51 protein-coding genes (2 of these 51 cut by a window edge) are annotated in these 57,671 nt (G+C 58.1%); 27 read left to right on the top strand and 24 right to left on the bottom strand.

What is annotated here, in order from left to right; translation table 11 throughout:
- Positions 1 to 93: the 5' end (the start) of a VOC family protein gene (locus AKJ29_RS17385; protein ID WP_055192792.1), read on the bottom strand. The gene continues 453 nt to the left of window position 1, outside the view; 93 of the gene's 546 nt are visible here — the first part of the coding sequence; its start codon is at positions 91 to 93; its stop codon lies off the left edge, out of view.
- Between the two features lie 468 nt (positions 94 to 561).
- Here AKJ29_RS17385 and AKJ29_RS20470 point away from each other — a divergent pair, with 468 nt between their 5' ends.
- From AKJ29_RS20470 to AKJ29_RS17400, 3 genes are read left to right on the top strand one after another with little or no spacing between them, the layout of a single operon-like run.
- Positions 562 to 891, top strand: a complete 330-nt coding sequence (locus AKJ29_RS20470; protein ID WP_055192793.1) for a transporter substrate-binding domain-containing protein — start codon at positions 562 to 564, stop codon at positions 889 to 891.
- Positions 863 to 1,285 (top strand): substrate-binding periplasmic protein, encoded by a 423-nt coding sequence (locus tag AKJ29_RS20475; RefSeq protein ID WP_409360047.1) that lies wholly within the window; start codon positions 863 to 865, stop codon positions 1,283 to 1,285. Before AKJ29_RS20470 ends, AKJ29_RS20475 begins: the two co-directional genes overlap by 29 nt.
- Before the next feature lie 52 nt (positions 1,286 to 1,337).
- On the top strand, positions 1,338 to 2,429 hold the full coding sequence (locus tag AKJ29_RS17400; protein ID WP_139231338.1) for a M24 family metallopeptidase: 1,092 nt from the start codon (positions 1,338 to 1,340) through the stop codon (positions 2,427 to 2,429).
- Between the two features lie 262 nt (positions 2,430 to 2,691).
- Here the strand turns inward: AKJ29_RS17400 and AKJ29_RS17405 are convergent, their stop codons facing one another.
- The 5 genes from AKJ29_RS17405 to AKJ29_RS17425 form a co-directional block, all read right to left on the bottom strand.
- Positions 2,692 to 3,666 carry a dipeptide ABC transporter ATP-binding protein gene (locus AKJ29_RS17405; protein WP_055192796.1) on the bottom strand — a complete coding sequence of 325 codons (975 nt, stop codon included), beginning with the start codon at positions 3,664 to 3,666 and terminating at the stop codon, positions 2,692 to 2,694.
- A complete protein-coding gene (locus AKJ29_RS17410) occupies positions 3,663 to 4,655 on the bottom strand; it encodes an ABC transporter ATP-binding protein (protein ID WP_055192797.1) in 993 nt (330 codons plus the stop codon). The genes AKJ29_RS17405 and AKJ29_RS17410 overlap by 4 nt, the downstream gene beginning before the upstream one ends.
- Positions 4,656 to 4,658: 3 nt before the next feature.
- The gene (locus tag AKJ29_RS17415) at positions 4,659 to 5,555 is read right to left on the bottom strand and encodes an ABC transporter permease subunit (RefSeq protein WP_055192798.1); all 897 of its coding nucleotides are present in this window, start codon (positions 5,553 to 5,555) and stop codon (positions 4,659 to 4,661) included.
- A gap of 5 nt (positions 5,556 to 5,560) precedes the next feature.
- Positions 5,561 to 6,568, bottom strand: a complete 1,008-nt coding sequence (locus AKJ29_RS17420; protein ID WP_055192799.1) for an ABC transporter permease subunit — start codon at positions 6,566 to 6,568, stop codon at positions 5,561 to 5,563.
- A 71-nt stretch (positions 6,569 to 6,639) separates the two neighbouring features.
- Complete coding sequence (locus tag AKJ29_RS17425) at positions 6,640 to 8,235, bottom strand: ABC transporter substrate-binding protein (RefSeq protein ID WP_055192800.1); 1,596 nt, start codon at positions 8,233 to 8,235, stop codon at positions 6,640 to 6,642.
- A 279-nt stretch (positions 8,236 to 8,514) separates the two neighbouring features.
- Here AKJ29_RS17425 and AKJ29_RS17430 point away from each other — a divergent pair, with 279 nt between their 5' ends.
- Both AKJ29_RS17430 and AKJ29_RS17435 read left to right on the top strand, forming a co-directional pair.
- Entirely contained in the window at positions 8,515 to 9,153 is a 639-nt protein-coding gene (locus AKJ29_RS17430; protein ID WP_074963631.1) for a GntR family transcriptional regulator, read from the top strand.
- A gap of 109 nt (positions 9,154 to 9,262) precedes the next feature.
- Positions 9,263 to 9,943, top strand: a complete 681-nt coding sequence (locus AKJ29_RS17435) for a Crp/Fnr family transcriptional regulator (protein WP_055192802.1) — start codon at positions 9,263 to 9,265, stop codon at positions 9,941 to 9,943.
- Positions 9,944 to 10,029: 86 nt separating this feature from the next.
- On the opposite strand, the gene AKJ29_RS17440 is transcribed toward AKJ29_RS17435, so the two are convergent.
- Entirely contained in the window at positions 10,030 to 10,995 is a 966-nt protein-coding gene (locus AKJ29_RS17440; RefSeq protein ID WP_139231339.1) for a hypothetical protein, read from the bottom strand.
- Positions 10,996 to 11,245: 250 nt separating this feature from the next.
- Here AKJ29_RS17440 and AKJ29_RS17445 point away from each other — a divergent pair, with 250 nt between their 5' ends.
- Positions 11,246 to 11,914 carry a GntR family transcriptional regulator gene (locus AKJ29_RS17445; RefSeq protein ID WP_055192804.1) on the top strand — a complete coding sequence of 223 codons (669 nt, stop codon included), beginning with the start codon at positions 11,246 to 11,248 and terminating at the stop codon, positions 11,912 to 11,914.
- A 5-nt stretch (positions 11,915 to 11,919) separates the two neighbouring features.
- Here the strand turns inward: AKJ29_RS17445 and AKJ29_RS17450 are convergent, their stop codons facing one another.
- From AKJ29_RS17450 to AKJ29_RS17495, 10 genes are all read right to left on the bottom strand, one after another.
- Positions 11,920 to 12,429, bottom strand: coding sequence for a hypothetical protein (locus AKJ29_RS17450; RefSeq protein ID WP_139231340.1), 510 nt, complete (start codon positions 12,427 to 12,429; stop codon positions 11,920 to 11,922).
- A gap of 86 nt (positions 12,430 to 12,515) precedes the next feature.
- Positions 12,516 to 13,211, bottom strand: a complete 696-nt coding sequence (locus AKJ29_RS17455) for a fumarylacetoacetate hydrolase family protein (protein WP_055192806.1) — start codon at positions 13,209 to 13,211, stop codon at positions 12,516 to 12,518.
- Positions 13,208 to 14,044: an alkaline phosphatase family protein gene (locus AKJ29_RS17460; RefSeq protein WP_055192807.1), complete on the bottom strand. Its 837-nt coding sequence runs from the start codon at positions 14,042 to 14,044 to the stop codon at positions 13,208 to 13,210. The genes AKJ29_RS17455 and AKJ29_RS17460 overlap by 4 nt, the downstream gene beginning before the upstream one ends.
- Positions 14,045 to 14,215: 171 nt before the next feature.
- Positions 14,216 to 15,853, bottom strand: a complete 1,638-nt coding sequence (locus tag AKJ29_RS17465; RefSeq protein ID WP_055192808.1) for an ABC transporter ATP-binding protein — start codon at positions 15,851 to 15,853, stop codon at positions 14,216 to 14,218.
- Positions 15,850 to 16,665 carry an ABC transporter permease gene (locus tag AKJ29_RS17470; protein WP_055192809.1) on the bottom strand — a complete coding sequence of 272 codons (816 nt, stop codon included), beginning with the start codon at positions 16,663 to 16,665 and terminating at the stop codon, positions 15,850 to 15,852. The genes AKJ29_RS17465 and AKJ29_RS17470 overlap by 4 nt, the downstream gene beginning before the upstream one ends.
- Positions 16,662 to 17,618: an ABC transporter permease gene (locus tag AKJ29_RS17475; RefSeq protein WP_055192810.1), complete on the bottom strand. Its 957-nt coding sequence runs from the start codon at positions 17,616 to 17,618 to the stop codon at positions 16,662 to 16,664. Before AKJ29_RS17475 ends, AKJ29_RS17470 begins: the two co-directional genes overlap by 4 nt.
- Positions 17,619 to 17,627: 9 nt before the next feature.
- A complete protein-coding gene (locus tag AKJ29_RS17480) occupies positions 17,628 to 19,217 on the bottom strand; it encodes an ABC transporter substrate-binding protein (protein WP_055192811.1) in 1,590 nt (529 codons plus the stop codon).
- Positions 19,218 to 19,429: 212 nt separating this feature from the next.
- Positions 19,430 to 22,084 carry a TRAP transporter large permease subunit gene (locus AKJ29_RS17485; RefSeq protein WP_055192812.1) on the bottom strand — a complete coding sequence of 885 codons (2,655 nt, stop codon included), beginning with the start codon at positions 22,082 to 22,084 and terminating at the stop codon, positions 19,430 to 19,432.
- 14 nt (positions 22,085 to 22,098) lie between these two features.
- A complete protein-coding gene (locus AKJ29_RS17490; RefSeq protein WP_235477725.1) occupies positions 22,099 to 23,088 on the bottom strand; it encodes a TRAP transporter small permease subunit in 990 nt (329 codons plus the stop codon).
- A gap of 98 nt (positions 23,089 to 23,186) precedes the next feature.
- Positions 23,187 to 24,272, bottom strand: a complete 1,086-nt coding sequence (locus AKJ29_RS17495; RefSeq protein ID WP_055192814.1) for a TRAP transporter substrate-binding protein — start codon at positions 24,270 to 24,272, stop codon at positions 23,187 to 23,189.
- A gap of 366 nt (positions 24,273 to 24,638) precedes the next feature.
- On the opposite strand from AKJ29_RS17495, the gene AKJ29_RS17500 reads away from it, so the two are divergent.
- The 4 genes from AKJ29_RS17500 to arsB all read left to right on the top strand — a co-directional run bounded on the left by AKJ29_RS17500 (position 24,639) and on the right by arsB (position 30,476).
- On the top strand, positions 24,639 to 25,166 hold the full coding sequence (locus AKJ29_RS17500; RefSeq protein WP_055192815.1) for a MarR family winged helix-turn-helix transcriptional regulator: 528 nt from the start codon (positions 24,639 to 24,641) through the stop codon (positions 25,164 to 25,166).
- Entirely contained in the window at positions 25,163 to 26,212 is a 1,050-nt protein-coding gene (locus AKJ29_RS17505; protein ID WP_055192816.1) for an efflux RND transporter periplasmic adaptor subunit, read from the top strand. The genes AKJ29_RS17500 and AKJ29_RS17505 overlap by 4 nt, the downstream gene beginning before the upstream one ends.
- 9 nt (positions 26,213 to 26,221) lie before the next feature.
- Positions 26,222 to 29,278: an efflux RND transporter permease subunit gene (locus tag AKJ29_RS17510; RefSeq protein ID WP_055192817.1), complete on the top strand. Its 3,057-nt coding sequence runs from the start codon at positions 26,222 to 26,224 to the stop codon at positions 29,276 to 29,278.
- A gap of 190 nt (positions 29,279 to 29,468) precedes the next feature.
- On the top strand, positions 29,469 to 30,476 hold the full coding sequence (gene arsB / locus AKJ29_RS17515) for an ACR3 family arsenite efflux transporter (RefSeq protein ID WP_139231345.1): 1,008 nt from the start codon (positions 29,469 to 29,471) through the stop codon (positions 30,474 to 30,476).
- A 2-nt stretch (positions 30,477 to 30,478) separates the two neighbouring features.
- Here the strand turns inward: arsB and glpK are convergent, their stop codons facing one another.
- Both glpK and glpD read right to left on the bottom strand, forming a co-directional pair.
- Positions 30,479 to 31,966: a glycerol kinase GlpK gene (glpK, locus tag AKJ29_RS17520; RefSeq protein ID WP_055192819.1), complete on the bottom strand. Its 1,488-nt coding sequence runs from the start codon at positions 31,964 to 31,966 to the stop codon at positions 30,479 to 30,481.
- Positions 31,967 to 32,037: 71 nt separating this feature from the next.
- Positions 32,038 to 33,645 carry a glycerol-3-phosphate dehydrogenase gene (gene glpD, locus AKJ29_RS17525; protein ID WP_055192820.1) on the bottom strand — a complete coding sequence of 536 codons (1,608 nt, stop codon included), beginning with the start codon at positions 33,643 to 33,645 and terminating at the stop codon, positions 32,038 to 32,040.
- Between the two features lie 225 nt (positions 33,646 to 33,870).
- On the opposite strand from glpD, the gene AKJ29_RS17530 reads away from it, so the two are divergent.
- Together AKJ29_RS17530 and AKJ29_RS17535 are read left to right on the top strand one after the other, a co-directional pair.
- Positions 33,871 to 34,635, top strand: a complete 765-nt coding sequence (locus AKJ29_RS17530; RefSeq protein ID WP_055192821.1) for a DeoR/GlpR family DNA-binding transcription regulator — start codon at positions 33,871 to 33,873, stop codon at positions 34,633 to 34,635.
- 205 nt (positions 34,636 to 34,840) lie between these two features.
- Positions 34,841 to 35,524 carry a haloacid dehalogenase type II gene (locus AKJ29_RS17535; RefSeq protein ID WP_055192822.1) on the top strand — a complete coding sequence of 228 codons (684 nt, stop codon included), beginning with the start codon at positions 34,841 to 34,843 and terminating at the stop codon, positions 35,522 to 35,524.
- Positions 35,525 to 35,664: 140 nt separating this feature from the next.
- Here the strand turns inward: AKJ29_RS17535 and AKJ29_RS17540 are convergent, their stop codons facing one another.
- Entirely contained in the window at positions 35,665 to 38,790 is a 3,126-nt protein-coding gene (locus AKJ29_RS17540) for a bifunctional diguanylate cyclase/phosphodiesterase (protein WP_055192823.1), read from the bottom strand.
- Positions 38,791 to 39,748: 958 nt separating this feature from the next.
- Between AKJ29_RS17540 and AKJ29_RS17545 the strand changes: the two genes are divergently transcribed.
- The 12 genes from AKJ29_RS17545 to AKJ29_RS17600 all read left to right on the top strand — a co-directional run bounded on the left by AKJ29_RS17545 (position 39,749) and on the right by AKJ29_RS17600 (position 51,882).
- Complete coding sequence (locus AKJ29_RS17545; protein ID WP_055192824.1) at positions 39,749 to 41,422, top strand: cytochrome D1 domain-containing protein; 1,674 nt, start codon at positions 39,749 to 39,751, stop codon at positions 41,420 to 41,422.
- Positions 41,423 to 41,539: 117 nt separating this feature from the next.
- A complete protein-coding gene (locus tag AKJ29_RS20480; RefSeq protein WP_055192825.1) occupies positions 41,540 to 43,339 on the top strand; it encodes a NapC/NirT family cytochrome c in 1,800 nt (599 codons plus the stop codon).
- Positions 43,340 to 43,533: 194 nt separating this feature from the next.
- On the top strand, positions 43,534 to 43,962 hold the full coding sequence (locus AKJ29_RS17555; RefSeq protein WP_235477727.1) for a cupredoxin domain-containing protein: 429 nt from the start codon (positions 43,534 to 43,536) through the stop codon (positions 43,960 to 43,962).
- 233 nt (positions 43,963 to 44,195) lie between these two features.
- A complete protein-coding gene (gene cobA / locus AKJ29_RS17560; protein ID WP_063139444.1) occupies positions 44,196 to 44,957 on the top strand; it encodes a uroporphyrinogen-III C-methyltransferase in 762 nt (253 codons plus the stop codon).
- On the top strand, positions 44,950 to 45,306 hold the full coding sequence (locus AKJ29_RS17565; RefSeq protein ID WP_235477729.1) for a c-type cytochrome: 357 nt from the start codon (positions 44,950 to 44,952) through the stop codon (positions 45,304 to 45,306). Before cobA ends, AKJ29_RS17565 begins: the two co-directional genes overlap by 8 nt.
- Positions 45,303 to 46,469 (top strand): cytochrome D1 domain-containing protein, encoded by a 1,167-nt coding sequence (locus tag AKJ29_RS17570; RefSeq protein ID WP_055192829.1) that lies wholly within the window; start codon positions 45,303 to 45,305, stop codon positions 46,467 to 46,469. The genes AKJ29_RS17565 and AKJ29_RS17570 overlap by 4 nt, the downstream gene beginning before the upstream one ends.
- 3 nt (positions 46,470 to 46,472) lie before the next feature.
- Entirely contained in the window at positions 46,473 to 47,468 is a 996-nt protein-coding gene (gene ahbB / locus AKJ29_RS17575) for a siroheme decarboxylase subunit beta (RefSeq protein ID WP_055192830.1), read from the top strand.
- The gene (locus tag AKJ29_RS17580; protein WP_055192831.1) at positions 47,465 to 47,914 is read left to right on the top strand and encodes an Lrp/AsnC family transcriptional regulator; all 450 of its coding nucleotides are present in this window, start codon (positions 47,465 to 47,467) and stop codon (positions 47,912 to 47,914) included. Before ahbB (AKJ29_RS17575) ends, AKJ29_RS17580 begins: the two co-directional genes overlap by 4 nt.
- The gene (gene ahbB, locus AKJ29_RS17585; RefSeq protein ID WP_055192832.1) at positions 47,911 to 48,396 is read left to right on the top strand and encodes a siroheme decarboxylase subunit beta; all 486 of its coding nucleotides are present in this window, start codon (positions 47,911 to 47,913) and stop codon (positions 48,394 to 48,396) included. The genes AKJ29_RS17580 and ahbB (AKJ29_RS17585) overlap by 4 nt, the downstream gene beginning before the upstream one ends.
- A 4-nt stretch (positions 48,397 to 48,400) precedes the next feature.
- Positions 48,401 to 49,615 carry a heme d1 biosynthesis radical SAM protein NirJ gene (nirJ, locus tag AKJ29_RS17590; protein ID WP_055192833.1) on the top strand — a complete coding sequence of 405 codons (1,215 nt, stop codon included), beginning with the start codon at positions 48,401 to 48,403 and terminating at the stop codon, positions 49,613 to 49,615.
- Positions 49,590 to 51,161: a nitrite reductase gene (locus AKJ29_RS17595; protein WP_055192834.1), complete on the top strand. Its 1,572-nt coding sequence runs from the start codon at positions 49,590 to 49,592 to the stop codon at positions 51,159 to 51,161. The genes nirJ and AKJ29_RS17595 overlap by 26 nt, the downstream gene beginning before the upstream one ends.
- Positions 51,118 to 51,882: a CbiX/SirB N-terminal domain-containing protein gene (locus AKJ29_RS17600; protein ID WP_082392667.1), complete on the top strand. Its 765-nt coding sequence runs from the start codon at positions 51,118 to 51,120 to the stop codon at positions 51,880 to 51,882. The genes AKJ29_RS17595 and AKJ29_RS17600 overlap by 44 nt, the downstream gene beginning before the upstream one ends.
- Positions 51,883 to 51,985: 103 nt before the next feature.
- Here the strand turns inward: AKJ29_RS17600 and AKJ29_RS20275 are convergent, their stop codons facing one another.
- Complete coding sequence (locus tag AKJ29_RS20275; protein ID WP_055192835.1) at positions 51,986 to 52,705, bottom strand: helix-turn-helix transcriptional regulator; 720 nt, start codon at positions 52,703 to 52,705, stop codon at positions 51,986 to 51,988.
- Positions 52,706 to 53,086: 381 nt separating this feature from the next.
- On the bottom strand, positions 53,087 to 53,476 hold the full coding sequence (locus tag AKJ29_RS17610) for a DUF983 domain-containing protein (protein WP_055192836.1): 390 nt from the start codon (positions 53,474 to 53,476) through the stop codon (positions 53,087 to 53,089).
- A gap of 178 nt (positions 53,477 to 53,654) precedes the next feature.
- Here AKJ29_RS17610 and AKJ29_RS17615 point away from each other — a divergent pair, with 178 nt between their 5' ends.
- The 3 genes from AKJ29_RS17615 (at position 53,655) to AKJ29_RS17625 (ending at position 56,929) form a co-directional block, all read left to right on the top strand.
- On the top strand, positions 53,655 to 54,455 hold the full coding sequence (locus AKJ29_RS17615; RefSeq protein ID WP_055192837.1) for a crotonase/enoyl-CoA hydratase family protein: 801 nt from the start codon (positions 53,655 to 53,657) through the stop codon (positions 54,453 to 54,455).
- Positions 54,456 to 55,094: a glutathione S-transferase gene (locus tag AKJ29_RS17620; RefSeq protein WP_055192838.1), complete on the top strand. Its 639-nt coding sequence runs from the start codon at positions 54,456 to 54,458 to the stop codon at positions 55,092 to 55,094. It begins immediately after the preceding gene.
- 176 nt (positions 55,095 to 55,270) lie between these two features.
- A complete protein-coding gene (locus tag AKJ29_RS17625) occupies positions 55,271 to 56,929 on the top strand; it encodes a DUF2793 domain-containing protein (protein ID WP_235477733.1) in 1,659 nt (552 codons plus the stop codon).
- Between the two features lie 56 nt (positions 56,930 to 56,985).
- On the opposite strand, the gene AKJ29_RS17630 is transcribed toward AKJ29_RS17625, so the two are convergent.
- Complete coding sequence (locus tag AKJ29_RS17630) at positions 56,986 to 57,339, bottom strand: hypothetical protein (RefSeq protein WP_055192840.1); 354 nt, start codon at positions 57,337 to 57,339, stop codon at positions 56,986 to 56,988.
- A protein-coding gene (locus AKJ29_RS17635; RefSeq protein ID WP_055192841.1) for an EscU/YscU/HrcU family type III secretion system export apparatus switch protein crosses the window boundary here: on the bottom strand, positions 57,336 to 57,671 show its 3' portion. The gene runs 756 nt beyond the window's last position; the window shows 336 of its 1,092 coding nt (coding positions 757-1,092); its start codon lies beyond the right edge, outside the window; the stop codon is at positions 57,336 to 57,338. The genes AKJ29_RS17630 and AKJ29_RS17635 overlap by 4 nt, the downstream gene beginning before the upstream one ends.

Genomic DNA, 57,671 nt, shown 5'->3' on the forward strand with positions numbered 1-57,671 from the left:
GAAATCCATGTTCAGCATTTTTCCATACCATTCCACGGTCTCTTTGGCGTCTTTGCAGCGATAGGCAACGTGGTGGATCTGTTCGATTTTCATGGGTGCGGTCTCCTCTCCCGGCGGCCATTCTTAACGGGTGCACTATCGGGATCCATGTGGCGCCTGTCAAGTTCATTTCATTTGCAACGAATGATTCGGCCATTCTGCAGAATTAACAGATCCTACTTCGCGCTACGCGACAGCAGCCCCAAAACCCCAGTGATTAAAAACAGAACGACGTTCGTCGAAACGCTGCAAGAAATATCAATGTCGTGGGCGTTTCGGGGCAAACATGTGTCTCAAGTTTATCCCGAAACGCTTTAATATCTGCCCCCTTAACAAGTCGATACTGGCGCCCCCCGACCGTGTATCTCGCTGTCATTTATTCAAATTGTGGATCAAATCCGTTTCCCGTTGCTCAAAGGATTGCATCATTTCCTCCTGTTTCTCCAAGTTTCAAGCTAGCGGCACCTTAAAAAAGGAAAAGGGAGAGCGATCACATGGGGCACCGCCCCAAACCGCCCCCTGATGCTCGAACGCATCCCGGCTACCGAAGGGTTCAAAGGGTACGAAATCGACGTGATTACCGAGCTGGCCAAGGATCTTGAAGTTGAGCTGGAATTTGTTCCAACCGACTGGAAGACGCTGGTGAATGAGATTGTCGCAGGCAAATATCACATGACCGGATCCGCTTCGATCTCCCCCTCCCGGATGAAAGTGGCGGAGTTCTCTATCGCCTTATATCTCGCTGCAGATCGGGCCTTACACAACCAAAGACAAGCTGGGCCGGTTCACAGATTTCGCCTCGATCAACGCACCGGACGTGAAAGTGGCAACCACCCTGGGCACCTCATTTGAGAAAATGGTGCGGGACTGGTTCCCAAACGCAGATATCAAGGTGGTCGAGGCCCCGGCACGCGGGTATCAGGAAGTGATCTCTGGCCGGGCTGACGTCTTCATCACCTCAAATATCGAAGGCGCCACGCTGACCGAGAAATTCCCCCAGATCCGCCGGATGGAGGTCGACGCCCCCGCGCGCCCAACACCGATCGCCATGATCCTGCCGCAGGCTGGTCAGGTCTGGATCAACTATGTGAACAACTGGATCAAGCTGAAACAGGAAAAGGGGTTCTTTGCGGCCACCGCCGCCAAATGGGCCTTCAGTAAAAAACGCATAAAATCTGCGCTGCGAAACGGGGGCTTCGGCCTCCGGTTTTCTTGCACACATCAATTGGATCCAAAATCCACTTGACGAAACCACCCCGTCATGCGCCCATGACCCACGATCATATGAAGGACTGCTGATGGACTACTCCGCCCGCCTGACCCGCCTGCACCATAAAATGCATGACACCGGAACCGACTTGGTGGCCGTGGGGCCAACCAGCCACCTGGCCTGGCTGACCGGGCTGGATCCGCACGGGGATGAGCGCCCGGTGCTGTTGCTGATCACACAGGATCAGGCCGAGTTTCTGATGCCTGCCCTCAATGCCGACAGCGTGCGCCAGCACACCGCGCTGCCCTTCACCACCTGGAAAGACGCTGATGGACCGCACGGCGCACTGGAGGATATCCTCACCCGCCTCACCCTACCCGCCCGGCCGAAACTGGCTCTGGACGAAATGATGCGCTCCGACTTCTCCTTCCTGCTTCTGGACAAGCTGCCGGGGGCCACGCACGGTTTTATGCAAGACACAATCGGTGCGCTGCGAAAGATCAAGGAACCCGCCGAATATGATGCGCTGAAAGCAAGTCACCTTGTCAACGACATCGCTCTGACCCGCGCCTTTGACGGGCTGCAAGACGGGATGAGCGAAGAGGACGTGGCCGCGATCATTGCCGCCACCTACGCCGAACATGGCGCAGAGGTCGAGTTCATCAACGTGGCCTTCGGCCCCAACGGCGCCTTCCCCCACCACCACACTGGCCCAACCACACTCAGCCAAGAGATGGCCGTGCAGATTGATTGCGGGTGCCGCCACATGGGATATCCCGCCGACAACACCAGATGCGGCTGGTTCGGCACACCAACCGATCACTACAAAGAGATTTTTGCCATCGTCGAACAGGCTGTCAAAGCCGGATTGGCCGCAGCCAGACCCGGCGCAACCTCGGGCGACGTCGACAAGGCCGCACGGGACGTGATCATTGCCGCAGGTTACGGCAAAACCCTCGCGGCCCGCGTTGGCCACGGGCTGGGGCTTGATCTGCATGAAAAGCCCGACATCGTGTCAAACTCAGATGTCGTGCTCGAAGAAGGCAATGTCTTTTCGATTGAACCCGGTATCTACCTTCTTGATCAGTTCGGCATCCGCCTTGAAGAGATTGTAATCCTGCGCGCCACCGGCCCCGAGGTTTTTTCCAACCTCCCCCGCGACATGATCATCCGCAGCTGAGCCATCTTTCTTCTTGCCAGAAATACTTCGGGGTGAGCCGCGCAAGCGGCGAGGGGCAGCGTCCCTCAGGCTCACGAAGTGAGCCACCAAAAGCGCGCTGGAACGTAAGTAAAAGCGCCCTCTACCCCACCCGTTGCGCCCGCGCCTTTTCTCCCTACGGTCGACAGGCTTTGGGGTGGCTCAAACCTGCGGTTTGAGCCTGTGCCTCCGGCGGAGGTATTTGGGGCAAGAAAAAAGGGCGCCGGTTGGCACCCCTTTCACTTTAGGTCGCACCGTTCTCCGGGTGGAAACAGGCAAACCGATGTGCGCCATCACTCATATCCGGGCGTGAGGCACGACAGTTTTCCGTGGCCTTCCAGCAACGTGGGTTAAAGGCACAGCCAACGGGCACATTGAGCGGTGAGGGCAGCTCTCCCTCCAGTTTGATCCGCTCCTGTCGGCGGGTCGGATCGGCCATGGGGGTCGCGGACAAAAGTGCCTTGGTATAGGGGTGGCGCGGATTTTCGAACACTTCTTCCTTGGCGCCTTGCTCCACCGGTTTGCCCAGATACATCACGATCACATCATCTGCGAAATGACGCACCACTGAGAGGTCGTGGCTGATGAAAAGGTAGGCCAGGTTGAACTTGTCCTGCAGATCGGTGAGCAGGTTCAGAACCTGCGACTGGATCGAAAGGTCCAGAGCCGAGACAGGTTCATCAAGGACCAGGATTTCCGGCTCAAGCATCAGCGCCCGGGCCACTGCGATCCGCTGCCGTTGTCCGCCCGAGAACATATGCGGGTAGCGGTTGAAATGCTCGGGGCGCAGCCCCACCAGTTCCACCATTTCCCGTGCCCGGCGTTCGCGCTCTTCAGCGGAGACCTCCGGGCGGTTCAAAAGCAGCGGTTCCATCAGGATCTTGCCGATGGTCTGTCGTGGATTGAGCGAACCGTAGGGGTTCTGGAACACGATCTGCACCTTGGCGCGCAGCACCTTATCGCGCAGTTCATCACCGGGCTGGATGTCCTGCCCGTCAATGGAAAATGACCCCGAGGTCGGTGTGTCGATCATGGTCACAAGGTTGGCGAGGGTGGATTTCCCACACCCACTTTCCCCCACCACGGCAAGGGTGCGGCCGGGCACCAGCTCAAAGCTGGCGCCATCCAGCGCGCGCACGGTGTGGGGTTGCCCAAACAGGCCAGATTTCACCTCGAAATGGCGGCGCAGGTCGGTTGCGGTCAGGATCGGGGCGCTCATGCCGGGACCTCCTTGATTTCTTGTGGTTCACCCTGCTCAAGCGGGCGGTGACACAGGGCCTTGCCCAGATCCGCATGGGCCGCGACCGGCGGTTTGGTGCGGCACAGGTCATCGGTAAAGGCGCAACGGGGCGAGAACAGGCAGCCCTGCGGGCGGTCAAACTGCCCCGGCACCACCCCCGGAATGGTCGGCAGATGCCGCCCGGTGGCCCGTTCCGGCAGGGCCGCAAGCAGGGCCGCCGTATAGGGGTGATGCGGGTTGGCAAAGAGTGCGTTCACCTCCTGCTCTTCCACCCGCTGGCCGGCATATTGCACGCTGACACGTTCCACGGTTTCCGCAACCACACCCATGTCATGGGTGATCAGAATGAGCGCCATGCCCTCGGTCTTTTGCAGGTCGATGAGCAGGTCAAGGATCTGCGCCTGGATGGTCACATCAAGCGCGGTGGTTGGTTCATCCGCGATCAACAGCTTGGGTTTGCACGCGAGCGCCATGGCGATCATCACCCGCTGGCTCATCCCCCCCGAGAGCTGGTGCGGGAACACGTTCAGGCGCTTCTTCGGGTCGGGGATGCCGACTTGCTCCATCAGCTCCACCGCGCGGGTTTGCCGTTCAGCCCGGCTCAGATCGGTGTGCTGGCGCAGCACCTCTTTGATCTGAAAGCCAACCGTATAGCAGGGGTTCAAGGATGACATCGGTTCCTGGAAAATCATCGACACATCTTTGCCGATGATCTTGCGGCGCGCTTTCGGTGACAGGGTCAGAAGGTCCTTTCCATCAAACTCCATCTTGTCGGCAGTGATATTGGCGGTCCAGGGCAGCAACCCCATCATGGCGAGCATCGACACGGACTTACCGGAGCCGCTTTCGCCCACAATGGCAACCAATTCGCCTGCATCCACAGTCATGTCGACGCTGTCCACCGCACGGAAAGGCCCGTTTGCGGTGCGAAACTCGACAGTGAGGTTCTTAATCTCGAGAAGGCTCATGCGTCAGCTCCGTTTCAGCTTGGGATCAAGCGCATCGCGCAGCCCGTCGCCCATCAGGTTGATGGCCAGAACGGACACGAGGATGCAGACACCGGGCAGGGTGACCACCCACCAGGCACGCAGGATGAACTCTCGCGCCTCGGCAAGCATGGTGCCCCATTCCGGCGTGGGGGGCTGCGCACCCATGCCAAGGAAGCCCAGGGCCGCCGCGTCCAGAATGGCGGTTGAGAACGACAACGCAGCCTGCACGATGATCGGCGCCAGACAATTGGGCAGCACGGTCACGAACATGGTGCGCAGACGACCTGCGCCTGCCACTTTGGCAGCGGTCACGTAATCCTTGGTGCGTTCCGAGATAACCGCAGCGCGGGTCAGGCGCACGAAATGCGGCTGCAGAACCAGCGCGATGGCGATCATGGCGTTGATCAGGGACGGCCCAAGAATGGCCACCAGCACCAGCGCCAGAAGCAGCGACGGGAAGGACAGGATGATGTCCATCAGGCGCATGATCAGCGTATCGACCCATTTCGGTGCAAAGCCCGAGATCACGCCGATGATCACCCCGAAGAATGAGGCGATCGACACAACAATCACACCGATGAAGAACGAGAACCGTGCGCCGTGCAGCAGGCGCGACAGCATATCGCGGCCAAGCGGATCGGTGCCCAGAAGGAACTCGGCTGATCCGCCTTCCTGCCAGAATGGCGGCTGCAACAGGTGGTCACGGAACTGTTCGTTCGGGGCATAGGGGGCAATCAGCGGGGCAATCAGGGCGATGATGAAAAACGCCATGAACACATACATGCCGATCACGGCACCCCGGTTTTCGCGGAAATAGCTCCAGAACTCGCGAAGAGGGCTGGGCGGCTGCATCGTTTGGGTTGCGGAGGTATCGGTCATCTCGCTCAGCCCTTTCTGATTTTCGGGTTGATCCAGCCGTAGAGCACATCCACGGTCAGGTTCACGATCATGATGATGGACGCAATCAGCAAAAGCCCGCCCTGCACCACCTGGTAGTCACGGCGGAAAATACTGTCGACCATCCATTTGCCGATGCCCGGCCAGGAAAAGATCGTTTCAGTCAGGATCGCACCGGCAAGAAGCGTGCCGACCAGAAGGCCGATCACGGTCACGACAGGAATAAGCGCATTTCGCAGCGCGTGCTGGCCGTTCACCCGCAAGGGTGACAACCCCTTGGCCTTGGCAGTGCGCACATAGTCTTCTCCCAGCACTTCCAGCATGGCCGACCGTGTCTGGCGCGCAATCACGGCCAGCGGGATGGTGGCCAGCACAATGGTCGGCAGGATCAGGTGGCTCACGGCGGAGGCAAACGCACCTTTCTGTCCCGACAGGAAACTGTCGATCAGCATGAAGCCGGTCACTTCGTCAAAGAAGTACAGGAACGAGATCCGCCCTGAAACAGGCGTCCAGCCCAGACCGGAGGAAAACACGATGATGAGCAGCAGCGCCCACCAGAAAATTGGCATGGAATACCCGATCAGCGCACCGGTCATCAGTGCCTGATCAAAGAACTTGCCCCGGTTGACCGCTGCAATCACACCTGCCGGAATGCCCACCACAATGGCCAGAATGATCGCACAGATCGACAGTTCCAGCGTTGCCGGGAACAGCGCAAAGAACTCGGACACAACAGGTTTCTTGGTCACGAAAGACGTGCCCAGATCGCCCTGCATGACGCCCCAGAGATAGTCGACATATTGTCGCCAGATCGGTTGATCGAAACCGAACTGTTTGACCAGCTCAGCATAACGTTCTTCGCCGACACCCCGTTCCCCTGCCAAAAGCAGGATCGGGTCTCCGGGAAGCAGGCGGATGAAAAGGAAAGAGACGATCGTCACCCCGATGAACGTGGGCACGAAGGTCAGCAGTCTGCGCAGCAGAAAGGACAGCATGGTTGTGGCTCGCTTGAACTGGCGAGGCCGGGCGCATGATGCGCCCGGCCCTTATTTCGTTGAAAAACTTATTATTTTTCGAGACTTACACCGTAGAAGATGTGACCACCCAGCGGGTCGATCTTATAGCCTTTAACTTCATTGCGCAGCGGCATGTGCACGATCGAGTGTGCGATGGTTGCCCAGGGCGCTTCACGCTTGAACACAACCTGCGCTTCTTCATAAAGCGCGGTGCGCTTGGCCGGATCGCTTTCCTGCTTGGCCTGTTCGATCAGCGACTGGAACTCATCGTTACACCATTGCGCGCGGTTCGAGCCACCTACACCGTCACAGCCCAGCAGAACGGCCAGGAAGTTGTCGGGGTCGCCGTTGTCACCGGTCCAGCCCAGCAGAACGGCACCGTCACGGTCCTTGTCTTTCGAACGCGACAGGTATTCACCCCATTCGTAAGACACAACCTCGGCCTGCACACCAACCTTGCTGAAATCTTCCTGGATCAGCTCAGCCATGCGACGGGCATTTGGGTTATAGGGACGCTGCACCGGCATCGCCCAGATCTTCATCGACAGATCGCTTACACCGGCGGCTGCCAGCATCTCTTTCGATTTCACCGGATCATAGGGATCGTCAACGATCGCGTCATTATAGGACCAGATCGTCGGCGGGATCGGGTTCTTGGCGATTTTACCGGCACCCTGGAACACCACGTCAATGATGGCCTGCTTGTTGATCGCCATGTTCAGCGCCTTGCGCACTTCCGGCTTGTCAAACGGCGCAACCAGCGCGTTGTACGCCAGATAGCCCACGTTCAGGCCCTCCTGCTCGGTCAGATTGATGTCAGCATCCGCACGCATGGCGTCAATGTCAGCCGGGTTCGGGTAAGGCATGACGTGGCATTCGCCCGCTTTCAGCTTTTGATACCGCACAGCCGCATCCGGGGTGATCGCAAAGATCAGGTTGTCCACATCCGCCTTGCCGCGGAAGAAGTCCGGGTTGGCGGCATAGCGCACCACGGCGTCTTTCTGATAGCCCACAAACTGGAACGGACCGGTGCCCACCGGCTGCTGGTTCAGGTTCTCAGGCGTGCCAGCGGCCAGCATCGCATCTGCATATTCTTTCGAAACGATCGACGCGAAATCCATGGCCAGGTTCGAAACCATCGGCGCTTCGGGGCGCGTCAGCACGAATTTCACAGTCATGTCGTCGACTTTTACGATCTCTTTGATCAGCGACGGCATCGACATGCCGTTGAAATATTCCCAGGTGCCACCCGACACTTTGTTATACGGGTTCGCTTCGTCACTTTGGCGTTCAAACGTGAAGATCACGTCGTCAGCATTCATGTCACGGGTCGGGGTGAAGTAGGGGGTGGAGTGGAATTTCACACCCGAACGCAGGTGGAACGTATATTCCAGACCATCCTCGGAAACGTCCCAGCTCTCGGCCAGTCCGGGGATCACATTGGTGGTGCCGGTTTCAAATTCGGTCAGACGGTTATAGATCGCCTTTGATGACGCATCAAACGTGGTGCCCGAGGTGTAAAGTGCTGCGTCAAAGCCTTCCGGTGAGCCTTCCGAACAATAGACCAGCGTACCACCAGCCAGGGCTGTCGACGCAGTCATGATTGCGGCTGCAGCAAAGCCGGCCAGCGTGAATTGTTTTTTCATGAGTTCCTCCCAATCAGGTCTACGCGCCAAACGGCGCGGAATGGGGGCAGCTTATGAGGAAGATTAACGCAAATCAACACTGATATATCAGCAAAATATTTGCGGTGTTAACATGCGCTTACGCAATATTGTTACCGCCGCCATGGGGTATTTTGATCTTTTAACAAACCACTCACCAAAAAGTGATTCACTTAATCTAACGGAAAGGTCTTCAAAATTGCGGCGTTACTGATATATTAGTGACACGCCAACATGCGGCCAGCAGCCGGAATCAACCCCATGTCCAACCCGCCCAATCTTGCCGCCCAGGCCTATCTCGCGATCGAGGAACGGATCGTGACGTTGGTGCTGGAACCCGGATCGCTGATTTCCGAACGCAGTCTGATTGACATGATCGGGCTGGGCCGCACCCCCGTGCGCGAGGCGATGCAACGGCTGTCCTGGGAAGGGCTGATCGAAGTGCGCCCGCGGGCCGGGATCAAAATTGCCGATATTCGCGCCGAAGATTGCGCCAAGGTCACGGAATTGCGGCAGGTGCTGGAACCACGGCTGGCCCGGTCGGCCGCGCGTTTCGCCACCCCCAATCTGCTGGATGACATTCAACAGTACCGGCAAATGATGCTGGACAGCCTGCCAGATCAGGATGCCTCACTTTACCTCAAAGCGGATAAAGGGTTTGACGAGGCCCTGATGGGCGCGGCCGAAAACCCCTATCTGACCAATATCCTGGCCCCCCTGCAAACCCATTCGCGCCGCTTCTGGTTTCGCTATTTCTCCCGCGACAGCATGGAGCGTCTGGCACAGGGCCATATTGCGGTCATGGATGCGGTTCTGACCCGCGATGACCTGCGCGCCTTCCAGCAAATGGAAACCCTGATGGGTGTCGTGGCCAGCCACGCTCAGGCGTTAAAAGATTGATTTTGCAAGCCTCTTTCAGCTGAGAAGCCAATTTGAAAATTTTGATCTGCGTCAATTCACCGATACACTTCACACGTTAAGATATTCCTCTAACCTCAAGGAATACCCCATGCGCGAAAAGCCCACCAACACCCTGGCGTCACTTCCGTTCTTTTCCCAGTTGTCCCCCCATGTACGCGCCTGCCTGATCAAGAAATCCACCATCCGCAGCCATAAGCGCGGAGAGCTTATCGCCCTGCAAGGCGATCTGAACCCCACGTTGAAAATTGTGATCTCTGGCTGGGTCAAGCTTTACCGCCTTATCCAAAGCGGAGAAGAGGCAACCTTGGCGATGCTGAAACATGGTGAAAGTTTTGATGAGGTGCCCGCCCTGTCCTCAAGCGCCGCCTTTCAATCCTCGGAAGCAATCACCGACTGCTCGGTGCTGCATCTCGACCCCAGCGCAATCTGCACCTGCAAGAATGCCTTTGCGGAACTGCATCTTGCTGTGCTGCGGGCCGCACATGATCACGCCCATGGCATGATCCACCATATCGAGCAGCTGAAAGGCCAGACCGGGGCACAACGCCTGTCCGGTTTCCTGCTGGACCTGATCGGCGCGAATGATGGCGGAGAAGAGCTGACCCTGCCCTTTGGCAAAAAGGTTCTGGCCAGCAAGCTCGGCATGAAACCGGAAAGCCTGTCGCGCGCATTTCGCCAGCTAAAACCCTTCGGGGTGGCCAGCCAGGATCGGAAAGTGCATCTGGGCAATGTGGCAGGTCTGCGAAACTTCTTTCAGGAATGTGCCTGATCCGTTTGCCCATTGAAGGCTGACCTGAGCCAAACAAAAAGCCCCGGCCAGTTCGACCGGGGCTTTGATATGTCCTGAGTATCGGATCAGGCGGTTTCGTCGTCCGAGGAGCCGTCACCCTCTTCCGCGTCACCCTCACCGTCTTCCGTATCGCCATCGGCGACCTCTTCGGCGGCTTTCTCCTGCAACTCCTGATATTCCCCTTCGAGCCGCTCCATCTGGCCATCGACCCAGTCCCGCATCTCGTCGGTCACATCGGCATCCGTCACGGTTTTGTTGCCGGTTGCATTCAGACCATCCACGATGGCCTGATCAAGGGAGGCATCAAGCTCGGCTGCCTGCTCTTCCTGAGCAGCCTTGGCGGCTTCCAGTTCTGCCTCTGTAGTTTCAATTGCCGCCTGCGCGTCTTCCCAACCTTGCCGGGCCTCTTCATAGGCTGCCATCGCGTCATTGTAAGCCGCTTCATCTTCATAGGCACCGGCATCAGGTGCCACCGGCTCTTCGATATCCTTCATCCGCTCCAGCTCGGCTTCCATCTCTTCGATCTCGGCTTGCTGCTCCATATAGGCGGCCTTGGCCTCAAGATAGTCGCGGAACCCTGCCATCTTGGGATCAGAGCTGTTCATAAGCCCATTGATGTTGCGGTTGAGCGAATTGAGCCCCCCCAGCTGCGCGCGAATGTTCTTGGGCTTAACGGCGGGTCGGACAGAAGATTTTGGGGCCGTTTTACGGGGGGCTTTTGTCGCCGCCTTGGGTGCGGGCGCGCCAGAAGATTTTGCGCCGCCGGATTTGGAACCTTTTGCGCTCCAGTCCTTGCGACCGCCACCTTTACCACCGCGATCTTTGCCATCACGATCCTTGCCACCGCGGTCACCACGGTCGCCGCGGTCACCACCACCGCCGCCACCATTGCCACCGCCATTACCGTTCTTGGCATGGGCCGCTCCGATTTGTGCGGTGGATCCATCCAATGTGTCTGACACCAGTTCGGGTGCCATCAGTCCAACTGCGGACAGAACCATTACTCCGACAATACCTTTCAGGGGGCGCATACGTCTTTCCTCCGATTCGCATCTTTGGAACTGTTTTGTCATAAAAATAGGGCATGCTTGAGGCACCCCCAGCCTTTCGGATAGGTCTTGGCGAAGCTCTGCCGATTGCCGGCCATTCCCTACCGTTTTTCGCTGATACGGGTTTTCGAACGACCTGCGGGAAAATTGGATCCAACATGCAATTTTCACCCTCCAACTCTCTTCATCTGAGCGAAGCAACCTGCTAGCCTCTCTGAAAACGTGAGGGAACATGCAGCTCAAGTCAGTCGATCCAGTTGATATCTCCAAAACGGCCTCTGCCGCCTCGATCATCTTCAACGCGTTGAAGAAGGCGATCATCGAAGGGGATCTGGAGGAAGGGGCGCCGCTGCGCCAGGATGAGATTGCCCGCATGTTCAACACGTCCCGCATACCGGTGCGCGAAGCGATCTCACGGCTGGAAGAACACGGGCTGGTCAAGTCGCAGCGTTATAAGGGGGCGGTGGTCTCTGGCCTCTCAGCGGAGGAAGCGGACGAGATCTTCGATTACCGGTCCCTGCTTGAACCCCATGTGATCCGCGCAGCCGTGCCCAACATGACCCCGGCCATTCTGACCAAGGCCCGCGCCTATCTTGAGGCATTTGCCAAATCGGAAGATCCGATGGAATGGGGCAACCTGAACCGGCAGTTCCACGCAACACTCTATAATGCATCCGGCCTGAGCTTTCATCTGGAGGCCATCGAGAGCGCGCTGGACCGGATTGACCGATATCTGCGCGCGCAACTGGTTCTGAGCGACGGCATGATCCGCGCCAATGATGAGCATATCCGCATTCTGGCCGCCTGCGAACGGGGCGACGCGGACACCGCCGCAGAGCTGACCCGCCAGCACATCCTCGGATCCAAAGACAGCCTGCTGAAGAACCTCAGCAAGTTGTAACGCATCTATTGCCCCAACATGGCCCCGGCAAAGGGTGGGGTTTTCAGTAGCACGGTAAAGCTGGTCGCCCCATTGATGCTGAGGACACGAAATTGTGGTGCCCCCCAGTAAGCAGCCTCCTCTCCTTTTTCTTTGCAGGTTAGCGATGAAAACCTTGTGACGTGTCGCCGGATATCACACGGCGAAGTCTGATCTGTAGCTGTCATTTCGATTTTCACATCCGTTTCGGTTTCGCGGGTAACAAAAATCCGAATTGCATGACTTGGCTTGTCACTCAGCGTAACACGTTCGTATAAAATCATAGCCCGATCCTGTAGACACATGGGCAGGTATGATACCTCAGCCGTTTCGCCCACCAAAATATCGGAAAGAAAACGGCTGCCATCCAGACGTTGAATGTCCTTTCTCTCCATATCCACCACAAAGCCCCCTTCTGCACCGGCAGCGGTCGGCAGAAATAGCCCGGACATGAGGACCGCAATGATCGCAAAGGACCGCATGAATACCTCTTTCATTTCAATACACCGTCACCATGACGGGGTATTGGTTAATTCGAGGTTTCACCATTCAAAGGAAGTGCGATGCACGGGCGGGGTGGCCGTCAGGCAGGTGCAGAAATACGGGTGGTCAACTGCCCTAGCCCGTCAATCTCGACCCGGCAGACATCCCCCGGCACAAGCTGCCCGACCCCTGCCGGCGTGCCGGTCATGATCAGATCCCCCGGCTGCAATCTCACCATCTCCGACAAAAACGAAATCACGTCAGACACCGACCAGATCATGTCCGAGAGGTCTGCCTCCTGCCGGGTTTCGCCATTCACGCTCAGGGCGATGCGCCCCAATAGGGGATGCTGTCCGCCCTTTACCGGATGGACCGGGCCGATCGGCGCAGAGAGGTCAAACCCTTTCGCCATGTCCCATGGGCGCCCCATTTCCTTCGCCACCGCCTGCAAATCGCGGCGGGTCAGGTCGTTACCGATGGCGTAGCCGAACACATGCTCCAGCGCGGTGCCGGACGGGATATTTGCCCCGCCCTGCCCAATCGCCACCACCAGCTCGGCCTCGAAATGCAGGGTCTTCGTGGCGGGCGGATAGGGGATGTCCACCCCGTCGCCCACCAGAGCATCCGCGGGTTTCGAAAAGAAAAACGGCGGTTCACGCTTGGGGTCATGGCCCATCTCGCGCGCATGGGCGGCGTAGTTGCGGCCCACACAAAAGATACGCCGCACAGGGAATTGATCCTCGGTCCCGACAACAGGCAGCGCAGGGCGCGGCGACGGGGCAAACACCCAACTCATTTCAGAAACACCTTGCCTTTCATCGTCTCGGCAATCGGGGCCCCCATCAACGACAACACGGTGGGGGCAAGCTGGGTCTGGCACAGGATTTCGCTGTCATCCGCCACCTCGGCATCCCCGAAATAATAAAGCGCCACGTCCTGCTGAACATCCTCATGACCGCCATGATGCCCGCGATCCGACTGGCCGTGATCAGCGGTGACAATGATGTCATAGCCCAGATCACGCCAACGCCGGATGAACGGCGCCATCTGCTCATCGAGGGCAAAACAGCCATGATCCATCTCATGACATTCATGGCCAAAACGATGCCCCATACTGTCAAGGGTGCAGGTGTGCAGGATGCCGTAGTCAATGCCCTTACGCTCACACAGCATGGTCAGCGTGGCAAACAGGTCGGTGTCGGCGGGCGTGGTCTGGTTGATCAGGTTATAGCCGGTCATGGTGTGGAACCGGCCATGGTTGATCGTGTCGCTTTCCGGCTCATCATACTCAATGTCGCGCACCACGTCGAAGGGCGCACGGTTGAAGAACTCGGACCAGAAAGAATGGGTCACCGCCCCGGTCACGCCCCCCGCCTTGCGCACCTGAGAAAAGATATCATCGTGGGACAGGCGAAACACATTGTTGTTGCCGGTGCAGCCATGTTCCTGCGGGGTCACACCGGTATGGATCGACGCATAGCAACTGGCCGAGGTCGAAGGCAGCACCGCGCGCATTGTAAAGCGCTTCGCCTCGCCTGACTGCGCCCAGCCTTCCATATTGCCAAACAGCTTGAGCCAATTGCGAAGCGGAACCCCGTCGATGATGAGCAGCAGAAGTTTTCTATCCATATCAACGCCTTTCCCATTGCGCATTTCGTTCCGGTCAGATTGGGCGGTGGTGTCGCTGATTTATGTAACAGACACGCCAAAAGCCGGTCGGTTTTGACCATTCCAAAAGAAAACCGGGGGCAGCGGTCGGACGCCCCCGGTCGATTTTCACCCGATCAACTGACCCACAGATCAGTTCCCGGCGCTTTCCATCTTGCGATGGGAAATCACCTCTTCCAGCCAGCCCAGACGCATTTCCGGCACCGAGCTGAGCAGCAGGTCGGTGTAGTCGTCAAACGGCGGGCTGAGCACCTCGGCCTTGGTGCCATAGCGCACCACCTTGCCCTGATACATCACCGCAATACTGTCGGCGATCGCCTTGACGGTCGCCAGGTCATGGGTGATGAACAGATAGGCCACATCCTCAATTTTCTGAAGGTTTTCCAGAAGCTTGAGGATGCCGTCCGCAACCAGCGGATCCAGCGCCGAGGTCACCTCGTCACAGATGATCACCTTGGGTTTGGCGGCCAGCGCGCGGGCAATGCAGACACGCTGCTTCTGCCCGCCCGACAGTTCCGCCGGGTAGCGATCCATAAAGGCTTCGCCCAGTTCGATCTCGTCCAGAAGCTCAATGATCCGCTTGCGCTTTTCCTTGCCCTTCATGCCGAAATAGAACTCCAGCGGACGACCGATGATGGTGCCGACGGTCTGACGCGGGTTCATCGCCACATCCGCCATCTGATAGATCATCTGCAACTCGCGCAGGTCCTCGCGCGAGCGCCCTTCCAGATCCGATGACAGTTCGCGACCATCAAAGATGATCCTGCCATCACGCGGCGGCAGAAGGCCGGTGATCACCCGGGCGGTGGTGGATTTGCCCGAGCCACTTTCGCCCACAACCGCAAGGGTCTGGCCGGGATGCAGATCCATCACCACATTGTGCAGCACGTCGAAACTGGTGCCCTTGTAGCGCGCGGTCACATTCTCAACCCGCAACACAGGATTATCCGTGGGCGGTTTGCCCTCATGCTGGGTCGAGCGCACCGACACGAGGTCACGGGTATACTCTTCCTGCGGGTTGTTGATGATCTGATCGGTGGTGCCATGTTCCACCATGTCACCCATCTTGAGCACCATGATTTCATCTGCCACCTGCGCCACAACAGCCAGATCGTGGGTGATGTAGAGCGCGGCAACGCCGGTGTCCCGGATCGCGTCCTTGATCGCCATCAGCACGTCGATCTGCGTGGTCACATCCAGCGCCGTGGTGGGTTCGTCGAACACCACCAGATCCGGTTCCGGGCACAGGGCCAACGCGGTCATGCAGCGTTGCAGCTGACCACCCGACACCTGGTGCGGATAGCGGTCCCCGATATTTTCGGGATCCGGCAGACCAAGCTTGCTGAACAGCTCCACCGCGCGGGCTTCGGCGTCCTTTTTCGAGAACTTGCCCGCGTGAAGGGACGCTTCAACCACCTGCTCCATGATCTTCTTGGCCGGATTGAAGCTCGCCGCCGCAGATTGCGACACATAGGTCACTTCAAGCCCACGCAGCTTGCGCAGATCGCGAAGATTGGTGTGCAGGATTTCCCGCCCATTGACCCAAACCTCGCCGCCGGTGATCTCAACCCCACCACGGCCATACGCCATCGAGGCGAGGCCAATGGTGGATTTGCCAGCGCCACTTTCCCCGATCAGGCCAAGCACCTTGCCCTTCTCCAGCTCAAATGACACGCCATGCACGATCTCGATATCCTGGGGCTTTTCACCCGGCGGATAAATCCGTGCCCCGATCTTCAGGTCTTTGACTTTCAGAAGTGTCTCGCTCATCCGCGGCCCCCTTTCAGGCTGGTGGTGCGGTTGAGCACCCAGTCGGCCACAAGGTTCACGGAAATCGCAAGCGTGGCGATGGCGACGGCAGGCACAAGGGCTGCCGGGATGCCATAGACAATCCCGTCTTTGTTTTCTTTCACGATGCCGCCCCAGTCCGCATTTGGCGGTTGCACGCCAAGGCCAAGGAACGACAGGGTCGAGACAAACAGAACGGCGAAGATGAAGCGCAGCCCCATTTCGGCCACGAGCGGAGACAACGCGTTGGGCAGGATTTCACGGAAGATGATCCAGCGATTACCCTCGCCGCGCAGCTTGGCCGCTTCGACGAAATCCATCACATTGATATCCACCGCAACGGCACGCGCCAGGCGATAGACACGGGTGGAATCCAGCAGACCCATCACGACAATCAGGATCGGCAGGGTCACCGGCATCACGGACAGCACCACAAGGGCAAAGATCAGCGTCGGGATCGACATGATCAGGTCAACGAAACGCGACAGAACCTGGTCAATCCAGCCTCCGATCACAGCCGCGCTAAAGCCCAGAATCGACCCGGTGACAAAGCTGAGGATGGTGGCGGCGGTTGCGATGAAAATCGTCGTCTGCCCACCATAGATCATCCGCGTCAGCAGATCGCGACCGATGTTGTCAGTGCCAAGCAAATGTTCAGCCGAGGCAGGTTCCCAGACATCCCCCACAATCTCGGTCATGGAATAGGGCGCAATCCAATGGGCGAAGATCGCCATGAAGAAATAGAGCCCGGTGAAAAACAGGCCAATCAAGGCCGCAGGAGGTATTCTCATCATTTCGGATGCCTCAGCCTTGGATTTGCCAGAATGGACACGATGTCAGCCACCATGTTGAGCCCGATATAGACGGCGGCGAAGATCAGGCCACAGGCCTGCACAACCGGCACGTCACGTTTGGCCACATGGTCCACGAGGTATTGGCCCATGCCCGGATAGACAAAAACCACCTCGACCACGACAACACCAACAACCAGATAGGCCAGGTTCAGCATCACCACGTTCACAACCGGCGCAATCGCGTTCGGAAACGCATGGCGCGCAATCACCTGAAAGCTGGTCAAACCCTTCAGTTCCGCCGTTTCGATATAGGCAGACTGCATCACGTTCAGGATCGCGGCGCGGGTCATACGCATCATATGTGCCAGAACCACCATGGTCAGAACGGTCACCGGCAACGCAATGGCCGAAAGCTTTTCGCCCAGCGACATGCTGTCATAGATCGTCGAGACGGTCGGAGCCCAGCCCAGCTTTACCCCGACATAGAACATCAGCACGTAACCGATCAGAAACTCGGGCACCGAAATCGAGGCGAGCGTTACCGCCGAGATCAGCTTGTCCGGCCAGCGTTCACGATAGCGCACCGCCAGAAGGCCAAGGAAAATGGCCAGCGGCACGGCCACGACAGCGGCCCAGAACGCAAGGAACAGGGTGTTCTTCAGGCGTCCGCCCAGACTGTCGGCAATGTCACGCCCGTTGGTCAGCGCGGTCCCAAGGTCCCCCTGCATCACGCCGAACAGCCAGTTGAAATATCGTTGAGTTGCGGGAACATCCATGCCGAGTTCCTTGCGCAGGTTGGCAAGGCTTTCCGGCGTGGCGGCCTGCCCCAGAATGCTCTGGGCCACGTCGCCTGGCAGGATCGTGGTGCCGACAAAAATCAGCACCGACGCCGCAAGAAGAAGCAGGGTGCTCAGCGCCAAGCGCTGAGCCACCAGTTTTAAGATGGGATGCATGTGGGGTCCTTATGCATCCAGCCAGCATTTGACGGGCGCATACATATTCATCAGGAAATTGTTTGGGTCATCCTCATACCCCATAACCTGCTTTGACACGCCGTCCACGAAATCGTTGAACATCGGAGCAATCAGGCCGCTTTCGTCACGCACCAGCTGGCCCATACGCGAATACATCGCCTTGCGCTTGACCGGATCCAACTCGCCCCGCGCCTTGATCAGCAGATCATCGAACTCTGCGTTGTTGAAGCGGGTGTCGTTCCAGTCCGCCTGCGAGTGGTAAGCGGTGGTGTACATCTGATCCTGCACCGGGCGACCCGACCAGTAAGACGCACAGAACGGTTTGTTGTTCCAGACTTCCGACCAGTAACCATCCGACGGTTCACGCTTGATTTCCAGCGGGATACCGGCGGCAGCGGCAGATTGCTGGAACAGCTGGGCGGCATCGACCGCGCCTGCAAAGGCGGCATCCGACACACGCAGGATGATCGGCGAACCATCATGGCCGGACTTTTTGTAAAGCTCGGCGGCCATTTCCGGGTCGTATTTGCGTTGCTCAATCGTATCGTCAAACAGCGGGTAAGATGCGTTGATAGGCATATCATTTCCAACAGACCCAAAGCCGCGCAGGATCTTTTCAACCATTTCCTCGCGGTTGATCGCGTATTTCAACGCCATACGCAGGTCTTTGTTGTCAAACGGTGCGGTGTTCGAATGCATGATGAACACATAGTGGGCGCGACCGGCAACATTGCGCACTTCTAGGTTCGGCGCACGGTTCAGCAGGCTGGCCACTTTCGGATCCACCCCGTTGACCATGTGCACCTGCCCCGATTGCAGGGCGGACATACGGGCGGTGTTGTCGTTGACGACCAGCACCTCAACTTCATCCACATGGCCGCGGGTGTCATCCCAGTAGTTCGGGTTTTTCTTGAAGGCGTGGCGCACGCCCGGTTCATCCACCTCGACCATGTAAGGGCCGGTGCCGACACCTGCGGTCGGATTGTCGAACCCACCGTCCGGCTGCACAACCAGGTGCCAATCCGCCATCAGATAGGGCAGGTCAGCGGTCGGGTTTTCCATTTTTACGACAAAGTCGTTGCCATCAACGCTCAGGCTTTCGATGCCTTGCAGCACGCCCAGCGCACCGGATTTGGATTCTTCATTGGCGTGGCGCTCAACAGTGCGCTTGAGGTCTTCGGCGGTCATGGTCTTACCATTATGGAATTCCACACCCTCACGGGCCGTGAAACGCCACTCGCGCGCATCCGTTGAGCTTTCAATGCTTTCGGCCAGGCGCAGCTCGATCTCACCCGTGGCTGAGACATCCACGATCTGGTCACCATAAAGGCGCAGGTTCATACCGGGAACCTGAGTGGCCGCGACGGCCGGATCAAGCGTGTTGGTGCTTTCACCCCCCAAACTACCGACCTTCATGGTGCCGCCTTTCTTTGGCCCCTCGGCAAGCGCAGCGGTAGACAGCATCGACCCGGCTGCGGCAGCAGAAACGCCAAGCGCAGAAGCACGCCCCATAAAATCACGGCGCGACATCTTTCGTTGAGCCACGCGTTTGGACAGGTATTCGAGTTCGTTGGACATTTATTTCTCCCTAGATCGAGGTCAGTTCGACCTACATGTTTTTCTTGCTGTCTGATCAAAACTTTGCTCAGAAGTTAGCGAATGACAAGGGTCGTAACCGACTAGCGATGTCATTTATACGACACAGCGGTGATTGTTCGCGACAAACACCCGCTGCGCAATAAAAAAGACCGGGAGAGCGCCCGGTCTTTTCATTAATTTCTCGTGTGATCTCAGAAATTCAGAGAGATATCCCTGTGATAGGCTGTGCAAGACGCCATCGCGAGCGCCTGATCGCGGGTAAATCTGGGCTGCAAACGCACACCCAGAGTGCCCCGAATCCCCTCGAGATAGGCTTCAATCCCGGGGCGCAATTTGGCCTCGGCATCCTGACGCCACGTCAGCTGCGCCTCATAGGCTTTCAGCGCCTTTTCGTATTCGGCCAGGGCTTTTTCGCGATCCGGGGTCTTGGATTTCAGCGCATTGCGGACTTTGCCAAGCGCCTTTTTCACATCACCTGCCCCTTCCACGTCACCAACCCGCTTTGCGAAGTCTTTCACAACCCCTTCCCCTTCCTTCTCAGGCAGGGTTTCGATGCTTTGGCGCAGGGCCAGCAGATCCACGTGCAGCTTGGCGTAGGCCGCATTGGCGTCAAGCACCGCCAGCACCTCCTCCGGCCCCTCGTAAGAGGCATCCGCAGCGCGACGATAAAGCGACCGCGCCTTGTTTTCGGCCTGTGTCAGCTTTAGGAACTCAGCCTGTTTTTCGGCCCATTCCGCAGGGATGGTTGCGCGCAGCGCATCAGCCTCGGCAACCAGCAGGTCCAGTTGAGATTGCAGTTTCGCCCGCTTCTGTGCCTCACTGTCGTCCCGCATACGGCTGATCGTGGTTTCAAGGTCCCGCACATGTGCTTCGATATTACGGATCTGTTTCTCAACAGCACGCACCTCTCCATGCATCGGGCGATAGGCGGGGGCGGCCTCCTGAACCGTCGCCGCAGCGTCAAACGCTTCGTTCAGCTTCGCCACCGCCAGATCGGCCTGATCAAACCCTTCGGTCAGATCCTTGGCGAGGGATTTGGGCAGGACTGACAGATCCATTCCACGCGCCAGCTTGATGGCATCCCGCGTGGCGCTGCTTTCCGCCAATTGCTGCCCGACATAATCTTCCAGACAAAGCTGCAGTTTCGGGTTGCGCGGCGGCGGGCTGCTTTCGGAAAGAAAACTCACCCGGTTCGGCAGGTAATTCACCAGCGGCGGATACAGCCCGACGATGGCCAGGGCCGAGATCTGCAGCAGGATGAAGGCAATCACGCCCTTGTACATCTGCACCGTTTTCACCACCGCAGGCGCCACGCCGCGCAGATAGAAAAGCGCAAACCCGAAGGGCGGCGTGAGGAAACTGGTCTGGATGTTCAGGCCAATCATCACACCCAGCCAAACAGCCGTGATGTTTGCCGAGGGATCCGCCAGCAGGATCGGCGCCACGATCGGCACCACCACCACGGCAATCTCGATGAAATCGAGGAAGAACCCCAGAATGAAGATCACAAGCATCACGATGATGAACTGCGTCCAGAACCCACCCGGCAGACCCAGCAGGAACTCCTTCACCAGATCTTCGCCCCCGAAGGCCCGGAAGGCGGCGGTCAGCATTGCGGCCCCCAAAAGGATGATAAACACGAGCGAGGTGGTTTTTGCCGTTTCCAGCATCACCCCCTGCAACGTGTTGTCGATCTTGAAGATGCGGAAACCTGACCAGACCAGCGCAACCAGCAACAGCACCGTGGCCATAACACCCAGCGCGATTCCCAGACGGTCGGTCCCGTCCTCGATCGACTTCACATTCATGTCGAAATTGGCAAGGGCAACGCCGACAAGAACCATCGCCGCAATTGCCAGAAACGCAGGGTAGTATAGCGTCTTGCCCCCTTTGGGCAGACGATAGCTTGCCATGATCATCGCACCAGCTGCCCCGATCGCCCCAGCCTGGTTCACAGTGGCAATCCCGGCAATGATCGAGCCCAGAACCAGAAAGATCAGCGCCAGTGGCGGCACCAGGGTGATGGCCACGTTTTTGACAAAGCCCAGGTCGTATTTGCCCTCGTAAGGCACCGCCGGGGCCTGTTTCGGACGCAGAATTGCGAAGATCAGGATATAGGCCATGTAAAGCCCAACCAGCAACATGCCCGGCACAAAGGCCCCAAGGAACATCTCACCGGCTGAGGTGGACGCGACGTCGAACACGGACGGCATCGACAGCTCGCCGGTGGCATCCTTGTGCAGCAGTTTGCGCGCGGTTGAGGCCTGATCCGTGGCCGAGGCCAGCTGGTCTGCCAGAATGATCAGCACAATCGACGGCGGGATGATCTGCCCCAACGTGCCCGAGGCGGCGATGGTCCCGGTTGCCAGAGGTGAAGAATAGTTGTTGCGCAGCATCGCAGGCAGGGAAATCAACCCCATCGCCACCACGGTGGCGCCGACGATACCCGTGGTGGCCGCCAAAAGCGCCCCCACGAAAACAACCGAAATTCCCAGCCCCCCCGGCACCGGGCCAAACAGCTGCGCCATGGTGACCAGAAGGTCTTCGGCGATCTTGGACCGCTGCAGCATGATGCCCATGAAGATGAACAGCGGAATGGCAATCAGCGTGTCCCGCTCAACCTCCCAGTAAACCCCCCTGAGGTTTGTCACCCCCGCAGAAAGCCACTGACTGGGGCCACCAGAATGGAAATAGGCGTCAGTCGAGCCTGCAAAGATGTAACCGGCACCTGCCGCCAGCCCGATGGTGATGATCGCGGCACCGGGCAACGCAAAGGCCACCGGATAACCCGAGCCAAGAGCCGCAGCCATGATCAGGATAAGAAGGGCGAGGAAATAGAGTTCCATATTCTGTTATCCTCTTAATGTGCCGCCGGAGCGACTTCCCGGTGGCCGGGTTCATCGCGTTTATCCGCAACGGCCTCAAGGAAATAGCTGACGAATTGGATCAGCATGGTGATGGCAAAAATGCCCAGAAAGGCCGCCATCTGGTATTTGATGAACATCCCCACGGCCCCGGCCTGCGAGATCTCGAAATTGACAACCGGGCTGTTGATGATCGAGGTTTTGCCGCTGAGCCCGACCATGAGGATAACCCATGTCGTCGACATGCCCAGCACGATCGAGCCGAACGCGTTGACAAAGCCGCGGGTGGTGCGGCCGAAACCGGCATAAAGCACGTCAACCCGCACATGCCCCTCTTCAAACAGCGTATAGGCCGAAGCGAACAGGAACAGCGCCGCATACCAATAGCGCACGAGGTCCCCCATCAGCGCCTGCTCATAGGAGAAGACAAAGCGCGACAGCACAATGATCAGCTCAGCCATTACAATCATCAGCGCAAGCCATGTGAAGCCCAGCGTGCGGGTGAATGCCGCCATGACAAACCCCGCGATCAGCAGCGGGATGTGGATATAGGGGGCCACCCAGCGGGATTTGGCAAAGAGCTTGGTGGTGTCTTGCGAAAAGAAAATCTCCAGCAGACCTTCAACCCGCATGAAGGCGATCGCACTGTCGGCCACACCGATGAACAGAACCGACCAGAAACAGGCGCGGATCAGATAGACATTGAACCGGTGGATTGCCATGGCGTCCCACCTGAGGGACGTGGCGCGACGGCCCAGAACGTAAACGGCCGCCAGCGCAATCGACACCAGATAAACCGCCATGTTCACCCAGGCCCCGGCGGCACCATTTCCCGTCAGGACCTGTCTGGCCCCGGGCAGCCCAAAGCCGACCTCAAGCGCGTTATTGACCAGAAAGGCAAACAGGAACCCCAGCATGCCCCATGCAAACAGGCGCGCGGCAATGGCAGGTTCTCCGGTCCGTGGAATGTCAGTGAAATCCGTCACGATATGCTCCCCTCAAACGCGCGCAGGCACAGGGCCGCCGCACGATTGCAAAGAGCGGGACCGAAGCCCCGCTCTCGTATTTTCAACCCGATCGCCTATCAGACGAGGCCCAGCACGCGGTTGCGCTGGTTCGCATAGCCGATTTCGAAATTGGCGTTCATGGTGCCCATCTCACGCAGCTTGGACTGGAACGAGTCATCGACACGCGCAGCGAGGTCCGAATGGTCGCGGGTTTCTTCGAACACTTCCGCAGAAGCTTCACCAAAGCTGTCCCAGACTTCGTCGTTGAAGTTGCGGATCTGCACACCCTGCTCATCCACCAGCTTGGCCAGATACTCACCGTTCTTGGCGATGTTTTCTTCGTAAGCGGCTGCGTTTTCTTCCATACAGGCCGCTTCGATCACGGCTTTTTCCCAGTCGGACAGACCTTCGAACCAAGACTTGTTCATCGAAAAGGCCAGACCGCCACCCGGCTCGTGCATACCTGCGGTATAATAGAATTTGGCGGCTTCGTAGAACTTCATGAAATAGTCATTGAACGGACCCACCCATTCGGTTGCATCAATGGCACCAGAAACGAGGTTTTCATAGATCTGCGACCCCGGCAGCGACACGGTTGAAGCGCCCAGTTTCGACATCACCTGACCGCCAAGGCCCGGAATACGCATCTTCAGCCCCTTCAGATCATCAGCGCTTTCGATTTCCCTGTTAAACCAGCCGCCGGCCTGGGTGCCGGTCGAACCTGCTGCAAAGGCTTTCAGACCAAATTCACCCGACACTTCATCCCAAAGCTCCTGGCCGCCGCCGAACTTGATCCAGGCGTTCCATTCCGGGTTGGTCATGCCAAACGGCACCGAGGTGAAATAGGCAAAGGCAGGGTGTTTGCCGGTGAAGTAATATTCGGCGCCGATATAGGCCTGCGCGTTGCCAGAGGCCACTTCGTCAAACACATCAAATGCGCCCACGCGCTCACCCGAGGCGAAATATTCCACATTCAGGGCGCCATCCGACAGCTGTGCAATACGCGCAGCGAGGCGCTGCGCCGAAATACCCAGGCCCGGGAAGTCCCGCGGCCAGGTCGACACGATGGTCAGGGTTTTACCACTTTGCGCCAGTGCCGGCGTCGCCAGCGCGGTTGCACCTGCGCCCAGCGCGGCGCCTGTCAGAAACTTACGGCGTTCCATATGAAAATTCCTCCTCCGAGATCTTCAGTTCATTTTATAGTCAATTGCAGCCAATCCCGTAGATCTGTCCGAAACCAGCCATATTGCCACGGCCATTACTAAGGAAGTCAGTCCAGATTTCAATTGATAAATTACAGATCTGGTAAGGTGGCTTTACCACCTCACCCCACACTCCATGATTGGAGGCGCAACCGCTTTGTTTTTCTGGCCCAGGCCTTTTCCACCGCCAAACGCCAGAAAGTTGACGGAACGGCCACTTTTGCCGCCAATCCCGCTGACCCCGGCTTGGCAGCAGCTTTATTTCTCCTATTGGATATTTCATTAAATGAACTATATTGACGGAATTGCAGATCGACAGAGGCACAGATGGGTTCCCGCAGCGACGACCGTATCCACATGCACCAGGCCGACCCGCAGCTTGAACCAGAGTTTCGGGCCTTCATGGGCATCATGGCATTTCACTCTTTTCTGGAAAACCAGATGTGCGACCACCATCCGGGGGCGGAACTGACAAAGCTGCAATCCAGCATTATCGTGCGGCTGAAAGCCCCCAAACGCCTTGGCCAGCTGGCCCGTGAAACCAGCTCGCTCCCCTCGACCATGACCGCCGCCGCAGATCAGATGGAGCGGATGGGCCTGGTCAGCCGCCAGCGCGATCCGAACGACCGGCGCGCATGGCTGCTGGCCCTCACCGAGACCGGACAGCATCTGCGTCAGGAATACACCCGCCTGTCGCGCCTCCTGCTGCAGGACCTTCTGCATCTTGATGATGCGGAACTTGAAACGCTTGCCCGGATCGGCACCAAATTACACACCAACATTCAGTATGTGGTGCAAAATCCTCAGCTGATTGATGAGCTTGACACCTCTTCCCTAGAAAGAACCCCAGCATGACATTTTTGAAACCCGTTCTGGCAACGGCCACATTTGCCCTTGGCCTGTCCTTCACCCCGGCTTTTGCCCAAGACCCGATCAAACCGGTCAAGCTGATGACCGTGGTTGAGGGCAGCGCCGATCTTGACCGCATCTTTTTTGGCAAGGTGGTGGCCCGTCAGACCATTGATCTGTCCTTTCAGGTGGGGGGGCAAATCATCGACTTCCCGGTGATCGAAGGGGATGTCATCAAACAGGGCTCACTGATTGCACAGCTGGATCAGGAGCAATATGCGCTTGCTTTGGAAAAAGCGGTTTTGCAGAAGGATCAGGCCGACCGCACCCTGACCCGGCTGGAAAAGCTGCGCGGCCAGACCGTCAGCCAGGTGGCGCTGGATGATGCCGCCACCCAGGCCAAGCTGGCCGATGTGGCCGTTCGCAAAGCAGAGTTCGATCTAGAACACACCACCCTGGTTGCGCCGTTCGACGCGCTGGTGGCTGAACGCAATGTCGGGAATTTCGTCACCACGGCGGCAGGCACCCCGGTTGTGCGCCTGCACGACATGAGCGAAATTCGCATCGACATTGATGTGCCGGAAATCCTGTTTCAGAAGGCCAGCGGCGACAAGAACGTCCGCCTGACGGCACGCTTTCCCGCCAATGACACCGCGTATCCTCTGGTATTGCGAGAGTTCAACGCAGATGCATCAGGGGTGGGGCAGTCCTACCGGCTGACGCTTGGGATGAAGGCCCCTGTCGGGTTGCGGATCCTGCCGGGGTCCTCGGCGAAAGTGATTGCCCATGCAGAAACCGATGATCGTGAAATCATCGTGCCGGTCACCGCAATCGTGACCAATTCGGACAAATCCCTTTCGGTGATGACATATACGGAAACCGAAACCGGGTCCGGAATTGTGCACAAAACCCCCATTCAGGCCACCCCTGCTGAAAACGGCAATATGATTGTTACCTCGGGGCTGGCGCCCGGCCAGACCATCGTTGCCGCCGGGGCCGGACAGGTGCCCGATGGAGAAGCCGTGCGCCCCTTTACCGGCTATTCGAACTAGGAACATCCCATGGTCAATATTGCTAAAGCATCCATCGACAAGCCGCTTTACACCTGGCTTGTCATCCTGACCATGCTGCTTGGCGGCATCTACGGGTTCTTCAACCTTGGGCGGCTGGAAGATCCGGCCTTCACCATCAAACAGGCGGTGGTCATTACCCAATATCCCGGCGCAAGCGCCGAACAGGTCGCCACAGAGGTGTCAGAGCCTTTGGAAAGCGCCATCCAGAAAATGGAAGAGGTGGATAAGATCACCTCGGACAACCAGCCCGGCATTTCCCGCATCGACGTCGAGATCCGCGACACGTTCAAGGCCGATGAACTGCCTGCGATCTGGACCCGGCTGCGCGCCCGGGTCGGGGATGCGGCACGTGGCCTGCCTCAGGGGGTCTCTACCCCGATGGTCAATGACAGCTTCGGTGATGTGTTCGGACTGTATTTTGCGGTCACCGCACCGGGGTTTTCTGACGCGGAATTACATGAGCTGGGCACATTTCTGCGACGGGAGCTTCTGACTGTTGACGGGGTGGCCGATGTTGATGTCTCCGGGCTTCCTGAAGAGGTGATCTATGTCGAACCCAACATGACGCTGACCTCCAATCAGGGCATCCCCCCCAATGCGATCAACGGCGCGCTGAGTGATGCCAACTCGGTTGCGTCCGCAGGGGCGATCAGCGGCCCGACCAATCGAACCCGGCTTGAGACGCCGGAAGGCTCCGATACGGTCTCGGCCATTGCCGAACTGAGCGTGGGGGTGAATGGGGAGCTTCTGAACCTCGTCGATTTTGCGGATGTGACACGCACACGAGACGCCAATCCGTCCCAGATCATCCGCTTCAACGGGCAGGACAGCTTCACCCTTGCCGTGGCCGGGCTGGAAACCGAAGACATCGTGAAGGTGGGGCACAAGGTTGACGCCAAGCTGGCGGAACTGGATGCGGACATCCCCTATGGTGTCGAACTGCACCCGATTTACCAACAGCATCTGGTGGTCGAACAGGCCTCCAACGACTTTCTGGTCAACCTTGCCATGTCGGTGGGTATCGTGATTGTGGTTCTGGGCCTGTTCATGGGCTGGCGGGCGGCGATCGTGATCGGCACCACGCTGCTGCTGACCGTGGTGGGCACCATCATGTTCATGTGGCTCTTTTCCATCGAGATGGAACGGATTTCGCTGGGCGCCCTGATCATTGCGATGGGGATGCTGGTCGACAACGCCATTGTGGTGGCCGAGGGGATGCAGATCTCGATGCTGCGCGGGCGCAATTCGCGTCAGGCCGCAGACGATGCCGCCAGGAAAACGCAGATCCCTCTTCTGGGGGCCACCGTGATTGGCATCATGGCCTTTTCCGGCATCGGCCTGTCCCCGGACAGCACGGGCGAGTTTCTGTTCTCACTCTTTGCCGTGATCGGCATTTCGCTCATGCTGAGCTGGGTGCTGGCCCTGACCGTAACCCCCTATCTGGGCCATCTTCTGTTCAAACACGGAAATCAGAACGCGGATGACGCCTTTTCCGGCCCGTTTTTCCGCATCTACAAGGCGTCACTTGACTGGGCGCTCAGCCTGAGATGGCTGGTGGTCGCCGGTCTGATTGCCGTAACTGTCATCTGCTATGCGGGTTTTGGGCTGGTGAAACAGCAGTTCTTCCCCAATTCCAACACGCCGCTGTTCTTTGTCCGTTACCAGCTGCCACAGGGCAGTTCGATCCAGAAAACCTCGGACGATCTGAAGGTCATGGAGGACTGGCTGCTGGCGCAGGACGAGGTGGTCTCGGTTGCCTCTTATGCAGGTCAGGGGGCGACACGTTTCATGCTCACCTATGATGCCGGGAAATCCAATCCGGGCTACGGGCACCTGATCATCCGCACCGACAGCATCGCCGAGATCCCCCCGTTGCGCCAACGGCTGGAAACCTTCGGCGCGGAAACCTTCCCCGAAGGGGAATTCCGGGTTGAACGGCTGATCTTTGGCCCTGGCGGCGGTGCCCCCATTCAGGTGCGCCTGTCCGGGAGTGACCCCGAAATGCTGCGCCACCTGGCCGAGCAGACCGCACAGGTGATGCGTGACGCCTCTGACAACCTGCTGAACATGCGTATCGACTGGCGCGAACAGGAACTGACCATCACCCCGATCTATGCCACCAACCGGGCACAATCTGCGGGCGTCAGCCGCGATGACATCGCACAGGCCCTGGCCTTTTCAACCGACGGGGTGCGCGCGGGCACCTATCGTGAACGCGAACGGCTGATCCCGATCATTTCACGCAGGCCCGCAGATGGCGAATACAACCTGAACAACCAACTGGTCTATTCTTCGGTCAAAGGGGGGTATCTGCCGATTGAGCAGGTCACGGACGGGTTCGAGCTTCGGGTCGAGAACACCCAGTTCAACCGCTGGAACCGCGTGCCGACCATCACGGTTGGGGCCGACATCCCTGCCGACCTGACCGCCGCATCGGTTCATAGCGAAATCCGCGCCGCGGTTGAGGCCATGGATCTGCCGATTGGCTATTCGATGGAGTGGGGCGGCGAGTTTGAGAACTCTTCGAAGGCCAATGAAAGCCTTGGCAAGCAACTGCCGATCAGCCTGCTGATCATGGTGATGATCTCGATCCTTCTGTTCAACGCGATCCGCCAGCCGATCATCATCTGGCTTCTGGTGCCGATGTCGGTAAACGGGGTGGTGATTGGCCTTCTTGGCACCGGGCTTCCCTTTACCTTCACCGCGCTTCTGGGCCTGCTCAGCCTGTCGGGCATGCTGATCAAGAACGGCATTGTTCTGGTGGAAGAGATTGATCTGGTGCGCAAAGACGGGGTGCCCATGCGCAAGGCCATCATCGACGCCTCGGCCTCGCGGGTGCGCCCGGTGGCATTGGCGGCAATCACCACGATCCTCGGCATGGTGCCGCTTTTGGGGGATGCGTTCTTTGTGTCGATGGCGATCACAATCATGGGCGGGCTTGCCTTCGCCTCGGTGCTCACGCTGGTCGCAGCCCCGGTGTTTTATTACATCTTTTTCAAGCGCGGCGAAAAACGGGAGCGGGAACTGGAAGGGCTCGCCACCTGACCCCAACATGACCACAGAAAAACGACCCCGCCTCATGGGGTCGTTTTCACTCCCACCCCAAGGCCACTCCAGCCCGACCACCATGGGGCCTTGACCCGGACGGGGTGCGCCTCCTATTGCGACAGAAGCGACCACCTTACCCGTTCGGAGAGCCCCCATGAGCGACAACAGCCTGCCCACCGAAAGTGCCATGGGCTTTTTCGAACGCTACCTGACCCTTTGGATCGCGATGGCAATGGCAGGTGGCATTGCACTGGGCGCCATCGCCCCCGGCCTTGTCGGAATTGTGGCGGGTGCGGAACTGGCCTCGATCAATCTTGTGGTCGCCGTGCTGATCTGGGCGATGGTCTATCCGATGATGGTTGGTGTCGATTTCGGGGCCGTGGCCGGCGTGGCCCGCCAGCCGAAAGGGCTGATCGTGACCCTTGTGGTCAACTGGCTGGTCAAACCCTTCACCATGGCCCTGATGGCGGTGCTGTTTTTCGATTATGTCTTTGCGCCGTGGATCACCCCCGAAGACGCCGCCCAGTATACGGCCGGGCTGATCTTACTGGGGGCCGCCCCCTGCACGGCAATGGTATTTGTCTGGTCACAGCTCACCCGCGGCGACGCCACCTACACGCTGGTGCAGGTTTCCGTGAATGACCTGATCATGGTGGTGGCCTTTGCCCCGATCGTGGCATTTTTGCTGGGCGTGACCGAAATCACGGTCCCCTGGCAGACCCTGGTTCTGGCCACGGTACTTTACGTGGTACTGCCACTGATCGCGGGGCTGCTCACCCGCCGGGCGTTGGGATCTGAAGAAGCGATCAGCCGTTTCATTGCCCGCGTGAAACCGATTTCCATCATCGGGCTGATTGCCACCGTGGTCATCCTGTTTGGCCTGCAGGGAGAGGTGATCTTGTCACGCCCTCTGGTCATCGGGCTGATCGCCGTGCCGATCCTGATCCAGAGCTATGGCATCTTTGCCCTGGCCTATGGCGCCGCTTATGCGCTGAAAGTGCCGCACCGCATTGCCGCCCCCTGTGCCATGATCGGCACGTCAAATTTCTTTGAACTGGCGGTGGCCGTTGCAATCAGCCTGTTTGGCCTGCATTCCGGGGCGGCCCTAGCCACGGTGGTCGGTGTGCTGGTTGAAGTGCCGGTGATGCTGTCACTGGTGGGATTTGCCAATCGAACCCGCGCCCGGTTTGCCTGACATCAGACCGACAATGTTGCCGCCACAGCGCGTTTCCAACGGGCGTATTTTGCCTCCCGTTCCTGGCTGGACATCACCGGGGTGAACCTCTTCTCCAACGCCCACTCCCGAGCAAATCCCGCCTGATCCGGGTAGATGCCCGCCTTCATACCCGCAAGCCATGCAACCCCCAGAGCGGTGGTTTCCAGCACCTCCGGCCGATCCACGGGGGCGCCGATAATATCGGACAGGAACTGCATCGACCAGTCCGACGCACTCATCCCGCCATCCACGCGCAGCACCTGATCACCGCCATCGCCGCTCCAGTCTGCCACCATGGCCTGCATCAGATCGCGGGTCTGATACCCCACGCTTTCCAGCGCCGCCCTGGACAGTTCCGCCGCCCCGGAATTCCGGGTCAACCCGTAGACCGCACCGCGACAATCAGCGTTCCAATAGGGCGCACCAAGCCCGACAAAAGCCGGCACCAGCACCACGTCCTGCGCCGGGTCTGCCGCCTCAGCCAATGCCTGCGTGTCGCCCGCTTGGCCAATCAGCTTCACCCCGTCGCGCAGCCATTGCACCACCGCGCCGGCCACAAAAATCGACCCTTCCAGCGCATAAGTTGGCTTTCCATCAAGCTGATAGGCAATGGTGGTCAGCAGGCGGTTCCCGGAGCGGACCGGCGTTTCCCCGGTGTTCAGAAACGCAAAACATCCGGTGCCATAGGTGGATTTCATCATCCCCGGTTCAAAACAGGCCTGCCCCACGGTCGCGGCCTGCTGGTCCCCCGCCACACCAAGGATCGGCAAGGCGGCCCCCAGCAAAGCGGAGTCAGTGACACCAAACGCATCCGCGCAATCCTTGACCTCGGGCAACATGCCCATCGGAATATTCAGAAGCGCGCAGATAGTCTTGCTCCACCGCCCTTTGTGGATATCGTAAAGCAGTGTCCGCGCGGCATTGGTGGCATCTGTGGCATGGCTTTTGCCACCGGTCAGCTTCCAGATCAGATAGCAATCCACCGTGCCAAACAGAAGCTCACCTGCTTCTGCCCTTGCCCGCGCACCATCAACATTGTCCAGGATCCACGCCAGCTTGGTGGCCGAGAAATAGGGATCCAGCAGCAGGCCGGTGCGCCCTGTCACCATCTCCTCATGGCCGGCCTCACGCAGGGTCTGGCACAGAGCCGAGGTGCGCCGATCCTGCCAGACAATGGCGTTATAGACGGGTGCGCCGGTGATCCGGTCCCACACCAAGGTGGTTTCGCGCTGGTTGGTGATCCCGATCGCCGCAACATCCGCTGCGGGAACGGCCGCCGTGTCCAAAGCCTCACGGCAGGTTGTCAGAGTGCTCTCCCACAGGTCTGCCGGATCATGTTCCACCCAGCCGGATGCGGGATAATGCTGTGGGAATTCCTGTTGCGCCACAGCCTGCACACGCATCGCCTGATCAAACACAATGGCACGCGAGGAGGTGGTGCCCTGATCAATCGCCAGAATATGTGACATGGGGACCTCGACTGTTTTCTGTTGTTCCTTATGGGTTTACACCGGGCGGGATATTTTCCCAAACTCTGATTTCATCCGCTCTGCGCGGGCGTTGCCAGATAGGTTTCCATCCAGTTCCGGAGCCGGGAGATCTCATCTTCACTTAAACGCAGGCCAAGTTTGTTGCGGCGCCAGATCACGTCTTCCGCGCTGCGTGCAAACTCTTTGCGGATCAGCCATGTCACCTCACGCGCCGTCAGGGTTGCGCCGAAATCCTCACCCAGCTGATCTGCGCGGATGGCATTGCCCAAAACCTGCCACGCCTCAGTGCCGTAGGCCCGGATCAGGCGCCGCGCCCAGAAGGCGGACAGGAACGTGTATTCCGCACGCAGCAGCTCGACCAGCCGATCCACCTGATCGATGGCAAAACCCCCTCCCGGCAAGGCCACACCTGCGGTCCACTTGCCGGGAAGTCCCGCAAAATGCGGGGCAAGCTTCTCCATCGCCGCCTCTGCCAGCCTGCGATAGGTGGTGATCTTGCCACCAAACACATTCAGAACCGGCACGCCCTCTGCATCATCCAGCGTCAGAACATAGTCGCGCGTGGCCGCAGTGGCGCTTGATGCCCCATCATCATAAAGCGGGCGCACGCCGGAATAGGTCCAGACAATGTCATCGCGCGTCACAGAGCGTTCGAAATACTGCGAGGCAAAGCTGCACAGATAGTCCTGCTCGGCCTCGGTGCAGACCGGGCGCGTGTCCGGATCCGGGTGATCCTGATCCGTGGTGCCAATCAGGGTAAAGTCGGTCTCATAGGGAATTGCGAAAATGATCCGCCCGTCCTGCCCCTGAAAGAAATAGCATTTGTCATGGTCAAACAGACGTTTGGTCACGATATGGCTGCCCCGCACCAGGCGTACGTTTTCGCGCGAGGGCACATGGATGCGCGACTGGATCACGTCCCCGACCCATGGGCCACCCGCATTGACCAGAGCACGCGCTTTTTGAACACGGGTTTGCCCGGTGACCCCATCGCGCAAGGTCACGGCCCAATGCGGTCCGTCTCGCATCGCGGAAACAACTTCGGTGCGCACCAGAATCTGCGCCCCACGCGCTTCGGCATCCCGGGCATTCAGGACCACCAGACGGGCATCCTCAACCCAGCAATCGGAATATTCAAACGCCTTAGCAAAGCGGTGCTGAAGCGGTTTGCCTTCAGGCGCCCGGCGCAGGTTGATCGAGGTGGTGCCCGGCAGGATTTTGCGTCCTCCAAGATGGTCATACAGGAACAGGCCCATCCGGATCAGCCAGCCGGGCCGCCGCCCCTTCATCCACGGCATCCCGATGCGCAGCAGCCGGGACACCGGTGTTTCCGCATCAAAACGCATATCGTCATGATAAGGCAGCACAAAACGCATCGGCCAGGAGATATGCGGCATCGCCCTGAGCAGGATTTCGCGCTCAATCAGCGCCTCGCGCACCAGACGCAGTTCAAAATATTCCAGATAGCGCAGCCCGCCATGAAACAGCTTTGTTGACGCCGAGGACGTGGCGGAGGCCAGATCGTTTTTTTCGGCCAGCATCACGGACAAACCCCGTCCAGCAGCGTCGCGGGCAATCCCGGCCCCGTTGATGCCGCCCCCGATGACAAAAAGGTCGCAGATCTCAGGCGTGGGAGAGTTGGGGGAAGAACTGGCCAAGGGGGCTCCTGCGATGCCGTTATTTCATATGCCTTAAACCCTAACACCGAGATTGTGCGATTCTCCACTTCTTTTTTCGTTTTTCTTCGCTTTTTACGCTTTTCGCTCGTTATCGGTGATAATCGTGCCGGCTTTCTCAAAATATGCCGGAAACTCAGGCGGGTTGAAACAATCCGAACAATCCCGCACAATGCGCCAGCTCTTCCCTTCACCAAAGGTGCCCCCATGTCCCTCTCATTTCGCCAGACGGATATTCTTGAAATCGCCAAGACCGATGGGCGGGTTACGGTGGAAGGGCTGGCCGCCCGGTTTGATGTGACCGTCCAGACCATTCGCCGCGATCTGAGCGAGCTTGCTGACGCGGGCAAACTGGAACGCGTGCATGGGGGGGCAGTGCTGAGTTCGGGTGTGTCCAATATCGGATATGCGGATCGGAGGGGCCTGCATGAAACCGCGAAGGCCGATATTGCCCGGGCCTGCGCCGAGGCGATCCCGGACGGGGCATCCGTTTTCCTGAACATCGGCACCACCACCGAGGCGGTTGCGCAAGAGCTGCTGTCGCATCGGGATCTTCTGGTGGTCACAAACAATCTGAACGTTGCCCAAATACTGGCCGCCAATCCCCAATGTGAGATCATTGTGGCCGGCGGGGTGCTGCGCCGCACCGACGCGGGGCTGGTGGGAAATCTGACCATCGCCGCAATCGAGCAGTTCAAATTCGATTACACCGTGACCAGTTGTTCGGCGCTGGACACGGAGGGCGACATGATGGATTTCGACCTGCAGGAAGTGAATGTGAGCCGGGTGATTCTATCGAAGGCGCGCCGCTCCTTCCTAGTGGCGGATCATTCGAAATTCCATCGCAGCGCCCCCGCCCGGATCGCCTCCCTGCAGGAGATCGACACCTTCTTTACCGATCAGCCCGTCACAGAACTGCTTGCTGCGTGTTGTGCCGACTGGCACACGGAGATCCGGGTCTGCACGGCGTGAGCCTTACGATCATCCTGACCGTAAGCATTGCCTTGCAGCGGGTGGAAACGCTACCCTTCAAAGGCACCAGCTAAAGCCGTTTCTACTTATTGTTAGATCACAATGAGTAAGTGGCAACGCCTATGCCTTCTTGGTGTTTCGACTTTTCCCTATCTCAGGTTAAAGTCGAAACGCTTTAATCTCGAAATGCTTTGCCGGAGGCCCCATGCCACAAAAGATCAAAGCCGTCATATTCGACGCCTACGGCACCCTGTTTGATGTCTTTTCAATCGCCAAACTTGCAGAGGATCTGTTTCCGGGAAAAGGGCAGGAGATGGCGCAAATCTGGCGCGACAAGCAGATCGAATACACACGGCTGCGCACCCTTAGCAACCGCCATGCGGACTTTCGGAAGGTAACGCAGGATGCGCTGGTCTATACCTGTGCGCTGCTTGATCTGGACCTGGCAACCGACGCAAGAAACCAGCTGATGGGGCAATATGACAGGCTGGCGGCTTTCACCGAAAACAGATCCGTGCTTTTGGAGCTGAAGGCAGAAGGCATACCGCTTGCCATCCTGTCGAACGGCACAGCTGACATGCTGCAACGGGTGACGCAGAATGCCGGGTTTTCAGACCTGTTCGACCATGTGCTGAGCGTCGAGAGTGTCGGCAGGTTCAAGACAGCCCCGGAAACCTATCAACTGGGGCCGGATGCGTTCGACCTGCCTGCAGAGAACATATTGTTTGTATCCTCGAATTGCTGGGATGCCTGTGGCGCAACCTGGTTTGGGTATCAGACGATCTGGCTGAACCGGTACGGCCTGCCCCTTGAGCAGCTGGATGTCACGCCCCATCATACCGGCGCGTCCCTGAAGGATGTGGCCGAAATCGTTGCGAACCAAAGCTAAAGCGTTTCGAGATTAACTTGAGACACAAGTTGATTTCGAAACGCCCGCAACATCAGTAGGTTTCGAGCGTTTCGCCTCAGTATTGTGTCTCAATAATAAGTCGAAACACTTTAAGGCAAGGCCGTTTCCCCTGCCTCAGGTCAGGTCCAAAACGCTTTAGCCTTCGCCTTTGCAACACGGGTCACCCGCTCACCCTCTCGGCTGTTCAGCAGATCCTTCAACGGCACGGGATGCTCAAACAGATAGCCCTGACCAAAATCAGCGCCAATCTGTGCCAGAAAGGCGCATTGGTTTTCTGTTTCGATCCCTTCAGCGACAACTTGCACATTAAGGCGATGGGCCATTTCGACCATTGATCGACACAGGGTTTCGGCCGTGTTGTTCCCGGACAGATCCCGTACGAAGGCCTGGTCAATCTTGAGATAGTCGATCTTGTATTTGAGGAAATGGAAAAGCGAGGAATACCCCTTGCCAAAATCATCCAGCGCAAGCTGGAAACCTGCCCGCTGCAGGGTGTCCAGCTTGTCCACCAACGGGCCTTGCGTTTCCAGCAAAGCGTTTTCGGTGATCTCGATGATGAACCCATCCCCCCTCTGTCCACTTTCCTCCAGCCTTTGCAGCCAGCTCTGGAAACCCTTCACGGAAGAGATCAACTGCAGCGGGGAAACATTGATGCTGATCTGAAACGCGGGCCCAAAGCAGCGACGCAATAATGGCAAAGCTTCGCAGCATTGCTCAAACACCAGTTCCCCCAGCCGGTCGATCAATCCCGCTTCTTCGGCCAGCGGTATGAACTGCGCAGGCGGCACCTGTCCAAGTGAGTCGCTGTGCCATCTCAACAGGGCTTCCGCCTTGCAGGTCTTTCCGGTTTTCAAATCAATGATCGGCTGAAAATGGACATCCATCTGCTTGTTGCGCACCGCCTTTTGCAATGCGGACACAAGGTTCATCTTTTCCACTACCGCACGGCGCATTTCGGAGCTGAAGGGAACCGCCCGGTTCCGTCCACCAGACTTGGCAACATACATCGCCTGATCCGCGGCCGAGATCAGATCTTCTGCGGTGACCGCATCCGTCGGATAGCGCGCAATGCCCAGGCTACCGGTCAGATGCACCACGTCTTTCTCAATCCCGAACGGGATCGCAACCTCTTCGAGCAAGGTTTCGACAATTTGCGCCTGCTCGGCGATGTGGTTTTGATCAAGCACCACAATGAACTCATCCCCTCCATAGCGCGCAATTGTCACCCCCTGCGCCAAACAGTTGCGCAGCCGGTCGGAAACGCGCTTCAACACCTGATCCCCGGCCGCATGACCCAACCGGTCATTGACCTGCTTCAACCCGTCGAGATCCAAGAACAGGAGCGCAATTTCCTTGCGGCCCGCGCTGGCGGCCCGGATCACATCCTCAAGATATTCGCCCAGCGCCGCACGGTTCAGCAGGCCGGTCAACACATCGATATGCGCCTGCTTCCAAATCGTTTCATTTGCCTTCTTCTGAGCGGTCATGTCTCGCACCAGAATGACATAGCGATAAGGGGAATTCGTCTTGTCGAAAATGGCGTTGATCGTCAACCAGACCGGAATGGATCGCCCGGCACGACACAGGATCTGCACCTCACCCCCCCAACCTTTTCCCCCGACCCTGGCACGAGCAAACCCATTGCGCAGCTTGCGCCGCATCGGGGCGGGCAAGAGTGACCGTAAATTGCGGCCAATCAGGGCCTTGTCATCCTGCCCAACCAGCCTTGTCAATGCCGGGTTGGTTGTCAGAATATGGTGCGCGGCATCGGTAACAATCATGCCTTCCGAGCTGCTTTCATACACCATTGCGGCAAGGCGCATTGCCTCCTCTGCATTGCGCCGATTGGTAATATTGCGCATGATGAGGATGGTTTCCCGCCCCCCGTGAACAGGACAGGCGCGTGCCTCGAAATGGCGTGCCTCTCCGTTGATATCCAGGCTGTAATCCCAACTGACCATATCCTGGCTTTGCTGGTGCCTTTCGATGTTTTCCCGAAACTTCTGTGCTGCCTCCGACGGTAGAAGATCCTTCATATTCCGGCCCAGAAACTCCTCTGGCGGAAACAGGAGGTCATCATGTTCCCGGGCCCTGCAATCCAGCACCACGTAATTCCGATCCAGACGGAAATAAAGATCAGGCAGGGCATCCAGAACGGCTTCAAGCTGTTCCTGACGCATGTGTTCCGCCTTCTCTGCCGCAAGACGCCCCCCTTTTGCCTTTGCAAATTCCGCACTCAGAAAGCCAAACTCCTCCACATTGGCAGAGCGCGAGGTGCGAGGGGACCACACCGCGTCATTCTCGACTTCCTGTTTCAGGCCCCGCGGCGGGGGTAATATTGCCCGCTGCGTCACGTACCTGACCAGCCAAAGAAAGCCCCCACCAAAGCCCAAAAACAGGGCCAGACTGAGGAACGCCCGCCAGTTGGCAGCGGCAAGTGCTGCATCAATTGGCAGCCCTACACCCACATACAGCACGGCCCCCGCATCATCCTCAAACACGCGTTCATGACGAAACAGGCGGCGCAGACCATCAGGCCCTGCGACAATGCCATTCTTCTCGGTCCCGCTCTGCCCCTGCCCCACCTCGGGCGGCAGTTGGGCTTGCCCCAATACCTCCCCGCGTCGGGGCGCAAGGGCCACAACGCGTTGCGCCTCCTCAACCACATAGGAAATAACACCCTTCGGCGCGGTCAGCTGATCGAGCTGCTGCGCCCATCGCTTCGGTGATGCCACCGCAACCACCACGCCAGCAACGGGCCCATCCGCCCCGTCCGGCTGGATCGGGTGCGCAAAGGTCATGTCTGGCAATCCCGCCGCCCGCTCCCCTCGCATCATGGACACCGAGAAACGGCGCTGGTCCCGGGCCTGACGAAAATAGGGCCGATCCTGCACATTGACAGCACGGGGCAGCGCAGTGGCATTGCATAAAAGCTCCCCATCCGCGCGCGCCACCGCAAGGTTGACATAGGTCGGGTTCAGATCAACCACCTCAGCAAGGAATGCTGAGCATTGCTGGGCATCCTGCACCTGTGGGGAGCGCGCCAGCCGCATCAGAAACTGCCGCGCTTCATCCATGAACTGCTTTTGCTCCAACGCCAATGCGCCAGCAGTCCGCTCTGCCTCTTCACCAATCCCGATCAGGACCTCTCGACGTTCAAAAAAGGCCTGCAGAACAACCAGAACCACCGTGGGCAAAGCCAACAGCAACAGAACGGATCTGAGGCGGGCATGGAGCGTTTTCATTGTAAATTATACTCAAAAACTTTGAACAATCCTAAAAGCTGCTCCAAACAACGCAACCCAAGATTTAAATCCCTTAGCGAACGCACGGGGAGTGGCGCATCATAGACACGGGGCATGTGCCAGTCAGAACAGGGTTGAAAAGAAGGCCAGCCGCCCACCGATACATGATCGGTAGCGGCCTCATTTTGCACCTAGATGCAATCAGACGGCTGGCAGTATGTGCGGCGCCCCCATGACCGTTCCTTCACGGGACATTGCACATGATCGTTCCCGGTGTCTGCTAACCTCACCCAAAGACAGCAGGATTGGAAACGAAGAGGCCGCATTCCGTGTTTGCGATGACAAACGCGCCCCGAAGGACGGAAAATGCGTCGGCGCCAGCCGGACAAGGGACGCAGCCAGCTGGCGCCTGACCCACGAACCTGCCGGGAATACTCGATTTCGCGAATGACGTGTGGGAGGTCGAAATCGCAGGAGAGAGTGGCAAGACGGGGTGTTCGAGATGAAAGAAGCGGGGACAATGGGCAGATGTCGTCGGCACCGGGAAAATCCCCGGAGCGATCCACGTGCCTTTGGGGTGACCCCATCAATTCCTCCTTACTGAAGGCCGCAAGACTTCACCCCGCGGCCAGTGTAAACCTGCCTGTAGCATGACGAGCTTTCCCCGGTGCGTTCTTAACGAAAGTCAAGATTGTCGCAGTTCCTGCAATTTTTTTGATCGGGGGAAATCGACGGAAAGCTGGCATCATACCTGCACTCTGTCGGAAAAATGACGGACCCGTTCACACATGTTACCCGCGCGCGTAACGCGATCCGGTTAATTGACCAGGTTTGCGATCAATGCCGGGCTGCGCACGAAAGTTCAAATTTTCGTTAGCATCGTTGACAAATGTCAAGACTCACCAAGGCCCCACCGCCCATCTTTCCCCCAGCCTTACCAAGCAAACGGAGAGTGATCATGTCACTTGGAATCACCAACAAAACACGCCACACGCTAGGGATCGGTTTCGCAATCCTGCTCGGCAGCGTCGCTCTGCCGGCTGTTGCCGAAGGTCCGACCCTGAGCGAGGAAGCATTTGAAGCTTCGAAACAACTCTACTTTGAACGTTGCGCCGGTTGTCACGGCGTTCTGCGCAAAGGCGCCACCGGTAAAAGCCTTGAGCCGGTTGTGAAGAAAAAGAACGCCGACGGCACCGAGACCATCAGCGGCACGCTGAAACTGGGTCAGGAGCGCCTGGAGAAAATCATCTCTTGGGGAACCGAAGGCGGCATGAACAACTTCTCGGACATCATGTCTGAGCAGGAAATCAAGGACATGGCGACCTACATCCAGATGGATCCGCCGAAGCCGCCAGAAATGTCGCTTGCTCAGATGAAACAGACCCGCAAGGTCTATGTCGAAGAGGCTGACTACCCGACCGAGCCGCTGCACGGCCGCAACTGGGAAAACTTCTTCGTTGTCATCGAGCGTGACGTAGGCACGGTGGCCGTGATCGACGGCGACACCAAAGAAGTTCTGGCACACATCCCGACCGGTTATGCTGTGCACGTGATGAAAGCCTCTGAGCACCACAAGCTGGAAGAGCCGGAAAACCCGGGCCGTTTCTGGTACACCATGGGCCGCGATGGCAAGATGACCAAGATCGACCTCTGGCAGACGCCGGACAAGATGCTGGTTTCGGAAGTCAAGATCGCATACGACGCACGTGACGTGGCAGTTTCCGGCGACGGTAAATACGTGATCGGTGGCGCTTACTGGCCTCCGCACTTCGCCATCGTTGATGCCATGACCATGGAACCGCTGAAAGTTGTTTCGACCCGCGGTGTGAACGTTGACGGTGACTATGTGGAAGAAGCCCGCGTGGCAGCCATCTACACCACCCCCAACGAACCAACCTGGATCGTTGCCGTGAAAGAGCTGGGCCAGCTGTGGCAAGTTGACTACTCGGACCTGGACAACCTGCGCATCGACAAGATCGACTCAGCCAAGTTCCTGCACGACGGCTTCTTCGATCCAACAGGTCGTTACTTCCAGATCGCTGCGAACGCATCGAACAAAATGGTTGTTGTCGACACCAAAGAGCGCAAGCTTGAGGCCATGATCGACGTTGCTGCCCTGCCGCACCCCGGCCCGGGCGCCAACTGGAACGACCCGAACTGCGGCCCGGTGGCTGCGACCACCCACCTCGGCGCAGGTACTGTGACCGTCTGGGGCAACGACCCCAAAGGCACCCCGGACAAAGCTTGGAAAACCTGTTACGAGGTTGAAACCGACGGCCCGGGCCTGTTCGTCCGGACGCACCCGAACTCGGATTACATCTGGGCTGACCAGACCAAAACTCCGGATCTCGAAGTGCAGCAATCGGTTCAGGTCATCTCGAAAGAGACTGGTGAGATCGTGAAAACGATCCAGATTACCGAAGAAGAAGGCAACGTTGCTGTTCACTTCGAATTCAACAAGGACGGCACCGAAGTGTGGGTTTCGAAATGGAACCGCGCAACTTCAAAAGAGCCGAATGGCGAAATGGTCATCTATGACGCCAAAACTCTGGAAGAGATCGGTCGCGTGAAAGGGCTGTATGCTCCGACCGGTAAGTTCAACGTCTACAACCGTTCGAACCACGTGACCTAAGTCAAGACATCGCCCCCATGGGCGAGCCGATAAAGGGGCGGGCACCACGCCCGCCCCTTTTTTTTGGCGCCCCTCACGCGCCCAACAAAACCAAACACAGCCAAACGGAGCGGGGACATGACCCAGACCAACGGTGCTGAACCGAAAAAGCCAATTTGGCGACGCTATTTCCTTTGGGGAATGCCCGTTGCCGGAATCGCCGGTGTCTTTGTCGCCGGGATCATCTTCTGGGGTGGTTTCAACACCGCCATGGAAGCAACCAACACCATGCCATTCTGCATCTCGTGCCACGAGATGGAGGATTACGTTTATGAAGAATACAAAGGCACGATCCACGATGTGAACCGATCGGGCGTCGGCGCGGTCTGTTCCGACTGTCACGTGCCAAAAGACTGGACCCACAAGATCATCCGCAAGATCAAAGCCTCGAAAGAGGTTTGGGGCAAGCTGACCGGCACAATCTCGACCCCCGAGAAGTTTGATGCCAAACGCCTGCATCTGGCGATGAACGAATGGGAGCGGATGAAGGCCACCGACTCGCGCGAATGCCGCAACTGTCACGATTTCGAATCGATGATGCCGGAATTCCAGCGGCCGCGGGCACGCCAACAGCACTTGAACGCCATGTCCACGGGTCAAACCTGTATCGACTGCCACAAGGGCATCGCACACAGGAACATTCGTGACCGGGCCGAAGATGAATATCTCGAAGTTCTCGAGGCTCCGAACCCGGATTTCATCCGTGAAATTCCGAAGGAGTATATGGAGAGCCTTGCACGGGTGGAAGCCAAGGAAGCCGCCGAAGCAGAAGCAGCAAAGGCCGCGAAAGCAGCCGAACAAGAGGCCTTGCAGGCGCGAATCGCTGCGGCGGTTGATGCAGCAGTGGCTGAAGAGCGCGCGCTGGCGGCAGGGGAAGCCCCGGCAGCAGTTAGCGGTGGCGCAGATGTGGCCCCCGGCATTGACTGGGCCGCTGTCCCTTCGACCGACCTAACCCTGTTCTATCCTGGCCAAGCCTCGTTTGAATGGGTGCAGAACGGTAAACAGCACGGCGGCGCACGCCCGCTGACCCAGGGTGGCGACCAATGCACCACCTGCCACGCTAAAGAACTTGACGCGATCGGCGGCAAGATCGTCGCTGGCGGTGGCGGCAAGCAAGATGAGCTGGAACCGACCCCGATCCCGGGCAAGCCGGGTACCATCAGCGCAACCTTGAAAGCGGCCCATGATGCGGACAACATGTATATCCAACTCAGCTGGGCAGATACAGGTCACAACCCCGCCCCCTTCGTGGATGGTGGCAAAATGGACCCGGAAAATCAGGTCAAAGTGGCAATGATGATCTCTGGTGACAGTGTCGAAATGGGCAACCAGGTCGGCTGTTGGGCCACCTGCCACGCAGACAACACCTACATGCCGTTTGATCCGGGCGCAGATGCGATTGCCGCCAATGATACGGTGGCCGCTCAGCTGCAAGCTCAGGGGTCGATCACCAAATATCTGTCGCAAACCCGCACCAAGATCGAGATCAAGGGGCGTCGCGGCAAGGCACAAGGTGGCTGGGACCAGCTGAAGTCGCCGGAAGAGATCGAGCAGATGCTGGCAGATGGAACCTTTATGGACCTGATGCGCGTCTATGCCGACGGCTCTGCCTCAAACGGCTATCTTCTGGACCGCCGGGTGCAAAATGGCGGTGAGATCACCGCCTCTGCCAACCTGTCCGGCGGTATGTGGACCGTCACCTTCGCCCGTCCGCTGGCCGGTGCCGTAGGCGACGTGGCTCTGGAAGCAGGCAAAACCTACACGGTTGGCTTTGCCATCCATGACGACTTTGCCGCAGCGCGCTTCCACCATGTCACGCTGAACACCACCATGGCCCTGGACAACGCAGACGCCCAGATCAACGTGGCTGGACAATAACCCCCAGAGGGTTGGCCGGATCCCCCTCCGGCCAGCAACCGGGCCTCGCATCACGCGGGGCCCGTTTTGTTTGATACCTCCCAGAAACCTGTATAGATTTGCACTCGAACTTCTCTGTGCGTTCCCACAGATCAACGTGTTCTATGATGCGAAGACGACCCACCCAGCGGCTTTTCATCACCCACAGGAGAACAATGATGCAGATGACGAAATCCCTACCGATCCTATTGCTGACCTGTCTGGCCGCGGCCCCGACCTGGGCCAAGGAAAAGGACATGACAAAGATCTGCGGCGAAGCCGAAGAGCGATACGTCGAACTGTTTGGCCATCCTTCTTCCGAAGAAGAAGGGGTGACGGTTGTGAAGATGTATAAATACAGCTTCTGCCCGGTTGACCTGACTGTGCCGCTCGGAACCACCGTGCGCTGGGTCAATGTGGACAAACGCACCAGCCATTCGGTGATCGTGAAAGGCTCCGGCGAACCGGAAAGCGACCGCGCCTTTCCAGAAGAGTTCCTTGAATTCACCTTCCTGACCGACGGCCCGCAGGAGATTCTTTGCGGCCCCCATTGGGAAACCCGGGACATGATTGGCCGCATCACCGTTGACACATCCGGCAATTGAGCCGGTTTTGGGGAAATATTTTCACCGTTAACAAGCCCAGCCGCCCAAAAACCGGGCCACCTTAACACATGTCAAGGAATCACACCGACGAGCCGTTAATTCTGTGATCATAAAGCCTGGCCCTCAAAGGCTCCGTTCTCATCGCTGCCCCTCACCCCCACCCACAGGCAGCCATGTCGCCAAACCGGAGAGGGTCCGGCGTCCAGCCATCCATAGGACGAGCGAGACCAGATATGACGGGTAAAGTATATCTCATCGGCGCGGGGCCCGGCGACCCGGAGCTAATGACAATGAAGGCCGTGCGCCTGCTGCAAGAGGCGGATGTCGTGGTCTATGACCGGCTGGTCTCAGACGAAATCATCGCCATGTCTCCGAAACAGGCCAAGATGATTTTCGTTGGAAAATCTGCCCATAATCACCCGGTGCCCCAAGACGAAATCAACGCCATTCTCGTGCGTGAGGCCAAGGCGGGCAACAAGGTGGCCCGGATCAAAGGCGGCGACCCGCTGATCTTCGGGCGCGGGTCTGAAGAGGCGGCAGACCTGGCCGCTGAGGGTGTGGAATGCGAATATGTTCCGGGGATCACCGCAGCGCAGGGCGCCGCATCTATTTCCGGCGTGCCGCTGACCCATCGCGATCTGGCGACGGGTGTGCAATATGTTACGGGCCACCGCGCCCGCGATGAAAAACTCGACCTGGACTGGAAACGTCTGGCCGATCCGATGACCACGCTGGTGGTCTATATGGGCGTGGCCAATATTGGTCAGATCGCCGTTGGTCTCATGACCGAAGGGCTGGATCCCGCCACCCCGGTTTTTGCGATTTCCCGCGCCACCACACCTGATGAACGCCGCATGGTATCCACGCTGAACCGGGTGGCACAGGATGCCCGTGACGCCGGCCTGAAGCCCCCTACCCTGTTCATCATCGGGCGCGTGGTCTCACTTTATCAATCCGAACAGGTGGAGCCCGAAGGGATCTCTGCCAATGGCTAATGCGCTGCCCCCTCTCTCCCTACTGCCCGCAATGGCGATTGCGGCATTGGCAGCGCTTACCCCCCCGGTCGCATTGGCTGGCAGTGCCGGTGCGGATCGGGGGCTGAATACCGAAGAGCTGAAGCGCCTGGTGCACCAGGACTGCGGGTCCTGTCACGGGCTGACGCTCAAAGGGGGGCTTGGCCCCGATATCCGTCCGGAAAACCTCACCCATTACGACCCGGACATTCTGGAAATGCTGATCCTTGACGGGATCCCGGACACGGCGATGCCGCCATGGCGCCCCCTCATCACCCAAGAGGAAGCCCAGTGGATCGCCCTTTACCTTTTAAACGGAGACGCGCAATGAAACCGTTCCGCACCGCGCTCGCACTTTCGCTTTTGATGACCACCACGGCGCTGGCCGAAACCAGGACCATCGCCACCGGCGATCTGGGGCTGGTGATCGAGCGCGCCAAGGGGTCGGTGGTTCTGGTCGATCAGTCCGACCGCGCCGCCCTTGCCCGGATCGAAGGGCTGGGCGACCTCAGCCACGCATCAATGGTGTATTCGCCTGATGAGCGTTATGCCTATGTGTTTGGACGTGACGGGGGTCTGACCAAGGTCGATATCGTCGAGCGCAAAGTGGCCAACCGCGTTGTTCAGGGGGGCAATTCGATCGGCGGCGCCATCTCTGACGATGGTAAGCTCGTAGCGGTGTCAAACTATGAACCCGGCGGCGTGAAGATCTTTGACGCGGACACGCTGGACCTCGTTGCCGATATTCCCACCGGGTCGAAAACCATTGGCCTTGTGGATGCGCCGGGTCGCCGCTTCGTCTTTACCATGTGGGACACCGGGGAGACCTGGATTGCCGATATGTCGGCCGTGGCCACGGGGGGCGAAGTCCAGATCACCAAGATCCCCGATATGGGCAAAAACCCCTATGATGCACTGATCACTGCCAATGGCCGCACCTATATCACCGGATTGTTTGGGGAGGACGGGCTGACTGCGCTGGACCTTTGGGATGAGACACCCGAACCGATCCGGGTCTTGCCAAATTATGGCCGCGGACAAGAAGAAATGCCCGTCTATAAAATGCCCCACCTGGAAGGCTGGGCGCATACCGGCGCCGAGTTTGTGCTGCCTGCTGTGGGCCACCACGAGGTTCTTTGGGTCGATGCAAACACGCTTGAAGAAACTGCGCGCACCAAAACCTATGGCCAGCCTGTGTTCGCGATGGCGCGCCCCGATGGACGGCAGGTTTGGGTGAACTTTGCCCACCCGCTGAATGACACGATCCAGGTGATCGACAGCGTCTCGAAAGAGGTCATTCACGAATTCAAACCCGGCCCCGCCGTGCTGCATATGGAATTCACCCCGCGCGGTAATGAAATCTGGATCTCGGTGCGCGATGAGAACAAGGTCAAGATCTACGACACGCGCACGTTTGAGCTGTTGCGCGAAATTGAAGCCGACAGCCCCTCAGGCATTTTCTTTACCGCCCGCGCCCACCGCACGGGGCTGTGACCCGTGGACCATTTTGATGACATTGACCGCGCCCTCTTGGACGGGTGGCAACGGGAGTTTCCCCTCTCGCACCGCCCGTTTCAGACCATTGGCAGCGCGTTGGGCATTGGCGAAGATACCGTTATGAGCCGATATGCACGCCTGCTTGATGACGGGCAGATCAGCCGGATCGGGGCCACCTGCGCACCCAACACTGTTTCGGCCTCGACACTTGCCGCCGTGGCAGCACCCGAAGACCAGATCGAAGAGATCGCCGCCCTGATCAATGAAGAAGACGGCGTGAATCACTCCTATCTGCGCGAAGATACCTGGAACATCTGGTTTGTCATGACCGGCCCGGATCGCACAGATGTGGACGCGGCACTGGAGCGGATCAGTGAACGCACCGGGCTGCGGGTGCTTGACCTGCGGCTGGTGCGCCCGTTCAACATCGACCTTGGCTTCAAACTGACCGGCAAGGGCGAGGCCATGCCGCCCGCCCGCAAGGTGGACCGCTCTGTTTTGACAGAAGGCGACCGGCCGATCATGGCGGCGCTGTCCTCGGGTATGCCCCTCTCTGCGACCCCCTATATCGACCTTGCCACCGAACTGGACCGGGACGAAGAGGATCTTCTTGCGCGCATCCGCATCCTGCAAGACGCCCGGCTTATCTCACGCCTGGGAGTGATCGTGCGCCACCGCAAGCTGGGCTGGTCCTCAAACGCAATGGTGGTCTGGGATGTGGACGCAGATCAGATCGGGACCATCGGCCCCAAACTGGCGGCACAAAAAGGCGTGACGCTCTGCTATGAGCGCCGCCCGGTGGCGGACGTCTGGCCCTGGCGCCTTTACACCATGTTCCACGCAAAATCCCGCGAAGTGGCGCTGGAAAATATTGAAAGGGCGGCCAGCCTGCCCGAGCTTTCCGGCACAGACCGCAAGGTGCTCTTTTCCACCCGCTGCTTCAAACAGAAAGGGGCGCTGATCGACCGTGCCCGCAATACGGAGGTCCCCGCATGACTTTGGACCAGATTGACCGCCAGATCATCAACGCACTGCAAGATGACCTGCCCATGACCCACCGCCCGTTTCAGCCGCTGGCTGAAAAGCTGGGCATCACCGAGGCCGAGCTTCTGGACCGGATCCGCACCATGAAAGATGCCGGTGTTCTGACCCGCTTTGGCCCGTTCTTTGATGCCGCCGCCATGGGGGGGGCCTTCTGCCTTTGCGCCATGGCCGTGCCCGAGGACAAATTTGAAGCGGTCCTAACAAAGGTCAATGCACATCCCGAGGTGGCGCATAATTATGAACGCAAGCATTCGCTGAACATGTGGTTTGTTCTGGCCTGCGAAACGCCGGAAGGCATCGGCCAGATCGCGGATGTGATCGAAGGGGAAACCGGGCTGACGGTCCACCAATTCCCCAAACTGCAGGAATTCTACATTGGCTTTCGGGTGGCGGCATGACTATCGACACAACAGACCGCAAGATCATTGAGGTAACCCAGTCGGGTCTGCCGCTCTCGCCCACGCCCTATGCTGACCTGGGGGCCATCCTTGGACTTGGCGAAGACGAAATCATGCAGCGGATCACCGCGATGAAGGACAGCGGCGTGATCCGTCGCATTGCCGCGGCCCCCAATCACTACAAGCTGGGGATGACCGCAAACGGGATGAGCGTCTGGGACGTGGCCGATGATCAACTGACTAAGCTGGGGCAGAAAATTGGCGCGCTTCCTTACGTGACCCATTGCTATGAACGCCCCCGGGCGCTGCCCGACTGGCCCTATAACCTGTTTGCCATGATCCATGGGGAAACCGCAGGCGAAGTGGAAGAGAAACGCGCCGAAATCACCAGCATTCTGGGCGACGCGCTGCGCGGCAAAGACATTCTCTATTCCACCCGCATTTTGAAAAAGACGGGGCTTCGGCTTCGTAAGAAAGGGTGAGCCAATGTTCCGCCTGACCGAATATATGAACCAACTTGTCAATCCGACCCCAGTGCGCCAGCGCCGCGGATCGGGAATGGTAAAACCGGTGGTGATCTGGAACCTGACCCGCCGGTGTAACCTGCGGTGTCGTCACTGCTATACCGTGTCGGCGGATGTGAATTTCCCCGGCGAGCTTGATGAAGCGCAGGCCATGAACGTGCTGGACGACCTGGGGGATTTCAAGGTCCCTGCGCTGATCCTTTCAGGCGGCGAGCCTCTCGACAGCCCCTATCTGTTCCCACTGGCGAAAGCCGCGCGGGACAAGGTGCGTGTGCTGGCGCTGTCGACAAACGGCACCAAGATTTTTGGCGAAACCGCCGACAAGGTGGCCGAAATCGGCTTTGACTATGTGGGCATTTCCATCGACGGGATCGGCGAGACAAATGACTGGTTCCGCGGCGTGAACGGCGCCTATGATGCCGCCGTGCGCGGTGTGCGCGAGCTGAAGAAGCGCGGCGTGAAGGTGGGGCTGCGCTTTTGCCTGACCGAAGGCACCCAGCACCACCTGCCGGATCTGCTGAAGCTTTGTGACGACGAAGGCGTGGACAAGTTTTACCTCTCGCACCTGGTTTACGCCGGGCGGGGCGACAAGCACCGTGGCGAAGATGCGCATCACCAGATGACCCGCAAAGGGCTGGACATGCTGCTGGAACGCGCCTGGCAGGCTGTGTCAGAAGACAAGCCGCTGGACATCGTAACCGGCAATAATGACGCCGATGCGGGCTATTTCCTGCAATGGGCGGAGGAGCGATTTGACGCCGACAAGGTGGCCAATCTGCGCGAACACCTGACCGCCTGGGGGGGGAACTCCTCTGGTCTGGGCGTCGCCAATATCGACTATCTGGGATATGTGCACCCCGACACCTACTGGTCCGATTACACCATTGGGAATGTGAAGAAGAAGAAGTTTTCCGAATGGTGGACCAGCGATGACCAGATGCTGGCCACATTGCGCACCCGCCCGCGTCCGCTCAAGGGACGTTGCGGCGCGTGCAAGATCAAGGACATCTGCGGCGGCAACACCCGCATTCGCGCCCTGCAGGTGACCGGTGACCCCTGGGCCGAGGACCCCGCCTGTTACCTTACAAATGACGAGATCGGCGTGGCCGATGCCGAACGTCTTGAAACCACTCCGTTCCGAGGAAAGAGCAATGACCCGAAACATCAGTTCTTTTAAACGCTCACGCGCATGGCTGGTCGGTCTCGGGGCATTGGTGCTGAGTGGCACCGCAAGCGCCGATCCGGTCGCGGATTACAAGGAATACTGTGCCGATTGCCATCTGGAAAACCGTCTTGGCGCCGCTGGCCCCGCCTTGATCCCGGAAACGCTCAAGCGCATGAGGGGACCAAAAATCGAAGCGGTCATCCGCGAAGGACGCGTTGCCACCCAGATGCCCGGTTTTGGCGACGACCTGTCGGATGAGCAGATCAAGGCGCTGGCGGAATACCTCAAATCTCCGCTGGATAAGATCCCGCCCTGGGGCAAAGCCGAGATCATGGCAAGCCGCGTGATGAACGAAGACTACGTGGCCGCCCCTGCGCCGGTCTGGAAATCCGATCCGATGAACATCACGCTGGTGGTGGAAACCGGTGATCACCATGTGTCGGTTCTGGATGGCGATACCTTTGAACGACTTGATCGTTTCGCCACACCTTTCGCCGTGCATGGCGGACCGAAATTCAGCCCGGATGGACATTATGTTTTCATCATGTCGCGCGATGGCTGGGTGCAGAAATATGACATCTGGTCTTTGCAGGAGGTTGGCCGGGTTCGGGCGGGCCTGAACAGTCGCAACATCGCCATGTCAGGCGATGGGAAATGGCTTGCGGTGGCCAGTTATCTGCCCAATTCACTGACCATCCTGTCGACCGAAGACCTGTCAGTGGCCGAAGTGCATGAGGTCGTGGGCAAGGATGGAACCCCTTCACGCGTGTCTGCCGTCTATCAGGCGCCCCCCCGCGAAAGTTTCGTTCTAGCACTGAAGGACGTGCCGGAAATCTGGGAAGTGTCCTATGCAGAATACCCGGACATGAACTATTTTGCCGGCGGGCTTGCCCATGACTGGAAGATCGAAGGCCCGGCTCCACAGGAAACCAAATTTCCGATCCGCCGGATCACCACACCGGATTTCCTGGATGATTTCTTCTTTGACCAATCTTACGAATACGTGATGGGCGCATCGCGCGAAGGGACCGGCGGGTTGGTGATTGATCTGGTGATTGGCCAGAAAGTCGCTGATCTTGACCTGCCGGGGATGCCGCATCTCGGATCTGGCATCACGTGGAAACGCGGGGACCGAACCGTGATGGCCACCCCGCATCTACGAGATGGAACCGTGTCTGTCATCGATATGGAAAGCTGGGAGACCGTGAAGCAGATCAAGACGGAAGGGCCCGGGTTCTTCATGCGCAGCCATGAAAACTCGCCTTATGTCTGGGCGGATGTGTTCTTTGGCCCCAACAAGGACAAGATGCATATCATCGACAAGGAAACGCTTGAGATCGTCAAAACGCTTCAACCTGTCCCCGGCGCGACCGTGGCCCATGTTGAGTTCACCAAGGATGGCAGCCACGCGCTGGTATCAGTTTGGGAAGACAAAGGCGAAGTATTGATCTATGACGCAAAGACGCTGGAAATCGTAAACCGCCTGCCTATGCGCAAACCATCAGGGAAATATAATGTCTGGAACAAAATCACCTTCTCCGAAGGCACCAGCCACTGATGAAGACCAAGCACCGATCGAGGCGCTGATCGTTTCACACGGCCAGCCCTCGGACCCGGAACCGGCGGAAGAGGCGCTGGCGGAATATGCAGCCGTTATCCAGGCGGCTCTCCCGGATCATGTGATCCGTTCGGCCACTTTGGCAGCCCCCGGAAAGCTGGAGGCGCAGCTTGCACAAATGGAAGATGGGGGGGTCATTTACCCCCTTTTCATGGCAGATGGCTGGTTCGTGCGCACCGCTCTGATCAAACGGATTTCAGAAGCAGCGCTTGGGATTTTGGTCAGCATCATGCCCCCCTATGGTCTGGCTTCGTCCCTGCCCAAAATGGCTGCGGAAAATGTCCGCAAAGAACTGGCGGCAACCGGATCTGACAAGTTGCTGGTGGTGGCGCATGGGTCAGCATTTGGTGACGCCCCTGCCGCCTCGGCCCGCCTGTTCACAGACCGGCTTCAGGCCGAATTGCCAGACCTCACAATCGAACTTGGCTTTCTAGAACAGGAACCGTCGATCGGCGACAAGGCCAAAGCCCTTGGACCCGGTGCAATCTGTTTGCCTTTCTTCGCCATGAAGGGTGACCATGTGCGATTGGATGTTCCCGCAGCATTGAAGATGGGAGGGTTTGAGGGAACCATCATGCCATCCATCAGCCATATCGACGGTGCCGAGCAAATTGCCATCGACGCCTTGAGACTGGCACTTTCCAAGCGACGCCGCGGTTAAAAAACAGCGCCAGAAACTCCGCTCTTCCTAAACGCATTTGGTATCTTGTACGCTGTCCCCCAGACCGTTTCCGGTTTGTGGGACAGCCATGACAGGTCCGCCTTCACGCTGCCCGTCCCCCCCCTAGAAACAGGATCGCCGCTTCGGTCCGGTTGCGCACGCCAAGCTTGTTGATCACGTGGTGGATATGAAGCTTGATGGTATGCTCGGACAGATCAAGCTCGGTTGCGATGGTTTTGTTGGGCTTGCCCTCGGACACAAGAGCCAGAACCTCCCGTTCCCTTTCGGTCAACTCGGAAAGACCGGCATCAGCATGTGCGATCCGCAGACTGTCTTCCGGTCCGCCGGACATATCCGCCACCATCTCAACCGGAATGAATTTCCCGCCACATAGCAGCAGGCGCAGAACTGACAGCCAGATGTCAAACTGCAACCCCATGGGCAAATAGCTGACCTCGCATTGATCCCCCTGCCCGGATAGTTTCTGAAAAACGGAAACCGCCAGCTTGGCATCCCGATAGCCGAGGACAACCTGACAAGTTGCTTCCGGCTCTTGGAACATTTCCAGAAGATCACCCAGTTGGCCGGCAAGGGCTTCTTCCACGATGACCGCAATCAGGTTTCCCTGGGCAGCTTTGGAAGTCCTGAAATCAGCGATCGTATCATATCGTTTGAACGCAACCCCTTCAAATTCGATATTGGCAATCCGAATAATCTGGTCAGAGAAACTCAGTGAACTCCCGACAAAAGCAACGCTTGGTTGGGTTGCTTCCTCTGAAACGTAATCTTTCGACGCAAACGCGCTATTCTCCCCACGAAACATATACCATCTCCCTAAAATCGTTTGACAGCAGCGACTTCTTGACAGGGCCCGCCCTGCCTCGAAATATCGATTGGCCTTAAAATGGCTAAGATACTTAACAATAATTAATAGTTTAGACGGTGATATGCGTTCGACAACTTGTCTAAAAGGTTAGTTTAAAAAGGCTACCTTTTGCAAAATACCAGTTCATTTGATTAGTATGGATATCCTGTCAGGGGGTTATTTATTCATAATTTCATATACTTGTATGGAGCATTCCCTCAACAACAGGCAAAGCACCATTGAGGATACTGACAAAGGGCAACTGATTCTTTCCAACCCCTCTCAAACCCGCGTTTCAACAGGTATTGCTCGATTCTACGCCCCCCGAAAAACCTGCAATCAAGGGGCTTTGCCAAATCCATGCATACGTTGTGACCATTGATACGCCACCATCAACCCCTTCATCCGTGGCAGAAGCAAAAGCGACGAAACAACCGCGATCGCCGAAAGCCAAAGGGCAAAAAACAGCGGTTCAGGTTTGAACTGCGTGTAGATGAAGTGCAGGGCAAACCCCAAAATGTGGCCAACAATCAGGATGGTCAGATAGGCCGGGCCATCGTCCGCACGCTGGTGGAACAATTCCTCACCGCATTCTGCACATTGGTCATTCACCTTGAGATAGGAATGCAACAGCTTACCCTTGCCACAATTCGGACAGCGCAGCCGCAACCCTTTGGCAACCGCCGGCTTCCAGGGGCGCTCATTGTCTGCGGCCATTTCGCAATCCATCGTCAAATTCCTTTCGCAAGGCACACCGTACCATCAGCTCACCCGATTTTTCTTAACGTGTTTTGTTTTTTCTGCCAAAACAATTTCTTCGCATCCACCGCACCGAAAGCCGCAGCGTTACATTTTGCGAAACCGGGCTCAGCGGTCTAAACCGATCACACAATCCATGAGGACCGAGATGAGCGACAAACTCCTATTCGAACAGGACGGCCATGTGGCGACCCTGACCCTGAACGCCCCGGAAACCCGTAACGCCCTGACCGATCAGGAAATGATGGATGCCATTGTCAGAGCCATGGCGAAAATCAACGGGGACATGTCGATCCGATGCGCAATTCTGACAGGCGCAGGCAAGGCGTTTTCCTCAGGCGGCAACCTCAAAGACATGCGGGATCGCAGTTCAATCTTTGCGGGCAACGCGTTGGAGATCCGCAACGCCTATAAATCGGGCATCCAGAAAGTGGCCCGTGCGGTCTGGGATTGCGAAGTGCCCATGATCGCCGCGGTGAACGGACCGGCCTATGGGGCGGGCTGCGATCTGACCTGCATGTGCGACATCCGTTTGTGCTCGGACAACGCCGTCTTTGCCGAGAATTTTGCCCGCGTTGGCCTGATTGCCGGAGATGGAGGGGCATGGTTGCTGCCCAGACAAATCGGGCTATCCCGCGCGGCGGAAATGACATTTACCGGGGAACCTATCTCAGCCCAGCTTGCGGCGGAATGGGGGCTGGTCAGCAAGGTGACCACCGCCGAGGACCTTCTGCCCAAAGCCAGGTCTCTGGCCCAGCGCATCGCCTATAACCCTCCGCAGCAACTCCGTCTGAACAAACGCCTTTTACGCGAGGGGATGAACCTGCGTCTGGATCAATTGCTGGAACTGGCCGCCATCTATCAAGGGGAATGCCACCAGACAGAAGACCATGAAGAAGCCGTCAACGCCCTGCTGGAGCGGCGCCCGGCCGTCTTCAAAGGTCAGTAAATGCGCCCGCTCCTCTATTCCTTTCGACGTTGCCCCTATGCCATCCGCGCCCGCCTCGCGATTGCCAGCGCCGGCATCCAGGTCGAGCTGCGTGAAATCCTCTTGCGTGAGAAACCCCCTGCATTTCTGGCCAAGTCGCCCAGCGCCACGGTCCCCTGTCTGGTCACGGAAGACGGGGTGATTGACGAAAGCCTGGACATTATGAAATGGGCTTTGGATCAGTCAGACCCGGAAGGTCTGCTGCAAATGCCACAGGAGGGTCACCCCCTGATTGCCCGGTTTGACGGCCCCTTCAAAAAGGCACTGGATCATACAAAATATGCCGTGCGGCACCCGGATCGCGACCCGGAGGCAGAGCGCGCACGCGCCATGGAAATCATCGATGAGCTGACCGAGTCGCTGGAAAAAAATACCTGGCTGTTTGGCGCCACCCCAAGTTTGGCGGATTTTGCGATCCTGCCGTTTCTGCGCCAGTTCGCCATGATCGACAAACCGCGCTTTGATCGCGAAGCAGACGCCCCGACGCGGGAATGGCTGGACAGTTTCATCAATAGTCAGCGCCTTTTCAACGTGATGACCAAGCATACCCCCTGGAAAGAAGGCGACCCTGTGCTGCTGTTTCCCTCCATTTCCAACTGAAGACCCGTTGCGCAGCCCACCTACCGTACGCTGCTTTGCCCTGAACTTAACAATCTGGTGACGATACTCCCTTCGATTTTCCGCAATTCGAGGGTGCTATGTCCTTTTCCGCCAACTTGTCCCTGCCATATATTCAAGCCTCACAAGCCCAAAAGCATGTCACCCATAATGAGGGGATGCGCCGACTGGATGCCGTCGTTCAACTGAGCGTAACCAGCGCAAGCTCTGCCACGCCACCCGGTTCACCCGTTAACGGGCAACGTTTTATCATTCCCTCAGGCGCCACTGGTGATTGGGCCGGACAAACCGGCAACATCGCGGTTTTCGAAGAAAATGCCTGGGTCTTCCTGCCTCCGGCTGTGGGCTGGATCTCATTCGTGGAAGATACAGCCAAACCGCAGGTTTTTGATGGTGCAAACTGGGTTGAGCTGAGCACCACACCAGACACCCAAAACCTGCCGCTGGTCGGTGTCAACGCCACCGCCGACCCCTCTAACCGCCTGTCCGTTTCATCCCCGGCGTCGCTGTTCAACAACGAAGGCAACGGCCACCAGATCAAAGTGAATAAGGCCTCAAGCGGAGACACCGCCAGTCTCCTGTTCCAGACCAACTGGTCGGGCCGCGCAGAAATGGGCACAACCGGGTCTGACAATTTTGAGATCAAGGTCAGCGCGGATGGCAGTTCGTTTCACCAGGCCCTTGTCGCGGACAGCGCCACAGGATCCATCAGCTTTCCCTCTGGGGTAAGCGGCCTTGCCCCAGCCGCGCTGACCGGCGATCTGATCACCTCTGGATATGCCCTGGCACGCGGCACCGATCTGGTGACAAACGGCGGATGTGGGCTTGGCAATGCCTACAATTTCCCAGCAGAGCTGGTTTTTGACGCGCAAACCGCCCCGGATCTGCGCGGCGCAGTCTGCTTTACCGGTCATCATGTCGGACCAATTGCGATGAACGAACTGATCCCTGTTGATCCGAACCGCGCCTATCGCCTTGGGGCTTATGTTCGACAAGAAAGCGTGGCGGGTGACTGGTCCGGCTATTCCGAGGGCGAACGACACCAGCAATATATGGGCCTGACATGTCTGGATGCCGACCAGAACGTGATCGAAAGCAAACATCACATGCGCTATTATCATGGCGGCACCGACAGCCTGACCACTCTGGCCGCACCGCTCCAGCCGGGCGACACCACCATCACCCTGACAAATTCCGCCGGATGGAATGAAAGCAGCGCAGATGCCAACCAGCAGGGGGTGATTATTTTCGGCTACAAGGACAGCGACGGTCGGGGATATGCGCATTACTCTCGTCTTGTTGAAGCTGGTCTGTTTGATCTGGGACAGGTCAATAAAACCACCCATGTCGTCACACTGAACCAGCCGCTGCCCGCAAGCCTGGGCAACCCCGACGATCCTTCGGGGATCTGGCCCGCGGGCACGTCAATTGCCAATAGCGGTATTGGCAACGACAAGAACGTGGTTCTGGAGGGAGATTATATCCCGGCGATGGACAGCTGGTATGACGCATCTGCCCATATTGGCGGTATTGACACATCTGGAACAAACGCCCCCTTCAACTTCGCCCCCGGCACCGCCTATGTGCGCGTGTTCTGGCAGGCCAACTACTCCAACCGTTCGGGCGGGTTTGCGGGACACCCCGACACCGGCGCGGCCCATAAGGTCTGGTTCGCAGGGGTGTCGATGCAGCCAGTGCCGCTTGCAGCCATGAGTGCCGCCGCCAACGGGTCAGTTGACCTTAAAATTCCTGTCAGTGATTTCGGTTCCGGAGCTGTGTCTTTGGCAACCGCTACGCGGCAGATCGAAGCCGTTTGATCCAGAAAACGATTTGGGGGTCGCCAGAAACGCGGCCCCCATTTTTCCTTGCGCTGCTAGATCGATTTTTTTTTCAAAAGGGACTTGATGACTTCGGCTCTTCCCATTGCGGTGCGGGCAGCCGCCATTCTGTCTTCCCGCTCCGCACTGAGTTTCGCCAGCTCGATATTCCGGGCTTTTATCTTGGTCTGTACCCAGGCGTTCCATCGCTCATCCTGACCAGCATATTGAGCAAGGTCTGGCATCTCGGTCTGACCTAATTCATGAACACGTCTTTCCTGATCCCGCCTTACCTTCTGGTTTTCAGCCTGCAGGGCGCCAATCTGCTGGGCCACCGTTTGAAGGTCCGCCAGTTTGAGATCGAGGATCATGTTCGACACCTCGCCAAGTTGCTGAAGTTGCTTCTTCATTTGCGACCTCCAAAGGCACGGGCCCGTTTGCGCATCGCTTCTGCAAACCGGACTGCCGCCGCAACAGCCTGGTACTGCTCCGGCAAAATCTCTTGTCCAATTTCGACCGAAGCATGTATCGCGCGCGCTGTTGGCGGATCCCGATGGATCGGCACCCCTGCCTCTTGCGCAACTTCACGAATGCGCGCCGCAATCTCATCCACCCCTTTGGCAACACAGACAGGCGCTTCACCGGGCAGACGAGACCACCTTAGCGCAATGGCATAATGGGTCGGGTTCACAATCACGACATCCGCATCAGGCACATCCGCCAGCATCTGGTTCATCGCTAT

Origin of the sequence: Aliiroseovarius crassostreae (assembly GCF_001307765.1) — a bacterium.
GTDB lineage: Bacteria > Pseudomonadota > Alphaproteobacteria > Rhodobacterales > Rhodobacteraceae > Aliiroseovarius > Aliiroseovarius crassostreae.

What these genes read in the sequence shown, in the direction of transcription:
- AKJ29_RS20470 (WP_055192793.1), top strand. Translation starts at nt 562, where the DNA reads ATGCTCGAACGCATCCCGGCTACCGAAGGGTTCAAAGGGTACGAAATC.
- AKJ29_RS17400 (WP_139231338.1), top strand. Translation starts at nt 1,338, where the DNA reads ATGGACTACTCCGCCCGCCTGACCCGCCTGCACCATAAAATGCATGAC.
- AKJ29_RS17405 (WP_055192796.1), bottom strand. Translation starts at nt 3,666, where the DNA reads ATGAGCGCCCCGATCCTGACCGCAACCGACCTGCGCCGCCATTTCGAG.
- AKJ29_RS17410 (WP_055192797.1), bottom strand. Translation starts at nt 4,655, where the DNA reads ATGAGCCTTCTCGAGATTAAGAACCTCACTGTCGAGTTTCGCACCGCA.
- AKJ29_RS17415 (WP_055192798.1), bottom strand. Translation starts at nt 5,555, where the DNA reads ATGACCGATACCTCCGCAACCCAAACGATGCAGCCGCCCAGCCCTCTT.
- AKJ29_RS17420 (WP_055192799.1), bottom strand. Translation starts at nt 6,568, where the DNA reads ATGCTGTCCTTTCTGCTGCGCAGACTGCTGACCTTCGTGCCCACGTTC.
- AKJ29_RS17425 (WP_055192800.1), bottom strand. Translation starts at nt 8,235, where the DNA reads ATGAAAAAACAATTCACGCTGGCCGGCTTTGCTGCAGCCGCAATCATG.
- AKJ29_RS17430 (WP_074963631.1), top strand. Translation starts at nt 8,515, where the DNA reads ATGTCCAACCCGCCCAATCTTGCCGCCCAGGCCTATCTCGCGATCGAG.
- AKJ29_RS17435 (WP_055192802.1), top strand. Translation starts at nt 9,263, where the DNA reads ATGCGCGAAAAGCCCACCAACACCCTGGCGTCACTTCCGTTCTTTTCC.
- AKJ29_RS17440 (WP_139231339.1), bottom strand. Translation starts at nt 10,995, where the DNA reads ATGCGCCCCCTGAAAGGTATTGTCGGAGTAATGGTTCTGTCCGCAGTT.
- AKJ29_RS17445 (WP_055192804.1), top strand. Translation starts at nt 11,246, where the DNA reads ATGCAGCTCAAGTCAGTCGATCCAGTTGATATCTCCAAAACGGCCTCT.
- AKJ29_RS17450 (WP_139231340.1), bottom strand. Translation starts at nt 12,429, where the DNA reads ATGAAAGAGGTATTCATGCGGTCCTTTGCGATCATTGCGGTCCTCATG.
- AKJ29_RS17455 (WP_055192806.1), bottom strand. Translation starts at nt 13,211, where the DNA reads ATGAGTTGGGTGTTTGCCCCGTCGCCGCGCCCTGCGCTGCCTGTTGTC.
- AKJ29_RS17460 (WP_055192807.1), bottom strand. Translation starts at nt 14,044, where the DNA reads ATGGATAGAAAACTTCTGCTGCTCATCATCGACGGGGTTCCGCTTCGC.
- AKJ29_RS17465 (WP_055192808.1), bottom strand. Translation starts at nt 15,853, where the DNA reads ATGAGCGAGACACTTCTGAAAGTCAAAGACCTGAAGATCGGGGCACGG.
- AKJ29_RS17470 (WP_055192809.1), bottom strand. Translation starts at nt 16,665, where the DNA reads ATGATGAGAATACCTCCTGCGGCCTTGATTGGCCTGTTTTTCACCGGG.
- AKJ29_RS17475 (WP_055192810.1), bottom strand. Translation starts at nt 17,618, where the DNA reads ATGCATCCCATCTTAAAACTGGTGGCTCAGCGCTTGGCGCTGAGCACC.
- AKJ29_RS17480 (WP_055192811.1), bottom strand. Translation starts at nt 19,217, where the DNA reads ATGTCCAACGAACTCGAATACCTGTCCAAACGCGTGGCTCAACGAAAG.
- AKJ29_RS17485 (WP_055192812.1), bottom strand. Translation starts at nt 22,084, where the DNA reads ATGGAACTCTATTTCCTCGCCCTTCTTATCCTGATCATGGCTGCGGCT.
- AKJ29_RS17495 (WP_055192814.1), bottom strand. Translation starts at nt 24,272, where the DNA reads ATGGAACGCCGTAAGTTTCTGACAGGCGCCGCGCTGGGCGCAGGTGCA.
- AKJ29_RS17500 (WP_055192815.1), top strand. Translation starts at nt 24,639, where the DNA reads ATGGGTTCCCGCAGCGACGACCGTATCCACATGCACCAGGCCGACCCG.
- AKJ29_RS17505 (WP_055192816.1), top strand. Translation starts at nt 25,163, where the DNA reads ATGACATTTTTGAAACCCGTTCTGGCAACGGCCACATTTGCCCTTGGC.
- AKJ29_RS17510 (WP_055192817.1), top strand. Translation starts at nt 26,222, where the DNA reads ATGGTCAATATTGCTAAAGCATCCATCGACAAGCCGCTTTACACCTGG.
- arsB (WP_139231345.1), top strand. Translation starts at nt 29,469, where the DNA reads ATGGGCTTTTTCGAACGCTACCTGACCCTTTGGATCGCGATGGCAATG.
- glpK (WP_055192819.1), bottom strand. Translation starts at nt 31,966, where the DNA reads ATGTCACATATTCTGGCGATTGATCAGGGCACCACCTCCTCGCGTGCC.
- AKJ29_RS17530 (WP_055192821.1), top strand. Translation starts at nt 33,871, where the DNA reads ATGTCCCTCTCATTTCGCCAGACGGATATTCTTGAAATCGCCAAGACC.
- AKJ29_RS17535 (WP_055192822.1), top strand. Translation starts at nt 34,841, where the DNA reads ATGCCACAAAAGATCAAAGCCGTCATATTCGACGCCTACGGCACCCTG.
- AKJ29_RS17540 (WP_055192823.1), bottom strand. Translation starts at nt 38,790, where the DNA reads ATGAAAACGCTCCATGCCCGCCTCAGATCCGTTCTGTTGCTGTTGGCT.
- AKJ29_RS17545 (WP_055192824.1), top strand. Translation starts at nt 39,749, where the DNA reads ATGTCACTTGGAATCACCAACAAAACACGCCACACGCTAGGGATCGGT.
- AKJ29_RS20480 (WP_055192825.1), top strand. Translation starts at nt 41,540, where the DNA reads ATGACCCAGACCAACGGTGCTGAACCGAAAAAGCCAATTTGGCGACGC.
- AKJ29_RS17555 (WP_235477727.1), top strand. Translation starts at nt 43,534, where the DNA reads ATGATGCAGATGACGAAATCCCTACCGATCCTATTGCTGACCTGTCTG.
- cobA (WP_063139444.1), top strand. Translation starts at nt 44,196, where the DNA reads ATGACGGGTAAAGTATATCTCATCGGCGCGGGGCCCGGCGACCCGGAG.
- AKJ29_RS17565 (WP_235477729.1), top strand. Translation starts at nt 44,950, where the DNA reads ATGGCTAATGCGCTGCCCCCTCTCTCCCTACTGCCCGCAATGGCGATT.
- AKJ29_RS17570 (WP_055192829.1), top strand. Translation starts at nt 45,303, where the DNA reads ATGAAACCGTTCCGCACCGCGCTCGCACTTTCGCTTTTGATGACCACC.
- AKJ29_RS17580 (WP_055192831.1), top strand. Translation starts at nt 47,465, where the DNA reads ATGACTTTGGACCAGATTGACCGCCAGATCATCAACGCACTGCAAGAT.
- ahbB (WP_055192832.1), top strand. Translation starts at nt 47,911, where the DNA reads ATGACTATCGACACAACAGACCGCAAGATCATTGAGGTAACCCAGTCG.
- nirJ (WP_055192833.1), top strand. Translation starts at nt 48,401, where the DNA reads ATGTTCCGCCTGACCGAATATATGAACCAACTTGTCAATCCGACCCCA.
- AKJ29_RS17595 (WP_055192834.1), top strand. Translation starts at nt 49,590, where the DNA reads ATGACCCGAAACATCAGTTCTTTTAAACGCTCACGCGCATGGCTGGTC.
- AKJ29_RS17600 (WP_082392667.1), top strand. Translation starts at nt 51,118, where the DNA reads ATGTCTGGAACAAAATCACCTTCTCCGAAGGCACCAGCCACTGATGAA.
- AKJ29_RS20275 (WP_055192835.1), bottom strand. Translation starts at nt 52,705, where the DNA reads ATGTTTCGTGGGGAGAATAGCGCGTTTGCGTCGAAAGATTACGTTTCA.
- AKJ29_RS17610 (WP_055192836.1), bottom strand. Translation starts at nt 53,476, where the DNA reads ATGGATTGCGAAATGGCCGCAGACAATGAGCGCCCCTGGAAGCCGGCG.
- AKJ29_RS17615 (WP_055192837.1), top strand. Translation starts at nt 53,655, where the DNA reads ATGAGCGACAAACTCCTATTCGAACAGGACGGCCATGTGGCGACCCTG.
- AKJ29_RS17620 (WP_055192838.1), top strand. Translation starts at nt 54,456, where the DNA reads ATGCGCCCGCTCCTCTATTCCTTTCGACGTTGCCCCTATGCCATCCGC.
- AKJ29_RS17625 (WP_235477733.1), top strand. Translation starts at nt 55,271, where the DNA reads ATGCGCCGACTGGATGCCGTCGTTCAACTGAGCGTAACCAGCGCAAGC.
- AKJ29_RS17630 (WP_055192840.1), bottom strand. Translation starts at nt 57,339, where the DNA reads ATGAAGAAGCAACTTCAGCAACTTGGCGAGGTGTCGAACATGATCCTC.